General features: G+C 46.2%; 44 protein-coding genes and 1 CRISPR repeat array (2 of these 45 only partly in view). Of the genes, 17 read left to right on the forward strand and 27 right to left on the reverse strand.

Features of this window, described 5'->3' with window-relative positions:
- The 7 genes from U0008_RS13055 to U0008_RS13085 form a co-directional block, all read right to left on the reverse strand.
- On the reverse strand, positions 1-358 hold the beginning of the coding sequence (locus tag U0008_RS13055) for a glycosyltransferase (protein WP_043493822.1). The gene continues 662 nt to the left of window position 1, outside the view; only the first 358 of its 1,020 coding nucleotides appear in the window; it begins with the start codon at positions 356-358; its stop codon lies off the left edge, out of view.
- Between the two features lie 66 nt (positions 359-424).
- Complete coding sequence (locus U0008_RS13060) at positions 425-1,522, reverse strand: glycosyltransferase (RefSeq protein WP_043493824.1); 1,098 nt, start codon at positions 1,520-1,522, stop codon at positions 425-427.
- A gap of 59 nt (positions 1,523-1,581) precedes the next feature.
- Positions 1,582-2,742 (reverse strand): hypothetical protein, encoded by a 1,161-nt coding sequence (locus U0008_RS13065; RefSeq protein ID WP_121626055.1) that lies wholly within the window; start codon positions 2,740-2,742, stop codon positions 1,582-1,584.
- The gene (locus U0008_RS13070) at positions 2,743-3,900 is read right to left on the reverse strand and encodes a CDP-glycerol glycerophosphotransferase family protein (protein ID WP_121626056.1); all 1,158 of its coding nucleotides are present in this window, start codon (positions 3,898-3,900) and stop codon (positions 2,743-2,745) included.
- Positions 3,897-5,135 (reverse strand): oligosaccharide flippase family protein, encoded by a 1,239-nt coding sequence (locus tag U0008_RS13075; RefSeq protein WP_072008175.1) that lies wholly within the window; start codon positions 5,133-5,135, stop codon positions 3,897-3,899. Before U0008_RS13075 ends, U0008_RS13070 begins: the two co-directional genes overlap by 4 nt.
- Before the next feature lie 234 nt (positions 5,136-5,369).
- Positions 5,370-6,278 carry a glucosamine inositolphosphorylceramide transferase family protein gene (locus tag U0008_RS13080; RefSeq protein WP_043493910.1) on the reverse strand — a complete coding sequence of 303 codons (909 nt, stop codon included), beginning with the start codon at positions 6,276-6,278 and terminating at the stop codon, positions 5,370-5,372.
- Positions 6,278-7,171: a GNAT family protein gene (locus U0008_RS13085; protein ID WP_043493912.1), complete on the reverse strand. Its 894-nt coding sequence runs from the start codon at positions 7,169-7,171 to the stop codon at positions 6,278-6,280. Before U0008_RS13085 ends, U0008_RS13080 begins: the two co-directional genes overlap by 1 nt.
- 543 nt (positions 7,172-7,714) lie before the next feature.
- Here U0008_RS13085 and U0008_RS13090 point away from each other — a divergent pair.
- A complete protein-coding gene (locus tag U0008_RS13090; RefSeq protein WP_025798175.1) occupies positions 7,715-9,298 on the forward strand; it encodes a TerC family protein in 1,584 nt (527 codons plus the stop codon).
- A 78-nt stretch (positions 9,299-9,376) separates the two neighbouring features.
- Here U0008_RS13090 and dcuC read toward each other — a convergent pair whose 3' ends face one another.
- The 5 genes from dcuC to apbC form a co-directional block, all read right to left on the reverse strand.
- Entirely contained in the window at positions 9,377-10,735 is a 1,359-nt protein-coding gene (gene dcuC / locus U0008_RS13095) for an anaerobic C4-dicarboxylate transporter DcuC (protein WP_025798173.1), read from the reverse strand.
- A gap of 326 nt (positions 10,736-11,061) precedes the next feature.
- Entirely contained in the window at positions 11,062-12,924 is a 1,863-nt protein-coding gene (gene asmA, locus U0008_RS13100; RefSeq protein WP_043493917.1) for an outer membrane assembly protein AsmA, read from the reverse strand.
- A 95-nt stretch (positions 12,925-13,019) separates the two neighbouring features.
- Positions 13,020-13,601, reverse strand: coding sequence for a dCTP deaminase (gene dcd / locus U0008_RS13105; protein WP_025798169.1), 582 nt, complete (start codon positions 13,599-13,601; stop codon positions 13,020-13,022).
- 199 nt (positions 13,602-13,800) lie between these two features.
- Entirely contained in the window at positions 13,801-14,442 is a 642-nt protein-coding gene (gene udk / locus U0008_RS13110) for a uridine kinase (protein WP_025798168.1), read from the reverse strand.
- A 190-nt stretch (positions 14,443-14,632) separates the two neighbouring features.
- On the reverse strand, positions 14,633-15,745 hold the full coding sequence (gene apbC, locus U0008_RS13115) for an iron-sulfur cluster carrier protein ApbC (protein WP_040044606.1): 1,113 nt from the start codon (positions 15,743-15,745) through the stop codon (positions 14,633-14,635).
- 339 nt (positions 15,746-16,084) lie between these two features.
- Between apbC and metG the strand changes: the two genes are divergently transcribed.
- Positions 16,085-18,139, forward strand: a complete 2,055-nt coding sequence (gene metG, locus U0008_RS13120; RefSeq protein WP_043493920.1) for a methionine--tRNA ligase — start codon at positions 16,085-16,087, stop codon at positions 18,137-18,139.
- 71 nt (positions 18,140-18,210) lie between these two features.
- Here the strand turns inward: metG and cirA are convergent, their stop codons facing one another.
- From cirA to U0008_RS13155, 7 genes are all read right to left on the reverse strand, one after another.
- The gene (cirA, locus tag U0008_RS13125; protein ID WP_162178818.1) at positions 18,211-20,175 is read right to left on the reverse strand and encodes a catecholate siderophore receptor CirA; all 1,965 of its coding nucleotides are present in this window, start codon (positions 20,173-20,175) and stop codon (positions 18,211-18,213) included.
- 238 nt (positions 20,176-20,413) lie between these two features.
- Positions 20,414-21,202, reverse strand: coding sequence for an ABC transporter ATP-binding protein (locus U0008_RS13130; RefSeq protein ID WP_043493926.1), 789 nt, complete (start codon positions 21,200-21,202; stop codon positions 20,414-20,416).
- Positions 21,199-22,281, reverse strand: coding sequence for a FecCD family ABC transporter permease (locus tag U0008_RS13135; protein WP_040044609.1), 1,083 nt, complete (start codon positions 22,279-22,281; stop codon positions 21,199-21,201). Before U0008_RS13135 ends, U0008_RS13130 begins: the two co-directional genes overlap by 4 nt.
- A gap of 56 nt (positions 22,282-22,337) precedes the next feature.
- A complete protein-coding gene (locus U0008_RS13140; RefSeq protein ID WP_269472265.1) occupies positions 22,338-23,483 on the reverse strand; it encodes an ABC transporter substrate-binding protein in 1,146 nt (381 codons plus the stop codon).
- Positions 23,484-23,738: 255 nt separating this feature from the next.
- Positions 23,739-25,223, reverse strand: a complete 1,485-nt coding sequence (locus U0008_RS13145) for an amino acid permease (RefSeq protein WP_025798155.1) — start codon at positions 25,221-25,223, stop codon at positions 23,739-23,741.
- A 199-nt stretch (positions 25,224-25,422) separates the two neighbouring features.
- Positions 25,423-26,286, reverse strand: coding sequence for a DNA-binding transcriptional regulator YeiE (gene yieE / locus U0008_RS13150; RefSeq protein ID WP_043493928.1), 864 nt, complete (start codon positions 26,284-26,286; stop codon positions 25,423-25,425).
- A gap of 338 nt (positions 26,287-26,624) precedes the next feature.
- The gene (locus tag U0008_RS13155) at positions 26,625-27,065 is read right to left on the reverse strand and encodes a universal stress protein (RefSeq protein ID WP_043493930.1); all 441 of its coding nucleotides are present in this window, start codon (positions 27,063-27,065) and stop codon (positions 26,625-26,627) included.
- A 318-nt stretch (positions 27,066-27,383) separates the two neighbouring features.
- On the opposite strand from U0008_RS13155, the gene U0008_RS13160 reads away from it, so the two are divergent.
- The 3 genes from U0008_RS13160 to nfo all read left to right on the forward strand — a co-directional run bounded on the left by U0008_RS13160 (position 27,384) and on the right by nfo (position 30,510).
- Positions 27,384-27,581 carry a hypothetical protein gene (locus tag U0008_RS13160; protein WP_131000392.1) on the forward strand — a complete coding sequence of 66 codons (198 nt, stop codon included), beginning with the start codon at positions 27,384-27,386 and terminating at the stop codon, positions 27,579-27,581.
- A gap of 150 nt (positions 27,582-27,731) precedes the next feature.
- Positions 27,732-28,820 carry a YeiH family protein gene (locus U0008_RS13165; protein ID WP_043493932.1) on the forward strand — a complete coding sequence of 363 codons (1,089 nt, stop codon included), beginning with the start codon at positions 27,732-27,734 and terminating at the stop codon, positions 28,818-28,820.
- Between the two features lie 832 nt (positions 28,821-29,652).
- Complete coding sequence (gene nfo, locus U0008_RS13170) at positions 29,653-30,510, forward strand: deoxyribonuclease IV (RefSeq protein ID WP_043493935.1); 858 nt, start codon at positions 29,653-29,655, stop codon at positions 30,508-30,510.
- 76 nt (positions 30,511-30,586) lie between these two features.
- Here the strand turns inward: nfo and fruA are convergent, their stop codons facing one another.
- Genes fruA through fruB form a run of 3 tightly spaced genes read right to left on the reverse strand, consistent with a single transcriptional unit; the run spans position 30,587 to position 34,364 of the window.
- Positions 30,587-32,275 carry a PTS fructose transporter subunit IIBC gene (gene fruA, locus U0008_RS13175; RefSeq protein WP_043493937.1) on the reverse strand — a complete coding sequence of 563 codons (1,689 nt, stop codon included), beginning with the start codon at positions 32,273-32,275 and terminating at the stop codon, positions 30,587-30,589.
- A gap of 14 nt (positions 32,276-32,289) precedes the next feature.
- Positions 32,290-33,228 carry a 1-phosphofructokinase gene (gene fruK, locus U0008_RS13180; protein WP_025798139.1) on the reverse strand — a complete coding sequence of 313 codons (939 nt, stop codon included), beginning with the start codon at positions 33,226-33,228 and terminating at the stop codon, positions 32,290-32,292.
- A gap of 2 nt (positions 33,229-33,230) precedes the next feature.
- Complete coding sequence (gene fruB / locus U0008_RS13185; protein ID WP_043493941.1) at positions 33,231-34,364, reverse strand: fused PTS fructose transporter subunit IIA/HPr protein; 1,134 nt, start codon at positions 34,362-34,364, stop codon at positions 33,231-33,233.
- Positions 34,365-34,624: 260 nt separating this feature from the next.
- Here fruB and U0008_RS13190 point away from each other — a divergent pair, with 260 nt between their 5' ends.
- The 4 genes from U0008_RS13190 to glnQ all read left to right on the forward strand — a co-directional run bounded on the left by U0008_RS13190 (position 34,625) and on the right by glnQ (position 37,875).
- The gene (locus U0008_RS13190; RefSeq protein ID WP_043493944.1) at positions 34,625-35,053 is read left to right on the forward strand and encodes a nucleotide triphosphate diphosphatase NUDT15; all 429 of its coding nucleotides are present in this window, start codon (positions 34,625-34,627) and stop codon (positions 35,051-35,053) included.
- 436 nt (positions 35,054-35,489) lie between these two features.
- Positions 35,490-36,233 (forward strand): glutamine ABC transporter substrate-binding protein GlnH, encoded by a 744-nt coding sequence (gene glnH, locus U0008_RS13195; protein WP_025798133.1) that lies wholly within the window; start codon positions 35,490-35,492, stop codon positions 36,231-36,233.
- 254 nt (positions 36,234-36,487) lie between these two features.
- The gene (glnP, locus tag U0008_RS13200; protein ID WP_025798130.1) at positions 36,488-37,156 is read left to right on the forward strand and encodes a glutamine ABC transporter permease GlnP; all 669 of its coding nucleotides are present in this window, start codon (positions 36,488-36,490) and stop codon (positions 37,154-37,156) included.
- Complete coding sequence (gene glnQ / locus U0008_RS13205) at positions 37,153-37,875, forward strand: glutamine ABC transporter ATP-binding protein GlnQ (RefSeq protein ID WP_025798128.1); 723 nt, start codon at positions 37,153-37,155, stop codon at positions 37,873-37,875. Before glnP ends, glnQ begins: the two co-directional genes overlap by 4 nt.
- 100 nt (positions 37,876-37,975) lie before the next feature.
- On the opposite strand, the gene U0008_RS13210 is transcribed toward glnQ, so the two are convergent.
- Both U0008_RS13210 and U0008_RS13215 read right to left on the reverse strand, forming a co-directional pair.
- Positions 37,976-39,382 carry an MFS transporter gene (locus U0008_RS13210; RefSeq protein WP_025798126.1) on the reverse strand — a complete coding sequence of 469 codons (1,407 nt, stop codon included), beginning with the start codon at positions 39,380-39,382 and terminating at the stop codon, positions 37,976-37,978.
- A 117-nt stretch (positions 39,383-39,499) separates the two neighbouring features.
- On the reverse strand, positions 39,500-40,669 hold the full coding sequence (locus U0008_RS13215) for a M20 aminoacylase family protein (protein ID WP_025798124.1): 1,170 nt from the start codon (positions 40,667-40,669) through the stop codon (positions 39,500-39,502).
- Positions 40,670-40,814: 145 nt separating this feature from the next.
- Between U0008_RS13215 and U0008_RS13220 the strand changes: the two genes are divergently transcribed.
- Both U0008_RS13220 and ybiO read left to right on the forward strand, forming a co-directional pair.
- A complete protein-coding gene (locus U0008_RS13220; RefSeq protein WP_080723949.1) occupies positions 40,815-43,229 on the forward strand; it encodes a helix-turn-helix domain-containing protein in 2,415 nt (804 codons plus the stop codon).
- A 236-nt stretch (positions 43,230-43,465) separates the two neighbouring features.
- On the forward strand, positions 43,466-45,688 hold the full coding sequence (gene ybiO, locus U0008_RS13225; protein WP_043493950.1) for a mechanosensitive channel protein: 2,223 nt from the start codon (positions 43,466-43,468) through the stop codon (positions 45,686-45,688).
- A 50-nt stretch (positions 45,689-45,738) separates the two neighbouring features.
- On the opposite strand, the gene rlmF is transcribed toward ybiO, so the two are convergent.
- On the reverse strand, positions 45,739-46,686 hold the full coding sequence (gene rlmF / locus U0008_RS13230; protein ID WP_043493952.1) for a 23S rRNA (adenine(1618)-N(6))-methyltransferase RlmF: 948 nt from the start codon (positions 46,684-46,686) through the stop codon (positions 45,739-45,741).
- A gap of 238 nt (positions 46,687-46,924) precedes the next feature.
- Here rlmF and U0008_RS13235 point away from each other — a divergent pair, with 238 nt between their 5' ends.
- The 6 genes from U0008_RS13235 to yejF all read left to right on the forward strand — a co-directional run bounded on the left by U0008_RS13235 (position 46,925) and on the right by yejF (position 55,243).
- Positions 46,925-47,560 carry a flavin reductase family protein gene (locus tag U0008_RS13235; protein ID WP_043493954.1) on the forward strand — a complete coding sequence of 212 codons (636 nt, stop codon included), beginning with the start codon at positions 46,925-46,927 and terminating at the stop codon, positions 47,558-47,560.
- Between the two features lie 296 nt (positions 47,561-47,856).
- Complete coding sequence (locus U0008_RS13240; RefSeq protein ID WP_043493956.1) at positions 47,857-49,431, forward strand: cyclic di-3',5'-guanosine monophosphate phosphodiesterase PdeN; 1,575 nt, start codon at positions 47,857-47,859, stop codon at positions 49,429-49,431.
- Between the two features lie 233 nt (positions 49,432-49,664).
- The gene (locus U0008_RS13245) at positions 49,665-51,491 is read left to right on the forward strand and encodes an extracellular solute-binding protein (protein ID WP_043493959.1); all 1,827 of its coding nucleotides are present in this window, start codon (positions 49,665-49,667) and stop codon (positions 51,489-51,491) included.
- Between the two features lie 11 nt (positions 51,492-51,502).
- Complete coding sequence (locus U0008_RS13250) at positions 51,503-52,600, forward strand: microcin C ABC transporter permease YejB (protein ID WP_043493963.1); 1,098 nt, start codon at positions 51,503-51,505, stop codon at positions 52,598-52,600.
- The gene (locus U0008_RS13255; RefSeq protein WP_043493965.1) at positions 52,600-53,622 is read left to right on the forward strand and encodes an ABC transporter permease; all 1,023 of its coding nucleotides are present in this window, start codon (positions 52,600-52,602) and stop codon (positions 53,620-53,622) included. The genes U0008_RS13250 and U0008_RS13255 overlap by 1 nt, the downstream gene beginning before the upstream one ends.
- Before the next feature lies 1 nt (position 53,623).
- Positions 53,624-55,243 carry a microcin C ABC transporter ATP-binding protein YejF gene (yejF, locus tag U0008_RS13260; RefSeq protein ID WP_043493968.1) on the forward strand — a complete coding sequence of 540 codons (1,620 nt, stop codon included), beginning with the start codon at positions 53,624-53,626 and terminating at the stop codon, positions 55,241-55,243.
- Positions 55,244-55,311: 68 nt separating this feature from the next.
- On the opposite strand, the gene U0008_RS13265 is transcribed toward yejF, so the two are convergent.
- Together U0008_RS13265 and U0008_RS13270 are read right to left on the reverse strand one after the other, a co-directional pair.
- Positions 55,312-55,707: a YejG family protein gene (locus U0008_RS13265; RefSeq protein ID WP_043493971.1), complete on the reverse strand. Its 396-nt coding sequence runs from the start codon at positions 55,705-55,707 to the stop codon at positions 55,312-55,314.
- 620 nt (positions 55,708-56,327) lie between these two features.
- Positions 56,328-57,256: a CRISPR direct-repeat array (repeat unit 28 nt; unit sequence TTTCTAAGCTGCCTGTACGGCAGTGAAC).
- A 344-nt stretch (positions 57,257-57,600) separates the two neighbouring features.
- Positions 57,601-57,671, reverse strand: partial view of a Bcr/CflA family multidrug efflux MFS transporter gene (locus U0008_RS13270; protein ID WP_038502349.1) — the end only. Its footprint extends 1,141 nt past the window's final position; only the last 71 of its 1,212 coding nucleotides appear in the window; the start codon falls outside the window, past its right edge; it ends in the stop codon at positions 57,601-57,603.

Consider the following 57,671-nt stretch of genomic DNA (forward strand, 5'->3'; position numbering starts at 1 on the left):
ATTTACCTGAATTATAAATACAAGACCAACCATGTGAAACATAGATATGTTTGTGTTTGTAAAATAGCTTTGAAAGTCTTGAAAAAATCCCTGCATTAGCTGAACTAGATATAACTATATCTGCACGAAACCTACGTAGTTCCCTAGAAATATGATATATAGAAGTGAAACCACTCATCTTTGCCAATGAGGGGATTATACTAACATTATTGTTTGGATATTTATCCGTTAGCCATCCTTCTGAAGATGTGATTAGATAAATATTATACTGTTCTGATAGGAGTTTGGTAAGTTCATATACCCAAGTTTGGGCACCACCAATTTCTGATTTTGTAATAACAAACACCAAATTTTTCATATAAACCTATCATATATTAGATTATTGGGCAAATAGTCGTTTTAATTAATATCAGAAAACCAACACTTATCTTATGAAGGTCTTTTTATAAATTGATAACCATTTCGTAGAAACTTCAGTAATAGAAAAATTATCAATAATACGTTGTCTGTTTTTATAACAAATATTTTCTAATTCAATATTGGACAGGCCAATAACTTCAGTTATTTTAAGAGCAAGTTCTTCACTATTTTCCGTAGGAACAATAAAACTAGAGTTTTCTACGATATCTGCAACCCCTCCAGCATTAGTTACAACAACAGGTCGCTCACATGACATAGCCTCGGCAACTACCAAACCAAAACCTTCCCATTTAGACGATAAAATGAATAGATCACACGCCGAATACCACTCTGCAACATCAGTCCTCAATCCTAGCCAATGAACACGCTCATCAATACCAAGCTCTCTCGAAATCGTCTTAAGAGTAGTCTGTAATTCTCCAGACCCAATTACTACTAAATGTGGTGAAATAGGAAGACTTAGCATAGAAAAAGCTTTTAATAAATTTGGATAATCTTTTGCATCTGTCAGACGCCCTACAGATAACAGTAATGGCGTCGAGTTTTCCAAGCTCAGTTCTCTTCTTTTTTCATCTCTAAAAAACTGGTTATATGCAAACTTGTTAGTATTAATACCATTGCTGATTGAACATATTCTTCCTTTTTTAGATGCTCTTTTTTCAATAAAGGAATTGACAGCATTTGGACTAACATTAGTTGTTAAATCAGCAAGAAAGTCTGTTAGGCGGTAAGCTAACATTCTAAGCCTCCCGCCTTCATTGTTGCTATGTGCAGTGCATATAAGTTTAGGGATTTTAAGTGTTATACGCAGTAATCGAGCAAATAAATTTGCATGGACCATATGGCTATGGACGACTTCGGGCTTAAAATCCTTTATCAGCCTTCGAGCTTTTGAGTATGCTTTCAAAAAACCAAAAAAAGTTTTTTCCATTTGTAAGTTTATTAGCTTGATATTATCATCGACCGGTTTATTAATATTTTCCCCAGTAAGGCTGATAATAATAATCTCATGTTTGAGATGAGATAACTCATCAGATACATCGCACAACTGGCGTTCTGCTCCGCCCATCCCTAGTCCAGTGATGATATATAATATTTTCACAAAAAACTCGCTACATATAGAAATAGTTGAACTACTGATAATGTCAAATCACACAATGCTTATTTTACAAATTGAGATGGCTTCGAATTCAGGATTAAAAAATAAATTGCTAGATAAATAAAGAAAAAAGCATAACTAGGAGTACACAACTTCATTAAAGGTATCGTCAATATTATTTTACTCCTAAATGACAAGCTTGATTTGATAAAAACAACAACGAACAATAAAAATACAACAGCCCCCAAAACAACACCATAAACAGAAAAAATAGCACCAAATATTGTCACATCTTTAATAGCCTCGAAGTATGGTGGAAGTAATGGATGATCTCGACCAATTACACCGTAGCCATAAAGAAATATATCCTTATCACCAAAGAAATTTTTAATCGCATCTATCTTTAAATTATTGCTTGAATCAACACCATTTATAAACAGCTCATATCTATCTGCTAAGGAAGGAAATATGAAAATGGAGAAAAGGAGAATAAATAAAAAGAAGATAATATATGAGAATAAATTATTCTTTACTGACATAATAAATGAAATATAAAGGCATGCACACAAAATTATCCCAACTGTCGATAGTGTGCCTAAAACAGCAAGTGTACCGAAATAAAAATAAAAATTTAATTTCTTATTATAATATAATGACAATGCAAGTAAAGCACACATATGCCCGCTGAACACTGCAGGCTCTGGTAGGAAACCACTAGGCCTATATACCTCACCATAATAACTTCTAGATAACCCCCCCCCTGTCATTTGTGAAAAATCAATATTTAAGCCAAGAAAATAATGTGAGGCAATTTGAATGAAAATAAAAACTGACATTATAAATATGACAAAGTTCACAACTTTAGACATTGAGGAAGAACTTACATTTGATATGCAACCTAAAGAAAGCCCCACTAGCCCCCCCCAATACACAGCAAGAGCCAACCTGCTAATAATTATAGCAGTTAAGCCCTCATATGAAGCATAATTTTTAATTTGCAGTATAGTAATAAATATTAAAAATGAGATCAGTATCAAAGAGCACACTAACAGTTCTGTATTTATTTTTTTATTGATTAAAAGAAAACACAAGGATAAAAATCCAAATACAAATATGCATAAAAAATATAAAGAAAAAGGGCTCGTTGTTTGCATATTTGAGATCAGTAGCAAACAAGTCAGTAAAAAATAAGAAGAGGTTGACAATTTGTTATTCTCTCTCATTTATCTCGACTCTTTAATAATACTATCAGTAATACGCCTACAATTCTGACCATCAAAATGCTCGTGAAAAATACTCAAGGAAATATTATATTTATTGTTAACAGTAAAATCACCACTTAAGAGATTTTTCAGTTCCAATAATAATGTATTAAAATCAGACACTATAGGGCCAGGAAATACACTAGAAAAATCATAAAGAAATCCCCTATCATCTTTATAAAACTTGTAGTCGTAGTGAAATCCTACGATGGGTTTTTTTGTTAGCAAAAAATCTATCCATATACTGGAGTAATCTGTGATTAGAACATCTGCATATTTCAATAACGGCTGTATATCAGTAAACATAATATTAAAATCATATACACCATCAATGTTTGGTATTATTCTATTTTTAAGATAAGGATGACCTGCGTAAAAAAATACAGCCTGATTTTCTCTTAAAAAAATCGCAAGTAAATTTTCATCATCTAAAGTTAATGTATATGCGCCTCCAGAACTTCTCCACGTTGGGGCATATACAATTATTTTTTTTCTTAAAGCGATTTCTGATATTTTTTTAATGTCATCATTAATGTAATTGGGTAGTTCATTTTTATTTTCATTAAAAAAAATATCATTTCTAGGGATACCTGTAACATGTATATTACTATGTAACACATGATAATATGCGCAACAGGCTAATGCATCTACATGAGACGAAACTGCATGATGTTTACAAAACCATTTTGTTTTAACAAATGACTTATGATTTTTTAACTCTTCTGAGTGTGGATCTAAAGCTAGCTCTACTTTTTTAAAATGAATCCCGTGGTTAATATGATAATTCAAACGTCTAAAAGAAGTTAGAGGAATCAAACCAGCTAAAGGGCCATGGTGATAGATAACGATGCCAGAAGTAAGTAAATGCCAAATACCACGAAAACTATAAATATAAACTGCATTTTCCTTTGTATCGGAATCAATTAACAGCATACTTTTCTTTCCACATAGCACGTATACTGTATAATCCTTCTTTAAATTATAGTCTATATATTTATGTAAAAATGCACAATTCCCACGCCATTCATTATCATTAATACAAGGAAAGGCAATTTTTTTTTTGTTTTTAATAACAAAAAAATCAAGAATAGCGACAAAAATCCTAACTAAAATATTCATTTAACTAATCTCATAGCCATTGATGTTCTATAAAACATAAATACACGAAACATACACACGCATGATTCGGAAATAAGTAATGACTTAACTACATTTAGCCCATTTATATTTGTTGTGAGATACAATACACCCAACAATAATAATTGTATTACTCCACCTAAAATCACACTTTTATTCACTATATCTAATCGGTCTATTGTAGAATAAGCAGGGTAACCAAAGTTAATGCTGATAAAGCTTATGACAGATATGACAATAAAATATTTAAATATTTCTGAGCCAGACTGAAAATCCTGGCCATATATAAGAGTAATAATATATGTAGAATTTATTACACATATAATCACCCCAATGACCATAAGTGGTAATAATACAGCCATAAATTTAATCAGTGTCTTTATATCCTTTGTTTTCGCTAAATGTGGATATAAAGATTGGCTAATCGGTGATGTTAGGCTGATCGATGCCTGGTATAGTTTCTCTGAGCTTGAATAGAATGCGGCCTGTCTTACTCCAGCCTGACTGCCAACAATAAATGTACTTGCATTGGAATAAATCCCTACTGCGACTCTTGAATAGAAAAATGGCAAATTATCTTTAAATATTTTAAAAATCTGTAGCTTAGATACTTGTCTAAATTTAAAACCTTCATGTTTCATTAAATACAGATACAGTGCAGTTGAAATTAAATTGCTTATGCAGAAACAGATCAAAGCAACAACCTCATCACCATGAGATTTTACAAATACAACGACTAAAAACAAATAGCTCATTTTGGTAGTTACGGTACAGATGGTTATATTTTTCATTTTTTCCAAACCTTGGAAAAACCATGTACACTGAAATGCTTGAAAAAAAACAGTTGCTGAAACTATGACACCCATAACTTTATACTTATTTTCATCAGTTCCAAACTTTGTTGTATAAATAAAAATCGCAATTGATATTATAAATATAAAGATAATTTTTATACAAAATATGGCTGTAACGTATTTTTCTAAAAGTTTCCATTTATCCTTATTTTTAGCAATCCAAACTGTCGATGAAATTGCAAACCCAAAGTCTGTAAAGATCACAGCAATTGCACACACTGACAATGCCATTGCTAAAACTCCGACACCGTCAACACCAATAACCCTTGATAAATACGGTAACATCACAAGAGGAACTATATAATTGGCGCATTGAACTAGAGCCATATAAAAAATATTTTTCCCTACAACTGATCTAGTCAATTTGCTCAACCTCTAGCAGAGTCACTTTTATAAAACACAATATTATATCTAAGAGACATTGATCGCATCTAAAGAATAAAATACGTAATTATAAATTTGTTACGATGCGAAATTTGTCAGAAAATTTAATTTCATTTAAAAATTGAAGTATTTATAACTCATTTATCTCTTTTATAACGTGAGTTGAGTTAATTCAAAGGCTATATAATGAAAGTAACTCTAAACCTCATTAAATTAAAAATCAATTTCAATTCCATTTTTCTTTAAATTCTTGTACATAACCTTTCTAAAAAGGTTTTTCATGCTAAACCTTTCACATTTACCATCAATTACAACCATGTTATTAATATAAGACAACGTATGTATGCCTTTACTATATGGTGGTAATGGTTCTATTTCAGTGAAACTTACTTCTTGGTAAGCGTCAGGGGCTAATTTTTCAATCTTTCTGATACTAATTGAACCACCATATGTTTTACTGCAATTTTGAGCGACTCGATAGAGCGAGTCATTTTCCTTAATTATCCCCCCAGCATTTCTTCCATGACAAGCATCGTCTGTTATTGGTGAGCTAGTATGTTTCTTAAACTCTTCATATAAACTGCTTGCTGTATAAAGTTCTAAACGATATGGTGTGGTAACTCTAGATGTAAAAAGATAATAAACTTCGTTATGCTCATACACGAAAGAATCAATAAACTCTCCATTTAAGAGTAATTTTTTTTCTAAAATAAACTTAGCTTTTTCATTATTAAATTTATATAAAAGAATTGCATTTAAATCTGACGTTTCTGGTATGCAATATACATTACAACCATCATGAAATATATATGGGAATGATTTGTGACCCTTGACTTTATTTATTTCACTAAAAAAATTATACTCTTTTCCGTTAATGTCTACACAATGAATCTTCGCATTACCATGCGTATAACGAAATTTTTCAAATGCAATGTAGGCCATTCCATTCATTTCAAAAACAAATGGATCTGCCTCGTAGTCATTTTTTTTATTTATTTCTAGCCACTTAATCGATAGCTCCCCCTCAGAAATAAACTTCAAAAAAGATGTATTAGAAACTCCAATCCGCCATACATCTTGACCAAAAGCTTTATATAGATACTTATTAATAACATTAATCATCAATTATCACATGCAGCGTAAGTTATATTAGAGCCATTATCTAAATCATGACTATAATCGGTGAAAAAATAATTTACAGAAGAACCAATTCGAGTATTAAAAAACAACTTATCAATACTTGCTAGCTGACACGTATCAGCGAAAGAAAATATTTTTGGTATGATAGTAGAGCAAATAATCTCTCTTATATACTGATCGTCATACATAAAGTGTACAACCCTATCGATTAAGCCTTTGACCTTATAAGAAACAATAACCCCGATAAGGCTTGATTTATTATAAAAAAACTCAATTTTGTATTTTTTACTTGGACAATCAATATATTTCCAAGCAATAAATTCCACGCTGGAATTTATTGTCAGCTTGTTGTTTTTTTTAATCAATAATGAGATGTCTTCCCTATCCTTTTCACTAATCTGTGAGCGTGAGTAAACATTTTTTTTATGTCTATTAACTCCAGGCCTTGATATATATGAGTTAAAATTAGGCTGAAAAGACATTTTTGCTCTTTTCCAACCAGGTAACGCGTTTGAATTTGGATGACCGATCAAACACCTTTCATTATCTTTAGCCATTTTCACAGCACTACGTATCATTTTGATGAAAAGATTTTTATCTCGATGATTTGGATGGCTGAGAACATCTACAACATAGTAAGCTAGTTTAACATTTCCATATTTTATAAGCTCAACTGGTATTAAGAACATATTAGATATGATATCGCCCTCTAGTCTTACATTAACACTAATGCCTACACCATGAGGGTTATTTAAAAGCATCCATGAAAGATATCCATCACTAAAAAACCGGTTATCTGGTGAGTAATAACAGAGATAAAAGCGTTTTAACTCAGAGATTAAATCCTCATTGACATTTTCTAATGAAATAACCATCTGTCCTCCTGACTTAGTCTAGATATTTTATTTAATGTGTTAAGGCCTAAAGGCTATTCAAATTTATCTGAACGCGATACTCATTAACATAGGCATATTCAGCCTTTATAATTTTAAATCCTCTATAGTTACAAAAACCTCACCCACGCTACCGCCCTTGGCTCGTCAGCTACCAATGCACTGCTAAAACTCGCGGCGATGTAGGCCTTATGTGGCTGCAGGCAGGGTACACTCCTGTCGGATGCCCCCACCTCAGATAATTCTTAATCCAGTCCCTTTTTAGGAACTTTCACTATTCTCACTATTTCTTACACTTTTCAGTGCGGGCTAATTCTCATACTTCTAGCGGCCTGATACAAGGATAAATATGCACAAAAAGTTTAGCTGTTTTAGAAATGCACAAATTGACATACAAATTGAACTTTTTGTTGAATATCCATAGTTAGTGCAAGCCCTTTGCACGCTTGCACTTGAATTTATCGCTCTAACCACCGATCATTCTCTGAGAATAATTGTAACAACTCTGAAGGTATAACGAAGCGTATGGAATGGATCGCCGATCCGACTATTTGGGCAGGGCTGGCAACACTGGTCGTGCTTGAGATTGTGCTAGGTATTGATAACCTAGTTTTTATTGCGATTTTGGCAGAGAAACTACCTCGTCAACAGCGTGACAAAGCGCGTATCGTTGGCTTATTGCTGGCGCTCGTGATGCGCCTTGTGCTGCTGGCGTCCATTTCTTGGCTGGCAACGCTAACCAAGCCAATCCTGACCCTCAACGGGCACGGCTTTAGTGCTCGCGATCTGATTATGTTGACTGGTGGGATATTCTTACTCTTCAAAGCCACCGTTGAATTGAACGAGCGGCTGGAGGGCAAAGACCATGAGAGCCACAACCAGCGCAAAGGCGCCAAGTTCTGGCCAGTGGTGATCCAAATTGTGGTGCTTGATGCAGTATTCTCACTGGATTCAGTTATCACCGCCGTGGGCATGGTTGAACATCTTGCCGTTATGATGGCAGCCGTATGTATTGCCATCAGCCTGATGTTGCTTGCCAGTAAACCGCTAACCAATTTTGTGAATGCCCATCCCACTATCATCATTCTGTGTTTGAGCTTCCTGCTGATGATTGGCTTTAGCTTAGTCGCTGAAGGCTTCGGTTATCTGATTCCGAAAGGCTATCTGTATGCAGCGATTGGTTTCTCAGTAATTATCGAAGTCTTGAATCAGCTTTCTCAATATAACCGGCGACGATTCCTCTCGTCATCACGCCCACTGCGTGAGCGCACCGCTGAAGCCGTTTTACGCTTGTTGAGTGGCAAACATGAAGAAGCACAGCTCGATGCCAATACGTCCAGCCTAATTGCCGATAATCGCGGTGAGGCCGACCTGTTTATTCCGCAAGAACGCATGATGATCGAGCGCGTGTTAGGCATGGCACAACGCACCGTGAGTAGCATAATGACATCCCGCCACGATGTGGAGCAGTTGGACCTCAGCGATCCGCAAAGTAAGCTGGATGAACTATTACAAAAAAACCTGCATACGCGCATTGTAGTAACCGATGATAATGCCGCCGATGAACCATTGGGCGTTATTCATGTCATCGACCTGCTGAGGCAACAGCTGCAAGGCGAGAAACTCGATCTTAGGGCGTTGGTGAAGCAACCACTGATTTTCCCTGAAGGCGTGTCGTTGTTGATGGCTTTAGAGCAGTTCAGGCAGGCGCAGACTCACTTTGCCTTTGTGGTTGATGAGTTTGGTTCCGTTGAGGGCGTAGTCACGCTGACAGACGTCATGGAGACCATTGCCGGTAATCTTCCTGTTGCCGGTGAAGACATCGACCCGCGCCATGATATCCAGCAAAACGACGATGGCACGTGGATCGCCAACGGCTATATGCCGCTGGAGGACTTAGTGCTTTATATGCCATTGCCAATCGATGAGAAGCGCGAATACCACACGCTAGCGGGTTTGTTGATGGAGTATCTGCAGCGCATTCCGAACGTGGGTGAGCAAATTAGAATTGGTGATTATATGTTCGAGCCGTTAGAAATTAACAGCCACAGGATCCTGAAAATTAAAATCACGCCCCTTGCGGTGCCTGACGATGATTATGAAGTCTAAATTACGTCTCGGATAATATTTATCGATTAAAAAAGCGGGCTTTGCCCGCTTTTGTGTATCTGTAATATATAACTGTTATTACAAATGAATAGGAACCAGGATTTCAGTTGCAACTATAACCACAATCAGTCCAACCAGCACAGGTACAGAAGTACGCTTCACCACTTCAAACGGAGAGATCTTTGCCATCCCCGCCACGGCAACCACCACACCAGAAACAGGTGACAATGTACGGCCTAGGTTAGATGCCTGTAGCATGGGTATCGTCAAATAAGCAGGATTGACGCCCATCTGAGCTGAAAGTTTAGGGATCAGTTCCACAAACGCGTAGAAAGGCGCATTGCCAGATCCTGTGGTCATTGCAGCCAGCATGGTAATCACTACCAGAACCAGCATCATGATAATTCCACCGGTGCCAAACGACTGTGCTAAATCTATCAAGCTGCTGATAAAGCCCACGGTGCTTAGCCCTTGAGCAAAAACGCCTGCTGCAACTAAGAGCATTACGACGCTAGCAAAAGCGTCTGCCATACCGCGATATGCCACTTCCAGCCCCACAAAGACTTTCTGCGCATCAAAGCCGCGCAGGAATTCAATGATTGCTGCGCCAAGCATGCAAATCACAAGAACGGTAATGATATGTAGCTCTGGACCCCATTTGCCGTCAAAAATTAAAACGCCCAGAATAGGCGTAAATGGAAGCAAGGCGTAGAAGCTAGGTGCGTTGGTTTTAATTTCACTCACATCCAGCATTTCATGAGAGACATTTTCTTTTTTGTCTAAATAACGTTGCCAGAAAAAATGAGCAATCGCCATGCAAATAATGGCTGCAATAGAAATGGGAAGCGTGGTTTTAAACGCAAAATCAATCAGCGGCATTTCAGAGGCTTTGGCAGCCAGCACCACGTCGCCTGACGTTGGTGCAAGTATGATCGCTGCCGGTGATGCACAGATCGCGGCCGCAGCACCTCGGCTAATCCCAACGTTCACCATCACAGGGAACAGCGTCGCCATCAGCAATACACCTAACCCTGTCGCCGAAGAAACGGCCAGTGACATCAGACAAGCAACGAAATACGCCGCAATCATCAATAAATAGGGAGAATTGATGTACTGCAAAGGACGAGATGCCAGTTTCACCACCATATCATTCGCCCCGATATGGGTCATATAGGCGGCAAATCCACAGAGCATCATAATCATCATGCCTAAATCGCCACCACGGCTCATCAGCAAGACTTTAATATATTCGACAATGTCAGTTGCGCTCAGCCCTGTCGGTTTTGCGCTCGCCGGTAATATCTGGTGCCCCATCAAAGCACTAATAATCAGCAGTAGGATCCCACCAACCATTAATACTCCGGTAGCCGAATAGCCTTTGATGATGTATCGACCTACCCCCGTCGCCACGATGACACCAATTAACAACTCAATCATATAAAAGCCTCTATAGGTATTGCTTTAAATAAGTTCTCTGCGGAACTTGAATAGCCTCAATGGCGAAAAAACGAACAAACCACCACCACTGCGCCAGTTAACCAATTAAACTCTCGAACTCTGCCGAAAAAGGCTGATGATTTTACTGACTTTGGTCAACGATTTCCCGTGTTTGTTTTTGCCGTAACAAGTTTGTGATTGGTCGCTTGCTTCAAGGAATCTCAATTGCATTTCATCTTTTTTTGAAATAAGAAAAAATCAGAAATTAAAATAGAAAAGCCGCAGCAAAATTGCTGCGGCTTAATGTGAAATCACACCTTAAGTCTTTAAAGCTTCTTCAGTAAGCGCTCTAAATCTTTCTTCTCTTTCGAATCTTGGTGTTTCCCAAGCCAATTATTTAATGCATCTTTGGCTTTTTGCTCCAGCTCGCTGCGTAATACCTTATCAACATCCAGCGAGTAACTCAGCTCTTGCCAAGGGCCGTAAATTCGTAGTGGGATCACCGCTTTTTGCAAGGTTTTAACCACGTTGCTTTTGCCCTTCCACCCATCAAGAACGCGAACATTTAAGCTCATATCACAACGTTGTTTATCAAGGTTTATCAGTCCAGAGCCACCCGCGGTTAAAATTTCAGAGCGGCCAAAGAACTGAGTAATACGCAGATTACCCTGTCGCAGTACGGTATCCGCTTTGAGCTCCTGAATTTTGGTGTAATCCGTGTAGCTATCTGCAGCGGTAACCTCTGAGTGGCTACGAACAACCGCTTGCTGTATCAACTGCTGAATATTCATACCGTTAAGCCGTGCGTTAGCCATCGATATATGTGCATGACCGTCCCAACGTTGCATAACGTCTGCTAATGTGACGCCTGAACCATTAAACTTTCCGGTTAGCGTGAGATCGCCCACAAACGTTTCTGGCTGCCCAAACGCATGCAACACGGGCCCCATCGCGATATTTTCAATCTGCGGCGTAAGCGTCATTTGCGCAGGTTGGTTATCAACGACAGAAATCGTCCCTTGCGTTTTAAACGTTCCATGCCCAAGCTTGCCGCTAAGGTCCTGCAACGTCGCTGTACCCTGCTGGTTTTGCGCCTGCAGAGAAAAATCAGCGATCGTCAATCCATGATAGACAATTTGGTTGGCCTGAATTTTTACGTCGGCATTAAAGTCGCGTAAAAATGCCATTTCGCCAGGCTGAGAAATAGTTTGAGAATTAGAGGTAACGGGCGAGCGAGGGCCACTCTGCTGAGAGGTGTTGGCACTGCCTGCATCTGAATCACTTGGCGGCTGCCAGCCCAATAAATTATCTAGGTTGAGCGCCGCTGATGTTAAATCAACTTTGTATGTTGACTCACCATCGGCCTGCACTGAGCCTTGAACGCGCCCCTGAAGCTGGCTTTGGTTAGCCGTTATCTGCAAATTCGAGATATCTAGCAACTGTGGCTGTAATTGATAACTGACCGTTGCACTTCCCTGCCCTGCAATCCCATCCGTAGGTAATCCAACGCCTGCCAAATGATAGTCAAAACTGGAAACAATGGCGCTATAGCGCTGTGGGTAACTACTCAAATCTACGTTTGCCGCCAGCTTAAAGCTGAGATCGCGTTGGTTACGATTAATACGGCTTGAAAACTCAATATAGGCCTGACGTTCGCTGTCTTGATCGATCGACAAATTAATATCGCGCATATTAATTTGGTCATCTTTATCTTGTTGCCAAATTAACAAACTGTCTTTGATCTGAACTTTTTTAATGTTCAGCTTCCACGCAACGTCTTTAGACGGTTCTCGCGAACCCGAGGGAGCAATTGGTGAATTCTCCGGCTTCTGCGCGTCGCTGTCTGGCGTTAAGCGAATCACTGCACCCTTCAGCATCACCTGCTTAACGTCAAGCTGATGAGATAAGAGTGGCCACAAGGCAACGTCCAAGCGCATGTTTTCCGCACTGACCACAGGTTGCGCAGCGCCTGGAGCCGTCAGCGACATCCGCCCAGACAAAATACTAAGACGAGGCCAAACATGCCAACGCAGAGAGCCATCTAGCTGTAGGTCATAGCCTGTACGCTGCTGCACCTCCTTCGCCATATAGCTACGAAAGTCATTGGGATTCACCAGCAATACCAGCGCCGTCATACCAACCGCTAACACAACCAGTAAAATGACTATGGTCGTCAGAAATCGTCTCATGCCATCCTCTATCTCAAGGCAAGCGTTGTAAAACCGTAGTGTTTAGGTTCGGGATAAACTGCGTCGAAAACTCACACCCGCGGTAATTATACACATCAATCTTTATCGATACGGCTCGCGACAGCACCCTGCTGATCACGATATTTTGCATCTTGGCGGCTGTTGTAAGGACGTGCAGCAGGGCCAGATAACGGTTCGAAACTCAGTGCGCCAATCGGCATTCCGGGGCGCAATGCCAAAGGCAATTTTCCAGAATTATAAAACTCTAATACGATACATCCCTGCCAGCCTGGATCGATGCGATGTGCCGTAACGTGCACCATCAATCCTAGGCGTGCAAGCGAAGAGCGTCCATCCAACCAACCAACTAAATCAGCGGGTAATGTCACAGATTCTAACGTAACGGCTAACGCCAATTCGCCCGGATGCAAGAAAAAGGCCTCTTCTTCACCAAGGATAATTTCATCGCTCATGACACGTTCTAGCGCTTCGGCAACTTCCGCCTTCGGTCCGCTCAGATCGATATAAGGTGCTGTATGCCCGCGGAAAACACGAAACTTATTTCCCAAGCGCACGTCGACGGTGGCACCGTTGATACGATCTACCGGTGGGCGAGGTGAAATAGTGAGTTTTCCCGCGTCTAGCCAAGCTTCAATATCGCGGTCACAAAGTCTCATGGTTTTCTCTCCGTTACAGGCAAAGCAGCAATGGCTGCAAACTAAGAAGACATAGTACCTGAACCCCTAATATTCTGAAATGATTCAAACGGTTTGTTGCTTTTAAAATAGACATCGTTTCCCAAATATTACGACAATTAACAAAACTGGCCGACAAAAAAGCCCGCATTAAGCGGGCTTTAATAGAAAACGAAATCGGTTATTCAAAAAACTGGCTGATCTTAGCTTTCAGAATATCAATCGCAATACGGTTTTTCCCACCACGTGGCACGATAATGTCGGCATATTGCTTAGACGGCTCAATAAACTGCAGGAACATTGGGCGCACTGTTTTTTGATACTGAGCCATAACAGAATCCATTGAACGACCACGTTCGTTAACGTCCCGCTTCATTCGACGCATGAGGCAAATATCAAGCGGAGTATCAACAAAAATGGAGAAGTTCAGTTCATTACGCAGGCGTGCATCGGTCAGCAGTAAAATGCCTTCCAAAATAATCACTTTCTTAGGTTCTAAATGAATGGTGCCTTGCTTGCGGGTATGTTCAACGTAGCTATACTGCGGAAGTTCGATGGCTTTGCCTGCTTTTAACATCTGTAAATGCTGAAACAGCAAGCTATGGTCCATCGAGCTTGGGTGATCGTAGTTCGTTTTAACCCGCTCTTCCATCGTCAGATCGCTTTGGTCTTTATAGTAACAATCTTCCGGGATCACACCGATGTGCTCCTCACCCACTTGTTCACGTAATTCACGATAAAGTGTGCTGGCGATCAAACTTTTGCCTGAGGCAGATGCGCCCGTGATGCCAATAATGACGCACTGATGGGAGTTGTCAGTCATATAATTTTTAAGACCTGGTGTTAAATGTTCGACGGGAGGCTAAGCAGAGACAGCTCAGGGCTGCGTGCTTGGGACGCGGCAATTATAGGGAGTAAAGCTGGCTGATACCAGAATTTTGCAGGTTTTAATCAGTGAAAATACGGACATCTGCTGGGATGCCCGTTTTATATTCAAAATGTCATTGCAACGTTTACAGCGCGCGGAATGCAATCTCGGTCGGGATTGATTCACCCTGCCAGTACAGCTGGGCTGCAACGTTAGCTGCTAATTGGCGGTAAATAAGTGAGAATTCGCTGTCTGGACGACAGGCCATGGTTGGCTCACCACGATCTAAATCCTCGCGCAGCGAAATATGCAGCGGCAGTTGACCGAGCAGACGGATCTTATATTTCTCTGCCAGTTTCTCTGCACCACCGGTGCCAAAAATTGGCTCGTGGAATCCACAGTTGCTGCACACATGGATACTCATGTTCTCAACCACGCCCAATACGGGCACATGGACTTTCTCAAACATGACGATGCCTTTCATCGCATCCAATAGCGCAATATCCTGCGGTGTTGTCACAACTACTGCACCGGTAACCGGGATGTTCTGTGCCAGCGTAAGCTGGATATCGCCGGTGCCTGGCGGCATATCCAGCACCAAATAATCCAGATCAGGCCACAGCGTATCCTGTAGTAATTGCAGCAACGCTTTGCTCGCCATTGGGCCACGCCACACCATCGCATTATCATCGGTGACTAAATATCCGATGGAATTCGTTGCCAGACCATGCGCCATGATCGGCGCCATATGCTGACCGTCAGGTGACGTAGGACGCTCGTTTGGCGTACCTAGCATCATTGGAATCGATGGGCCGTAGATATCGGCGTCCAAAATCCCGACCTTCGCGCCTTCAGCGGCTAACGCTAGCGCCAGATTCACGGCGGTGCTGGATTTACCCACCCCGCCCTTGCCAGAACTCACGGCAATAATATTACGAACACCCTTCACTCCGGCCTGATCGTTGGCTCGTTTCAAGGTTGCAATATTATGTGAAAGACGCCATTCAACCGCTTTTGCACCGCTCACGCGCAACAACTCGGCACTGGTGGCCTCTTTCAATGCGGCAAAACCACTTTGCCACGCAAATGGCATCATCAGTTCAATATGCAGGGTGTTATCGAGCAGTGCACAATGATGCAGAGCTTTAAGCGCACTCAGCGGGTGATTCAGTGTTGGGTGGGTAAAGGCAGCGAGAATTTCACTGACCTGCGTCCGCAGTGCTTCGGGAGTGGACGTTTCATGGGATTTATTGCTCATCCCGGCTCCTTGTGTCATTCATTTTTATCTTCAGATGGCGCTGTAAAGCGTATTTGTACCCAAATAATTCGAGCGGCATGAAGGTGGCGGTGCACATGCAACTTGAAGTATGACGGGTATATTTTTGTTCGCTGACATAATTCACTTATACAGCCATTTTACTTATCGACAGAACGTTAATAAGCATACCAGAACTCCATTCACTGCGCGTTATGCAACTTACTTTCCCTGCATTAACAAAGAAAATGGCTTAACAAACACAGCAGCCTAGCGGCATCGGACTCAATCAGGTAACATCTTTAGCACCGTTCCATTCTTAAAAGAGACAGCAAATCCACTATGGCTTCAGTCACCTCCCAAGCAAGCGCAAGAAAAATTCTAGTGACGTGCGCGCTTCCGTACGCCAACGGCTCAATTCACCTCGGCCACATGCTCGAGCACATTCAGGCAGACGTATGGGTTCGTTTTCAGCGAATGCGCGGCAACGAAGTGCACTTTATCTGCGCGGACGATGCCCACGGGACACCTATCATGCTGAAAGCTCAGCAGTTAGGTATTGAGCCTGAGCAGATGATTGCTGCCGTGAGTCAGGAACATCAGAAAGATTTCTCCGACTTTAATATCAGCTACGACAACTACCACTCCACGCACAGCGAAGAGAACCGTGAACTGTCTAGCCTGATTTATGGTCGCCTGAAAGAAAACGGTTTTATTAAAAACCGCACTATCTCTCAGCTTTACGATCCGGAAAAAGGCATGTTCCTGCCAGACCGTTTCGTGAAAGGCACCTGTCCAAAATGTAAGTCTCCAGACCAATATGGCGATAACTGCGAAGTTTGCGGCGCGACCTATAGCCCAACCGAGCTTATCGAGCCTAAGTCTGTTGTCTCTGGTGCCACGCCGATTATGCGTGAATCCGAACACTTCTTCTTCGATCTGCCGTCGTTTAGCGAAATGCTGCAGGCATGGACTCGTTCTGGTGCACTGCAAGAACAGGTCGCGAACAAAATGCAGGAATGGTTTGAATCTGGCCTACAGCAGTGGGATATCACCCGCGATGCACCTTATTTCGGATTTGAAATTCCTGATGCGCCGGGTAAATATTTCTACGTATGGCTAGATGCGCCTATCGGCTACATGGGTTCATTTAAAAACCTGTGCGACAAGCGTGACGATCTGGACTTCGACGAATTCTGGAAAAAAGACTCTTCTACCGAGCTGTATCACTTTATCGGTAAAGACATCGTCTACTTCCATAGCCTGTTCTGGCCAGCCATGTTGGAAGGCAGTAACTTCCGCAAGCCAAGCAACGTATTCGTCCATGGTTATGTCACCGTTAACGGTGCCAAAATGTCCAAATCCCGTGGCACCTTTATTCAGGCGCGCACTTATCTGGACCATTTGGATGCCGATTGCCTGCGCTACTACTATGCGGCAAAACTCTCCTCGCGTATCGACGATATCGACCTAAATCTGGAAGACTTCGTACAGCGCGTAAATGCCGATATCGTTAACAAAGTCGTGAACTTAGCTTCTCGTAACGCCGGTTTCATCAATAAACGCTTTGGCGGCAAGTTGTCTGAACACTTAGCCGATCCTGCGCTTTATCAGACCTTTGTTGACGCTGCGGATGAAATTGCTCAAGCCTATGAAAGCCGTGAGTCAGGTAAAGCTATTCGTGAAATCATGGCGTTAGCCGATCTGGCCAACCGTTATGTTGATGAACAAGCTCCGTGGGTCGTCGCGAAGCAAGAAGGCCGCGATACCGATTTGCAAGCCATCTGCTCAATGGGGATTAACCTGTTCCGCGTTCTGATGACTTACCTGAAACCGGTTCTGCCTTCATTAAGCGAGCGTACTGAAGCGTTCCTGAATACCGAGCTGACTTGGGACAGCATCTCCCAACCGTTGCTCGACCATCAGGTTAACGCTTTCAAAGCGCTGTTTAACCGTATCGAAATGACGAAAGTTGAAGCCATGATTGAAGAAGGTAAAGCCGCTGCGGCAGCCGCCGTTGCAGCATCCAAACCAGCGACTGGCCCATTAGCCGACGAGCCGATTCAAGAGACCATCACCTTTGATGATTTCGCCAAAGTGGATATGCGCATTGCTGAAATCAAAAGCGCCGAGTTCGTTGAAGGTTCGGACAAATTGCTGAAGTTAATGCTAGATCTCGGCGGTGAAACCCGTCAGGTATTCTCTGGTATTCGCTCTGCCTATCCGGATCCAAGCGTGTTGGTTGGCCGTTTAACCGTAATGGTGGCTAACTTGGCTCCGCGTAAAATGCGCTTCGGCATGTCTGAAGGCATGGTGATGGCCGCAGGCCCTGGTGGAAAAGATATCTTCCTGCTCAGCCCTGACAGCGGTGCACAACCGGGTCATCAGGTTAAATAATTTCCTGAACCAACAAAAAACCCGCCAATCTGGCGGGTTTTTTTATACAGTACGTTCAATCAAACAATGAATTAGAACGTGTAATCTGCAGCCACAAAGTAGCGACGGCCTTCTTCGTTATAGCTGTAATCATCACGATTCAGATCTTTATCCAACAGGTTCAACACGCCCGCGCGCAGCTTCAGATCTTTGGTCATCTGATAAGCACCACCGGTGTTCCAAACGGTATAGCCGCCAGATGGTTTATCCGAGCTAGACACCACGCGGCGCTTGCCAGAATAGTTAGCCGATACATAGAATGACCAATCTTCGATTGGCTTCCAGTCTAACGTACTGTTCGCCGTATGGAACGGTTGAGTGCTCAGTGGACGATCATTGGTTAAGTCACGTGCATCGTTGTAGGTATAGTTCATGCTCATGCTTATCGCATCGGTAAACGGCACTTTCAACTCGGTTTCAACGCCCTTGATGCGCGCTTTATCAACGTTGTAGTAACGGAAAATGGGCTTACCCTCTTTATCAAAACCAACAAAGTTTGGATAGGAAGGTGCAGCCGATTTATCAGAAGTACGATTAACGTTAATCATGTCCTTCACATTGTTTTGGAACACCGTCACGCTGGCATTCACACCGTCCAACATCCCTTCATCACCAGCATAGTACAAGCCCAGTTCGAAGCTTTCGGACGTTTCAGGATCCAGATCCTTGCTACCGACGATACTACAAGCCCCGCGGCAAGAAGCTGACTGCCAATCAGGGCTCAGTTCTAATAACGATGGCGCTTTAAACGCAGTTGCCCAGCCACCTTTTACCGTCACGGTGTCCGTCGCGTTATAAACTAAATAGGCACGCGGGCTCCAGTGAACACCATAATCTTCGTGGTTATCCATGCGCACGCCGCCGGTGAAGGCCAACGGCTCGAAGATCCGCCATTCATCTTCCACAAACAGCGCGTATTGATTGGCCGACGTTGAACCGCTGCCCTTCAGATTACCCGGATCGCTCAGTTTATCGTTACGGTATTCGCCACCCAGTGTGAATAGCTGATTCAGCTCACCGAGGGGCACAACAACTTTACCGTCGATGGCGTTGTTTTTCGCCGTGATACGGTTTTCGTTGTAGTTATCGATCTTTTCACCATAGGCGCGAATTTCGGTATTCGCTAAATCCCAACGCCCGTTGTGACCAATCGAATAGTTTTGACGTTCCAGACGATTTTTATCCAAAGAATCAGAATCACGATCCTGACGGTCAAAACCATAGCCAAAGGTCATGTCCTGATTCACTTCTGGCGTCCATGCGAACTCAACGTTAGCATCACGCGTGGTGTATCCTTCTATGCGCCCCGATTCGCCCGTTTTGCTGGTCGTCGATTTCTGGGCATCATCTTTTTCGCGCTTGCCCAAATTACCAAAGACTTTTACCCCGAGCACATCATCAATCAACGGGCCGCTGGTATAGAAGCTACCGTTATAGCTATCGCCGCGATCGCGGTGTTCCTGAATAGTGCTATCGGCACTCAGGGAACCGTGCCACTCTTTACCCACTTTGCGGGTAATGATGTTCACTACGCCGCCTAAAGCATCAGAGCCGTAAAGCGAAGACATTGGGCCGCGCACCACTTCGATACGCTCAATCGCCTCAGCGGGTACCCAGCTTAGGTCATAATCGTTATGGCGGAACACCGCCGTACGTGAGCTGACCCGCTTGCCATCCACCAAGATCAGCGTATAGCTACTGTCTAAACCACGGATACTCACGCCTTTGCGGTTATCACCTTCGTTAGTCAGCTGCACGCCCGGCACTTCTTGCAAAATGTCTTTCAAGTTCTGAATCGGCTTTTTAGCCAAGTCTTCGCGTGTAATGACGCTAATACTGGCTGGTGCATCTTTCAGGTTTTGTTCAGTTGCTGAAGCGGTGACAACCATCACATCATCCCCTTCCGCGGCCATCACTGGTGCTGCTGCGATGAATAACGGTACGCAAAGCCCCCCGCGCAATAAAGTTGCTAACGGGTTAAGTTTTGCCTTAGCCATTTGGTAAATCTCCATGAGGTTAATTTTAAATAATTATTAGAATGATTATTATTTAATAGGTGTAGCGCTCTTATGGCGCCGTTCAGCCCACTTTTTCACTTCAATAAAAATGCCTACTTCTACAAAAACATCTGTTCTGGTGATAGACAAAAACTATCGCATCGGGCTATCCGCAACGGATAGCCCAATTAAATGATTAACAGGTAGCGCCGTTATTAATGCGCTGGCAGGGAAAGGGTTAGATGGAGGGTTCCGCAACCAATCCGTCGATCACAACCTGAGGCATTCCCTGCGAACAGTGTTCTATGCGTCCACGGACGCCATACACGCGAGCCAAACTTTCTGGCGTAATCACTTCAGCGGGTTTGCCATCCGCAATCAGCTTTCCGTTTTCTAACATCAATACATGATCGCCATGACGCAGCGCGATATTGATATCGTGTACGACCACCACGGTGACAATATTGCGGCGTGCAGTCTCACGGCGTACCAAGTCCATCACGTGGAATTGATAATTCAAATCCAAGGCACTCAGCGGTTCATCAAGCAGCAACAGCGAAGGCTGGCGAATCAATGATTGAGCCAATCCCACCAGTTGCTTTTGACCTCCAGACAGCTGATCCAAATAGCTCAGCGCTAAATGTGAAATCCCAAGCTGCTCCAGCAAACGCATCACTTCCGTTTCATTGCCTTGGCGACTCAGACCACCGGACGCTCGCTGCGCCACGATAATGGACTCCAACACATGAAGATGAACGCCCGCCGGTAAAGACTGCGGCAGATAAACCACCTGCTTGGCTCGTTCACTGAATGGCTGTGCCATCAGATCGTTGCCATCGAGTAAAAGCTGGCCAGAAGCGCGATTTAACCCCGCCAAAGAGCGCAGCAGCGTGGATTTTCCGCAGCCGTTAGGCCCTAACAGAACGGTGATTTTCCCGCGAGGCAGCGTAGATACACATAGATCCTCAATCACCGCACGACGCGGATACCCCGCATTAAAATGTGAAATCTCTAATCCAAGATTCATACATTCCCCCTATGGCGCAAAATGATGCTGAGGAAGAAAGGTACGCCCACCAGCGATGTCACAATGCCGACAGGAATAATTACGCCTGGGATCAGATTTTTTGACGCCACGGACGCCATCGACAGCACCAGCGCACCAATCAATGCGCTGGCCGGTAAATAAAACCGATGATCTTCACCGAAAATCAAACGGGCAATATGCGGAGCCACTAAGCCAATAAAACCAATCGGCCCCACAAACGCCACGGCTAATGCAGACAAGATACTGATACGCAGCAATGTGCCTAAACGCAGACGCTTAACGTCAATACCAAAACTCACGGCACGATCTTCACCTAAACGCAGCGCGGTTAATTTCCACGAGCTCATCATTGAAATCGGCATCAGAATGGCAAAGGCCAACAGTAAAATGCCCAGTTTTTCCCATGAGGCACGCGCAAGGCTTCCCATGGTCCAAAAAACCAAGCCTTGCAACGTATCTTCCGTGGCAATGAACTGCATCATCGAAACCAACGCGTTAAAGGTAAAGACCAGCGCAATACCAAACAACACCACGCCTGATGTCGCCACCCGCGTCCAGCGCGTAATACCGTCTAGCATCAATGCCGCAAACAGCGCGAAAATAAAGGCATTTGCGGAGATAAACCACTGATCGGGGATGCCCGGAAAACCAATACCTAAAACTATCGCCAGTGCGGCACCAAAGGCCGCCGCCGAAGATACGCCCAGCGTGAACGGGCTAGCCAGCGGATTATTCAAGATGGTTTGCATCTCAGCACCGGCTAACCCCAACGCTAAGCCGACAACAATAGCCATCAACGCATAAGGCAGACGAATATCCCAAACAATAACGCGGGTGCCTGCATCCGCGATTTCAGGCTGCCACAGCGTTTGCCAAAGCGTACTTAATGACAACCCGGAAGGCCCCATAGTGAAATCAAGGATTAGCGATCCTAAGATTGCTAACACGATAACGCCCATTATCATCAGACGATGGCGCACAATACGCTGGTAGTGACCTTTGACTTCGCTGGCATCGTAACGTTTTGCAGCGCTCATTGGCTCAGTGGTTGAACTCATGTTGTTACCTGTGACAGGTCAACCCTGCTGGCGGCGGCTGGCAGGGTTGATTCTTATTACTGATTCGACGCTTTAGCATCAACCCAATAGGTGCCGCTTGGGTCGACAGCAAGGAACTGCTGATACATGGAATCCATGGTCTTTTTAGGATCCAACGAAGCAAACTTCTCTGGATAAATCCATTTAGCAAAGGCTTGAACCGCCAAAACGTTATATGGCGAGTTGTAATAGCTGTGCCAGATAGCATGAGAATTGCCATCCTGTACCGCTTTCAGCGTGCTGATGCCGGTGCGCTGCATCGCCGAGTTCAAGCTGTCTCTTGCCTGTTGCTCGGTGACCTTCGCACCTAATTTAATGCCAGGATCTTTAGCGTCGGGAGCTTTTGCTCCGCTAGCGATGTAAACATCTGGGTTCGCTGACAACACTTTTTCGAGGTTAATTTGCCCGAGTGCGCCCGGCAGTAAGCCTTTCGCGATGTTGTTACCACCGGCCAAATCAATGAAATCACCCATATTGCCGTTACCCGCGGTACCGCAGCAGTCATCGCTGGTTGCTGCTTTTAGCTCAATGAAAACGCTAGGCTTTTGGTTATCAGGGATCTTGCTGGTGACATCGGTTACCAAGCGCACATTGTCTTGGTAGAAGTTGATGTAATTCTCAGCCTGCTGCTCACGGTGCAGCACTTTGCCCAGCAAACGCATGCTCGGTAGCGTATTTTTCAGCGGAGAAGTACGGAAATCGACAAACACCACCGGCACACCAGCTTTTTCCAGCTGTTTCACCAGTTGGCTATCGCGACCAGGGCCATGGCCAGAGAGGCCGAAGATCGCCACGTCAGGATTTAGCGTCAATACTTTTTCTGGGCTAACGCTATCTGCGGTGGTGTTACCAATCAGAGGGATTTTATCGATTTCAGGGAATTTAGCCTGATAGACAGAGTAAGTCTGTGGATCGAGTTTGCGGAAGTCACCTTGCCAACCCACAATGCGGTCGAACGGTTTTTTGCCTTCAAGCAGGGAGACTGCATAGAATAAACGCCCTTCTCCAAGGAGAATTCGGTCAACCTTAGCCGGGACTTCTACGCTACGCCCGGCGATATCCGTTACCGTGGCAGCCCAAGAACTGATACTTCCCATCAGAGTCGCCGCAGCGAGTAATTGAATACCCCAACGCGATTTTCTTCCTTTCACGGTGTCTTTCACCTTCACCACTCCTGCTCTAATTCCATAAGTGCACAAAATGGTAAAGCAAATGATAATACTTATCAATGTGATTTATTTATTTTATTGCCCCTATTTCTCATACTGTTAAGTCCGATAACTTATTAATTTCACTGGTCTTTTAATTAGAAAGGTTATTATTTCTTTTCTAGCCATTTTTGATTGGTGATGTTTAGCCTCTCCCAGTACGCAAAAAGGCGACCCACAGGCCGCCTTTTAAAGGATTAACGATCAGGTTCAGTCGTCAATCTTAGTCACTGGGAATTCCATCTCGCTATAGGGAACAAAATGCGTTCCTTTCACTAGCTTGTAGCCGAACCAAATAATCAGGAACAACGGTAAACCGATGTAGGTTGCCGTTACGCCATACCAATCGATACGGTCATCGAGGAATGCTTCATAGTTCTGACCGAGCGTAATAATCAGGCAAAGGATAAAGGCAAAGATTGGCCCTACTGGGAAGAAGCCTGACTGATAAGGCAGTGCGTTCAGATCCAGCCCTTTTCTGACATAGCCGCGACGGAAACGATAATGGCTGATGGCAATCCCCAGCCAGGCGATAAAACCCGTCATGCCTGAAGTATTCAGCAACCACAGATACACTTCTTGGTTACCAAACATCGAGGTCAGGAAGCACAGACCCGCAACAACCGTGGTCGCATACAGCGCATTACGTGGAACACCGCCTGCAGAAAGCTTGGCAAAAATACGCGGCGCTTTCCCTTCGGAGGCCAGCGTAAACAGCATACGCGTTGAGGCATACATCCCCGAGTTACCCGCAGACAGCACCGCTGTCAGAATAACGGCGTTCATTACCGCTGCCGCAGACAGCAGACCCGCATTCTGGAACACCAACGTGAACGGACTCACAGAGATATCTTTCACGTCGTTACGCAGCAGGTTTGGATCGGTATAAGGAATAATCAGGCTGATAATCAAGATCGCCAGCACATAGAACAGCAGGATACGCCAGAATACCTGACGGATCGCCATTGGGATATTCTTGCCCGGATCTTTAGATTCGCCCGCCGCAATACCGATAAGCTCTGTCCCTTGGAACGAAAAGCCCACGATCATCGCGACACCGATCATAGAGGCGAAGCCTCCTGCAAACGGCGCATCACCAATCGTCCAGTTATGGAAACCGGCCTGCTCTCCCCCTTTCAAGATACCCGCGATCATCGCAACACCGACAATGATGAAGATGATGACCGTTGTCACTTTAATCAGAGAGAACCAATATTCCGCTTCACCAAAACCTTTAACGGAGATGTAGTTCAGCAAGAACATCAAGCCAAGGAATAGCGCACTCCAAATCCAGCCTGGCGTATCGGGGAACCAATACCCCATCACAAGCTGCGCTGCCACCAAGTCAACCGCGATAGTTACCGCCCAGTTGTACCAATAGTTCCAACCTAGCGCAAAACCGAAACCTTCTTCTACGTAGCGTGAACCGTAGGTAGAGAATGAGCCTGATACTGGCATAAATGCCGCCAGCTCACCCAAACTGGTCATTAAGAAATACACCATCAAGCCGATGATGATATAGGAAAGCAAAGCGCCGCCTGGCCCTGCTTGTGAAACGGTAGCACCTGATGCAACAAATAGCCCAGTACCGATAGAACCGCCGATAGCAATCATCGACAGATGCCGCGCTTTTAATTCCCGGCGCAGCGCCGGTGCTCGCCCCGTGGAGGAGGTCTTAGTGTTTGTCTGAGCCATTAGAACCCTATATCTGCTCTATAATTAGTGAAGAGGCCGGATTGTAACAAATCCGGCCCCTGCATAAAGTAACAATCTGATCTTATTAGAGAGCTTCATGATTGCCGGTAGATTATTAGCGTCAGCTGTTAATCCACTGTTAAGTGTAGCGTCTATTTGTTCATCTGCTATTGCTAAAAGATGAATCGTCTCTGAGTACCTAGCTACAGTAGCTTAGGAAACGTTCGAGCGCCTTGGACATATGCTTCTGGCGGTGATGAATAAGATAAAGCGCGCGGTTTAGTTGCGGCAACGGCACGGGAACTTCTACCAATACACCCGTTTGCAACTGCTCTTCAATGACGCGGCGTGACAAACAGCTAATGCCGATGCCATAGCGCACCGCATGCTTAATGGCCTCTGAGTTTCCCAGCTCCATCACTAAATCAAAGTGCGACAGGTGCGACAGCAGAATATGCTCGACCACCTCACGCGTGCCCGATCCTGCCTCACGCAGGATCCACGGTGCCTGAGCTAGCGCATCTAACGTAACTGGCGCTTGCAAAAGCGGGTGGTCTGGCGCGGCAAACACCACCAATTCATCTTGTTGCCATGTCTGAGTTAATAAATCAGGCATATGACATGGGCCCTCAATCAGCCCTAAATCCACGCGAAAATCGGCAACTGCATTAATCACATCTCGGCTATTGCCCACATTCAGCTCAAGCGGTACCGCAGGAAAATCGCGGCGATAGCCTGCAATCATTTTTGGCAGAATATAGTTGCCAATCGTACTGCTCGCCGCTATCCGCAACGCACCCGCTTCACTTTGGAACAGATGCTCAATTTCACCTGCCTGCTCCAGTAACGCCATGGCTTTGGGATAAAGCAAACGACCGTGCTCATTGACAACTAAACGCTTTCCTACTCGGTCAAACAAACGCACCGAGAGCTGGGTTTCCAAATCAGATAACGCAGCGCTCACCGCCGATTGAGAAAGGGAAAGCGCGCTCGATGCTTGGGTCGTCGAGCCACACTTAAGAACTTCGGTAAAAACTTCCAGCTGGCGCAAGGTAATGTGCATAAAAAAGATCCAAGGCAGTCAAAATATATTTATAAAATGTATGCCCTATGCCTATCTGCGCAGCATATATCAGCCTCCAACATAGAGGGCTAGGGATATGTGAAGTATAACGCGAATGCCCCTATTTATAGGAGGCTTAACGATAATTTTAGATTTTAAGCTAGTCGTTGCCATTAGCGACTACCGAGTACTTACGGCAGCGATGAGAGTGGAATGAATGAATTAGCATGGTAATAATCTTATTCTCCGTGATTGCATATAAGTTACGCAACTATGCAAAGCAACCACGGAGCACTCTATATCTATAACGCTAGGCACAACTCCTAGCTAAGTTGCTCTTAGCGAACGACAAGCACCGAGGTCTTAGCATGTCGCACAACACGCGCGGCATTAGAACCTATTAAATAAGTCGACATGCTTGGGCGGCGCGAGCCTACGACAATTAAATCCGCGTTGCACGCTTCGGCCTCTTTTAAAATTTCATCATAAATCGAACCCCACGTCACCATGACGGAGACTTGATCTGATGACAAATCAAGGGAAGCACCGAGTGCCTCTAACTCTTTATGCACTTTAGTTGTGGCGTCATCCTGAATTTTCATTAATTGCTGAGGATGCTCACCCATATAATATGTTGGGATAGAAGGACGTACGTTCATCAAGCGAATTTTGGCATGCGACATTTTAGCCAAATGGGCCGCATGGTTAAGCGCCCCTTCGGTAAGCTTGGGTTCTTCAATATCAACAGGAACCAGAATGACTTTATAGGCGTAATCCATTTCACTTCTCCTTCTGTTCAACATGTGTCGTTCACTTCCCTTGTAATAGCACATTTGAACGGTCAATAGATATTTCAGCCACGAAAGTGTGAGGTGTGGCTTAATTAGCATTGCACGCGATTAACCCAGCCACGCTTTGAGCGAAAAACTCCACAATAAATACTTAATTTCTCCATATTCTCTCCACATTCAATATAATAAATTAACCATATAAATCATTACATTACTAATTTACCCATTTAAGATTAAACCTATATTTTGGCTGAAATTCAAATACTATTCTGCGGTCGAAATAACGATTCCAATAGGCCTTATAAAATGAAAATTATGATTAAAATAGCAGCGTTATTATTAATATCGGCATCATTAAGCGGATGTATTGTCAGAGGCCATCATGGCCATTCGTCGCCTCCACCGCATTACGATTGGCACCAAGGCAACGGTTCCCATAACAACGGTGGAAACCATGGTAATCATCATGGCAACGGCGGCCATAACGGCGGTCATCATCGCTAATTTGGCGTAACCGACAAAGACTCTCTCTGTCGGTTATCCATCCTCATTACCACTTATATCGTTAGGTTATAAATATATAATCAATTTCTTTTTTAAGCTGTCTGCCGCTACTCTATTCGCATCAGTAATACAGCTATAGGTACGATAGCCATGCACGCAAACAGTGCTTTCGAACAAAAAAATTCTCCCCATTATTTCCATGCACTTGGAAATTTGCTTCCTGGGCTCGTTCTTGCTGGCGCTATCACCGCCGTTGCCATGTGGGCCGGCAATATCGCTTGGGTTGAAAATCTCGGTTTCGGTGCTCTGACGCTGGCCATCATCTTCGGGATTATTTTAGGTAATACAATTTACCCCAGCATTGAAACACCCTGCGCCGTCGGGGTTCATATTTCCAAACAGAAGCTCCTGCGTTTAGGGATCATTCTGTATGGTTTCCGTCTGACGTTTCAGCAAATAGCCGACGTTGGTATGACTGGGATCGTCACTGATGCCATAACGCTAACATCCACATTTTTGCTGGCCATGTGGGTCGGGCGTAAAGTTTTTGGTATGGATAGCCAAACCGTGATGCTGATCGGTGCCGGTAGCAGTATTTGCGGCGCAGCAGCCGTCATGGCAACAGAACCCGTGGTGAAAGCCGATGCCAGCAAAGTGGCCGTTGCGGTATCTACCGTGGTGATTTTCGGTACTATCGCGATCTTTTTCTATCCGTGGCTGTACCAGCTCAATGAACATTACCAATGGTTGCAAACTACGCAAGAAGGCTTCGGTATTTACATCGGCTCCACCATCCATGAGGTTGCGCAGGTGGTTGCAGCAGGACGTGCTATCAGCGATGAGGCGGGTAATGCGGCAGTTATCACGAAGATGATCCGCGTGATGATGCTGGCGCCGTTCCTCGTCATTTTATCCAGCTTTATTGCACGCAGTGTGCCAAGCAGCAAACAAAGTGCAACTAAACAAAAATCAGCCATCACCATTCCATGGTTCGCGGTGCTCTTTATCGTCGTCGCTGGTTTTAACTCATTCGATCTGCTGCCTGCGGCGCTCGTGCACCAGCTCATTACCTTGGACACCATTTTGCTAGCCATGGCGATGGCTGCGTTAGGCCTAACTACCCATATCAGCGCAATCCGTCAGGCAGGGATCAAACCTATTTTGCTGGCGAGTATTTTATTTGTTTGGTTGGTAGTTGGTGGGGCGTTGATTAATCATTTTGTGGGAATGTGGATATAGTTAACGCTTGTATAAAGCGGTGGTGTAAGGTTTCGACCGCCTTTGCCTATGATACTTTAGCGTAAGGTTTCGACCGCCAAGTGCCTATGCTGAATTGGTGTAAGGTTTCGTTCGCCTATCCGCCGCTGCATTCAAATACAAACTAAGTTGAAGGCGACCGAGTCGGGTGCGCCAGCGCGCGCACCCAACACCCGCGCGCTTTTATCCGAGACGCCATCTCCGCGCCGGGTCGGCATGCGCCATCCTTGGCGCCTCCTCCCCTCGTGAAAACATCCTGTTTTCACTGCTCTAAATACCATGACTTAAACTTAAAACAGATAAGATTTTGTCTTTTGTCTTTTGTCTTTTGTCTTTTGTCTTTTGTCTTTTGTCTTTTGTCTTTTGTCTTTTGTCTTTTGTCTTTTGGGTTTGACCTTTTCCGGCACGTTACCGGACAGCCGAGTGAATCATGCAGGTTAGGATTCGCCTACAGGGATGTAGGCGAAAGAACGGAGGAGCCAGGATGGCGATTGCCGTTCGTTCCGTTAAGACCGGAATGATGAATGAGGGCACCCGCGTAGCGGGCTGGAAGGGGGTGCCAAGCCGAGGCGTCGGAGGGCGGCGATTGAGCCCTCCGACACGGACGCCTGCACGATGCATAGGTAGAATTCAGGACTTTAGGCGGACGTAACCTTTCCCCATACTTAAGCTATAAAGGCAATTGAGCCGCCTTGCTCGAACACCTACACGATGTATATGTAGGACTCAGGATTTTAGACGGACGTAACCTCCACCACCTATTCATTCGCCTCCCCATCAATGCCATAATGCCTCCCAAAATGAGGAGAAAAAAATGAAATTTGTTGGAGCCCATGTCAGTGCCTCCGGCGGCGTTGATCAGGCCGTCATTCGCGCACACGAATTAAATGCAACGGCGTTTGCGCTGTTCACTAAAAATCAGCGCCAGTGGAAAGCCGCCCCGCTTAGCAGCGACGTTATCGATAAATTTAAGTCTGCGTGTGCTCAATATCACTATCAACCCGCGCAAATTCTGCCGCACGACAGCTATCTTATTAATCTTGGGCATCCCGTTGAGGAAGCGCTAGAGAAATCGCGTGACGCTTTTATTGACGAACTAGAGCGTTGCTCAGAGCTGGGGCTGACGCTGCTGAACTTCCATCCGGGCAGTCATTTGATGCAGATTGACGAAGACAAATGCCTCGCACGCATTGCTGAATCCATCAACATTGCTTTGGATAAAACGCAGGGCGTGACTGCGGTGATTGAAAACACCGCGGGGCAAGGCAGCAACCTCGGTTTTCGCTTCGAACATTTAGCTGCCATTATTGATGGGGTTGAAGACAAGTCGCGCGTCGGTGTTTGTATCGACACCTGCCATGCCTTTGCCGCAGGATACGATTTACGTACCGAGGAAGAATGCAGCAAAACTTTTGCTCACTTTGAGCGTATCGTTGGTTTTAACTACCTGCGCGGTATGCATCTTAACGATGCGAAGAGCACCTTCGATAGCCGTGTCGATCGCCATCACAGCTTAGGTGAAGGTAATATTGGCAAAACGGCCTTTAGTTGGATCATGCGCGATCCGCGCTTTGACGGAATTCCATTGATTTTAGAAACCGTTAATCCTGATATCTGGGCCGAAGAAATTGCTTGGTTGAAAGAGCAAGAATCCGCCGAGCAGGCCGCATAACCGACCCGAACACAGAAATAGCTAAAAAAATGGGTGCCGCGTGGGCACCCATTTTCATATCAGCGATAACCGTGAGTTACGCTAATTTCTCTTCCGCAATTTCCACGTCTGGACGTTTCAGCAGGGCGTACAAACCACCGGCTAGCAGCGTGCCCGCCACAATCGCAATCAGATATTGAATCACTGGAGTGATTGCGCCAGGGATGAGCAATACGAACAGGCCGCCATGTGGAGCCATCAGTTTAGCCCCGAAGAACATCGACAACGCACCAGTCAACGCACCGCCCGCGATACAGCAAGGTAGAACGCGCATTGGGTCACGCGCAGCAAACGGAATGGCCCCTTCGGAGATAAAGCACAGCCCCAGAACCAGCGCTGCTTTGCCACCTTCGCGTTCGCTTTGGGCAAACTTATTACGTGCAACCAATGTGGCAAAGCCCATCGCCAACGGAGGCACCATACCTGCGGCCATAATCGCCGCCATCGGTGCGTAGGTCTGGGTACTCAGCAGCGCCACACCAAAGGCGTAAGCCGCTTTGTTCACAGGACCACCCATATCGGTACACATCATCGCGCCTAAAATAGCACCCAAGATCACCGCGTTAGCCGTGCCCATCGCCTGCAGCCAATGTGTCAGACCTTCCATAATGGCGGCAACAGGTTTACCAACGATGTAAATCATCGCCAAACCGGTGATCAAGCTCGCCACCAATGGAATAATCAGGATCGGCTTCAGCGCTTCCATACTTTGCGGCAAATGCAATTTGGAGCTGATTGCTTTCGCCACATAGCCTGCCAAGAAACCAGCGATAATGCCGCCTAAGAATCCTGCACCGGTGCTGACCGCCAACATCCCGCCAATCAGACCTGGGGTTAAACCCGGACGGTCAGCAATGGAGAAGGCAATGTAACCCGCCAATACCGGCACCATCAGTGCGAAGGCTGAACCACCACCGATCTGCATCAACGCAGCAGCCAGCGTGCCCTGCTGTTTAAATGCCTCAATACCAAACACGAACGACAGCGCGATACACAAACCACCGGCCACCACCATTGGCAGCATATAGGAAACACCGGTCAGCAAATGACGATATGCCCCTGCGCTTTCTTTCTTCTTGCTAGACGTTGATGAGGTCGATTTCATCGCCGTAAAGGTTTCAGACTCCACCAGCGCTTTGTCCAGCTCCTGCGCGGTTTTCTTCAATGCTAAGCCGGTAGACGTGCGGTACATCGGTTTGCCAGAAAACTTGTTCAGGTCAACTTCAATATCCGCAGCCACGATCACGAGATCCGCAGCAGCAACTTCTTCTGGTGTGATTTCGTTACCCGCGCCCACAGAACCACGCGTTTCAACCTTCACCCACCAGCCACGTTTTTTGGCTTCAGCTTCAATAGCTTCTGCGGCCATAAAGGTATGCGCTACGCCGGTTGGACACGCCGTTACGGCTACCACGCGCATTTGGCCTTTGGCCGGAGCAGCCACCGCCGCGTTAGCAAACTGATAGGGCTGAGCTTCTGCTTTTGCCTGAGCCAAGAATGCTTCGGGTTCACGAATCGCTTTTTCTGCGCTGCCGACAAACAGACGTTTACCATTTAACGTAGCGTCTTGAGGCTGTTCATCACCGATAACGACGATAAGCTCCGCGTCCTGAGCCGCCTCTACCAAAGCGATATCCTGTTTTGCAACAACGCTTTCTAGCATGCGCTTAGCGAGATAGCTACGAGCCTGTCCCTGAGCGCCTTCGGTTAACAATAAGGTTTTCATGTGGCCATCCTCAATTAATTAAAAGGCTTCAGGTCAACACGCGCCATCATGGCGGCCAACTGGGTACGATCGGAAATGCCGACGTTGCTTTGGCTTACGGCCAGTGCAGCCACCGCCGTTGCCAAGCGCAGCGTATGATCGCTGGATTCGCGCATCATCAGACCATAGATCAACCCGCCAACCATGGAGTCACCGGCACCGACCGTGCTAACAACTTCACAGGCCGGTGGCTTAGCCAACCATGCACCCGACGCGTTAACCCACAGCGCGCCTTCAGCACCGAGAGAAATCACCACGTGGGCAATGCCCTGATCGCGCAGCGCATGGGCCGCCCCCACCACATCATCCAGCGTTGGCAATTCACGGCCAGCCCAGATTTCTAATTCACGACGGTTTGGTTTCACTAACCAAGGCGCAGCTTTTAATCCTGCAACCAGCGCTTCACGGCTGCTATCAAAAATGATGCACGGGCATTGGCTACGCAGGCGACGCATCCAATCGGTGAAGTCATCAGGATCCACGCCAGCCGGAAGGCTGCCGCTCACACATACCATATCGAACTGTCCCAGCCAGCTTAGAGAATCGTTAACAAAACGCTCCCAGTCCTGCTTGGTCACTTCAAAGCCAGAGAAGTTAAAGTCAGAAACTTCGCCGTCTTTTTCGGTCAGCTTCACGTTGATGCGTGTACGGCCCGCAACGACCTGAAAACGGTTGGCGATACCCAGCTCACTGAACAACTGCTGAAATCCGTCTTGGTTCTCTTTGCCAAGGAACCCACCCACGGTCACGTCAATACCAAGATCTTTCAGCACCTTGGCCACGTTAATGCCTTTACCCGCGGCATGCAGGCCGGCGGTCTGAACGCGGTTTACTTCGCCACGCTCAATTTCCGCGCAATAGCCAACCAAGTCATAGGCCGGATTCAGTGTAATTGTTGCTACTCTTCTGCTCATTCTTATGCCCCTTCGCCTAGACCATCATTGATAGCCTGACCAATTGCTTCTAATGCTTGCGCCGCGTCGCTACCGTTGGCAGTGAAACGCAGTCGATGACCTTTTTTAACGCCCAGCGCGACAACTTTCATCAGGCTGCGCCCATTTGCTGGAACCCCAGAACCGTCAAGATTGGTGACGGTGATCTGGCTTTCAAATTTCTTAATGGTGTTAACCAGCAGCGTGCCAGGACGAGCGTGTAAACCATGCTCGTTACGCAGCACGAATTCAGCGCTGACGATGGAATCTTCTTCCGCCACATCACTGGTCAGCAAAGCCACCAGCGATGCGGCATCAGCTGCTTTCAGCAAACGATCGGCTTGGTTGTTTTGCAGCAGCGAATTTAGATAACCCAGCATGCCTTCAGGCTGTGCATCGGCCATCGCCACGGTCAGCAACAATCCAACCTGCTCGCCATCCACTTCAAACGGAGTTTGTGGACGCGCAGCCGCTGCGGCGCTTGCCTGATTGCCAAGCGCGCTATCGCTGAGCCAAATACCCTGCCCCAGATTTAACGGCGCACGGGTAATCACATCGCTGACAAACTCTGCGTTAACGGCGCCTGCCTGCTGTAAACGACCGGCGTTGATAGCTTGCAACGTCATCAGGCTGTCAGCGGCAATATCTAAGGCCACCATGGTTGCATCAAAACGGAAAGCCGCAACGCTTCTTTCGCCCATCAGCAAGCTGCGCAACTCTTCTGCTGAAGTGGTTTGCGCCATCTGCTGCGCCACGCTGTCATCGCTTAGCACATGCGTCAGCTGACGCAGCAAGGCCAGATGCTCATCAGAGCGCGCCGCGATACCAATCACAACGTAGGCTCTTTGCCCTTCGCTCCACTCAACGCCTTGCGGGAACTGGAAAACTTTCACGCCCGTTTTCAGCACCATTTCGCGGGTATCGGTGGTTCCGTGCGGAATCGCAATCCCACTCCCCAAATAGGTCGAGGTTTGTTTTTCACGATTGAGCATGCCCTGTACGTAGCCTTCGCTTACATACCCAGCCTGAGTCAGTGCTGCTGCAATTTGTTGAATTGCTTCTTCTTTATTACTTGCCGTAGCGGCAAGATGAATATCTTGTGGGGACAGGTGAAACATAAACGCTCCTCTCACACTGGGCAAAATTCAAGATTGAATCGTTTCAGCTCTTTTTGGAAAAAAGTGCGCTGTATTTTCAATAACAGATCGAATACAACGCTGAATCGTTTCGATGAGTTTGGCCTTTGGCCTTTTTATAAGCAAGATATTCGCAGAAGGAGTTTTCTATTTTTTGAAGAACAGCACACTTTTGCTGAAGTGCTGTTATTAAATCGATGAAGCTGAGATAATTTGCTGAAGCTTGCTGATGGAGAGTATCAATGACAGTTAAAGTCGGCGTTGGTGTGATTATCGCCAACCCACAAGGGCAAATATTACTTGGGAAACGCTGCGGTAGCCACGCGCCCTTCTGGTCTATTCCGGGTGGACACTTAGAAGAAGGTGAAACTTTCGAGCAGGCCGCCATTCGCGAAGTAGAAGAAGAGACTGGGCTGATTGTGGCTGAACCTCGTCTGATCGGCGTCACCAATAATTTAGGCACCTGGATTGACGAAGGTGTGCATAATGTCTCCATGATTATGGTTGCCACCTATTTGCGCGGCGAACCGCAATTGCGCGAACCTGAAAAGTGCGAGCAGTGGCGTTGGTGTAACCCTCAGCGTATGCCTGAGCCATGCTTTGAAGCGTGCCGTCACGGTGTTCAGCTTTGGCTAAACGGCGAGTTTTATCATCCACCCATCACCAAATAATTTTCATCACTACACGTTTAACGCAAAAACACGAAAAATGATTACGGCATTTTCAACGCTGAATTTGCCGTATAGTTTGCCAACCCCAAACGCTTCTCACCCAATAAATGCACTTTTTCAGTGCAAAAATCTCTTCCCTCTCGGCAAAAGTTAGATTTAGTTATCACAACTGAAACAAAATTGTTAAATTTAGATTGTGAAATCGACACTTTTCCCTTAAATCTACTGCGGTGCACCACAAGCGTCACTGACGCACCATAATGGGGCACCATAAAAATGCAGATATCAGATTAACCTTATGCGAATCGGTTAATTTGCACCCACAACATCCAATAACCATTTGATATACATATAAAATAAATAGTTGGCATGATTTTTTTATTACCAATCAAGTAAACACAAATGGGCCATCCCGAAATTTAAGGAATTTTTGCTTATGAAATCTGTAATTAAAGCATCTGTAGCCGCTCTCGCCTTAGCTTTTGCCATGAGCTCTCATGCCGCTGAGAAACAGCTTATCGTGGCTACCGATACCGCATTTGTTCCTTTCGAATTCAAACAGGGTGATAAGTACGTTGGTTTCGACATCGATTTATGGGATGCGATTGCCAAACAGCTGAATCTTTCTTATACCCTCAAGCCAATGGATTTCAGCGGGATTATTCCTGGTCTGCAGACCCGTAACGTTGATTTAGCGTTAGCAGGGATCAGCATCACCGACGAACGTAAAAAGGCGATCGACTTCTCCGATGGCTATTACAACAGCGGTCTGCTGGTTATGGTGAAAAAAGATAACAACGACGTAAAAAGCGTGAAAGATCTGAACGGAAAAGTCGTCGCGGTTAAAAGCGGAACTGCTGGTGTTGATTACGCGAAAGCCAACATCAAAACCAAAGACCTACGTCAGTTCCCAAATATCGACAACGCCTATCTTGAGTTAGGCACCGGTAACGCAGACGCCGTACTACACGACACCCCAAACATTCTGTATTTCATCAAAACCGCAGGTCATGGACAGTTCAAAGCCGTGGGTGACTCTTTAGAAGCCCAACAATACGGCATCGCTTTCCCTAAAGGCAGCGATTTACGTGAAAAGGTCAACGGCGCGTTAAAAACGCTGCGTGACAACGGTACGTACAACGAAATCTACAAAAAATGGTTTGGCGTAGAACCTAAATAAGCACGTTATTACACAAATATAGCCTGACTCTCTGGAGGCGCTGGCTAAGTAGCGCCTCCAGACTTTGACCCATTTATACCCGTCATACTTCAAGCTGCTTATGCGTTGGCTGCTCCCGCTCACCCCAGTCACTTACTTGAGTAAGCTCCTGAGGATTCACGGGTTTGCCGCCTTCAAGCAACTTGAATTATTTTGGGTAATAGAAACATATTGCTGTTATTAGTAGGTTTTTTTAGTTTCCAGGAGAATACAACATGCAGTTTGAGTGGAGCGCCATTTGGGACGCTATTCCTATCCTGCTCGAAGGGGCCAAGCTGACGCTGTGGATTTCAGTGGTCGGTTTGCTTGGTGGCTTAGTTATCGGCCTCGTGGCAGGTTTCGCCCGTGCCTATGGCGGCTGGTTAAGCAACCACATCGCGCTGGTTTTCATTGAGCTGATTCGCGGCACCCCTATCGTGGTGCAGGTGATGTTCATCTACTTCGCACTGCCGATGATGCTACAGGCTTTCATGCCGGTACGTATTGATCCGCTCACCGCCGCGGTTGTCACCATCATGATCAACTCTGGCGCGTACATTGCGGAAATCACGCGCGGTGCAGTGCTCTCTATTCACAATGGTTTTCGTGAAGCGGGTTTGGCTCTTGGCCTCTCCAAACGCGACACCCTGCGTTATGTCATCATGCCGCTGGCATTACGCCGCATGCTGCCACCGCTGGGCAACCAATGGATCGTCAGCATCAAGGATACGTCTCTGTTTATCGTCATCGGCGTTGCCGAACTGACCCGTCAGGGACAAGAAATTATTGCCGGTAACTTCCGCGCAATGGAGATTTGGAGCGCAGTCGCGGTGATTTATCTGATCATCACATTGGCACTGAGCTATGTATTACGTCGTCTGGAAAGAAGATTGAAAATAATATGATTGAATTTAAACATGTTGATAAAAGCTTCGGTCAGACTGCGGTATTGCATGACATTAACCTGAATATTAATCAGGGCGAAGTGGTGGTTATCATCGGGCCGTCGGGTTCTGGAAAATCAACGTTGCTGCGCTGCATCAACAAGCTGGAAGAGATCAGCGCGGGTCAGCTGATTATCGACGGCATGGACGTGAGCGACCCTAAAGTCGACGAGCGCTTGATTCGCCAAGAAGCTGGCATGGTTTTCCAACAGTTTTATCTGTTCCCACACCTCACCGCGCTGGAAAACGTGATGTTTGGGCCAATCCGTGTTCGCCACATGAAGAAAGAAGATGCGGAAAAACGCGCACGTGAGCTGCTGGCGAAAGTCGGCTTGTCTGAACGTGCCGATCACTATCCGTCTGAACTTTCTGGCGGTCAGCAACAGCGTGTGGCTATTGCCCGTGCGTTGGCCGTTAAGCCGAAAATGATGCTGTTTGATGAACCCACCTCCGCCCTCGATCCAGAACTGCGTCATGAAGTGCTGACGGTGATGAAAGATCTGGCTGAAGAAGGCATGACGATGGTTATCGTTACCCATGAAATCGGCTTTGCGCAGAAAGTAGCATCGCGTTTGATTTTCGTCGATAAGGGCCGCATCACCGAAGACGGTGAACCTGACGCGTTGATCACCAACCCGCCAAGCGATCGCCTGCGTGAATTCCTGCAACACGTTTCCTGATATTTCCTCTAAAATAAAAGGGCTCGGTATAGACTGAGCCCTCGCTTCCCTGATTTGACGTAAGCAATAAATCAGCTATCTGTGAACGGCCGTCATTACCTTAACCATGCTTTCCCGCATTTTCTGGCACCATTAACATAATTGAAAGAATTGCCAATACACAAAATGCCACGTTAACCAGCAGCCCCGCAGACGCCGCCACAGCGCCTCCCAATGGCAATAGGGCCGTATAGACTGAAGCAGAGATCGCCATCCCAAAGGCACCACCTAGTGAACTCGCCATTTTATAAATACCTGACGCAACGCCAATTTTGTCGGCTGAAGCGCTGGATATTGCCGTATCGGTTGACGGAGTTGCATAAAATCCCAACCCTAAGCCAAATAGGATATAGCCGACAAAAACAACCACGACATAAGTTGTGTTGGGTAAAAACGTCAATGCCATAATCGCGACCCCAATACCAGTCGTCAGCGTTCCCCACACCATCGGTTTTTTAGCGCCAACCTTTTGTAGGATCTTCTCACCAACCCTAATCATTCCCAGTACGGCAATCAGGTAACCAATTGTCAATGCGCCAGATTGAAAAGCCGTGAAACCACGCTCTTGCTGTACATAGATACTAGCTACCAGCAACGTTCCAGCCACTGCATTAAGCATAAAATTAGAAAAACTCGCACCAGTGTAAGGACGGTTATCAAACAGAGCAAAGTCAATGAAACTACGCTCTTTCTTTAACTGCTCCACACGAAAGAAAATAAACAGCGATACCACGAAGATCACCAACAAACAGCCAACCTCAGCGCTGGTCCAACCAAATTTAGCACCTTTGGTAATAACCAGATTCAATGATATCAACGCTATCACAAAGCTTATCAAGCCCGAGTAATCAAATGGCTGTTTTTGCGACTCTTCAATTTTACTCTCCGGCGTTCCTCGGATCAGTAACATCCCTACAACAGAGAAGATGATTGAAAAAATAAAGATCCATTTCCAACCAAGGTAGGTTGCAATAGCGCCGCCCGCTAAGGAGCAAAGGCCAGATCCGCCCCACGAACCTATTGACCAAAAACTCAATGCCCGTTGCCGCTCACTGCCAGCATAGTAAGTTTTAATCAGCGCCAGAGTGGCTGGCATAATACAGGCGGCTGAGAGTCCTTGAATAATACGGCCAAAGGTAAACAACAGCGTTCCTTGCGCCAGAATCAAGCATAAACAGCCAAGGATACTGAGTATAAAACCGATATAAGTCATTTTTACTCGACCAAAAGTATCCGCTAGCCCACCAATTACGACAATAAAACAACCTGAAAATAAAGCAGATAAACTCACTGCTAAATTTAGAGACTCAAGAGGAATATCAATATCTGCCCGAACTGCGGGGATGATATTGACCATAGACTGTGCAAATAACCAAAAGGTCAGAACGCCAAAAACCATACCCAACGTTAGGCGATCGTTGCCTTTAAAAGAACTCTGTCCGACGTCTACATCGCTGACCAGTGACATAATGAACCTCCTCTGTTTATTACCTCCATGCGAGGTACAGCATGCATATTTCTGCGCCCCACACGTTGGATTTATAGGGTCATTTCCATATATGGAACTGAGCGGTACCTAGTTAAATCATTGCAAATAGGCCTGTGCTAACTCACACCAATATGCCGCACCGGGAAGTAATAACTCATCGTCAAAATCATAGGCGGGGCTATGCACTCGCGGAACATCAGCCCCCTCTCCTGCGCCAATCATTAAGTAGGAGCCATTAGGGTTTGCCTCCAACATAAAAGCAAAGTCTTCACTACCGGTCAGCGCTTTAGCATCGGTGCATACCCGAGCCTCGCCAAACAGATTCTGCGCAACTGAAATAGCAAACTGTGTGGCCTCAGCGCCATTAACCAATACGGGGCTACCATTGATATGCTCCAGCGTGGCTGTGGCTCCGAAACTTACAGCCTGCGCCGTTGCAATTTCTTGAATACGCTTTAGCACGAGTTGGCGCACGTCAGCATTTAGCGTGCGAATAGTTAATTTAAGCAGTGCATTGGCATTGATGATATTGGGAGCTTCCCCCGACTGTATGCTGCCGACGGTTACTACTGCTGGCTCAAAAGGCGTTACGTTACGAGAAACAATCGTTTGCAGCGCTACCGCAATTTGACAGGCAACAAGCCCCGCATCAACGGTCAATTCGGGAATACCGCCGTGCCCACCCACACCTTTCACATGGATATGCACCGTATCTGAAGAGGCCATCATCGCGCCGGTTTTGAAGTAAAAATGACCTTTTCTCAAACCAGGCATATTGTGCAAGGCAAAAATAGCGTCGCAGGGATAGCGCTTGAATAGGCCGTCCTCTAACATTAAGCGGCCGCCATACAGCAACTCTTCACCTGGCTGAAAAATCAGATGTAACGTCCCGTCAAAATTGCGGGTTTGGGCAAGATATTCAGCTGCATAGAGCAACGTTGTGGTATGTCCATCATGCCCGCAACCATGAAATTTACCGGTAAGCACGCTGCACCACGGTTTTCCACTATTCTCCTGCATTGGAAGTGCATCCATATCCGCTCGTAAACCTAACCTTTTACTTCCTCCTCCAACTTTTAGTGTCCCTACAACGCCAGTTTTACCCATGCCACGATCTACGTCATAACCCCATGCCTGCAGTTTGGCTGCTACGATATCACTGGTATTATGCTCTTCTAGGCCGATTTCCGGGTGACGGTGCAAGCTGCGCCGCAGCTCAATGTAGCGATCCTGATAACGTTCTAACACATCAATTATTTTTTTCATTGCCATTCCCTTTCTATCCGATATTGCTGTTTATTATTCGAGCATCAGCGTCTACATCCAAGGTCGGCGCTTGGGCAGAACATCCGTTTTTTTGCTCATTTATGTGAAGCTAAAAATAAAAACGCAAAAAAAAGCATGACAATATATGACCAACGTAGGGAACGCCGAGAGAATCAACATGGATGGAAAAATCAAGTCACTGTTAGATGACTATTTATTAGAGATCGGAAATGTTATTTATCACCCCACCGCAGCAATTAGCGGTATTAGCCTACTTTTCGTATTACAGGGAGAGATTGATATCGTTATTGATGAAAAACTTCAGCGGCTAGGTGCTAATCAAATTGCAATCGTTAACCATAATAGTCATTTCAGTATTAGCGGGGAAAGCGATAACATTTTGATCAAATTAGTCATCAATAGCCGATATTTTTTGCGTTACTTTCCAAACTATTATCAGTTTCGCTACCTCATACCTTTTCAATCACCAGATTATTATTATAAATACTTATGCAGTCTGCGAGCTCTGATTGCCAAACTCACTATAACACAGTTGCGAGGCAGCCAAGAAAGTTCCCAACTAGAAGCTAATAGCTACTTATCAGAAATACTATTATTACTGGTGGTTTATTTTAAAGAGAAAGAGAAAAAAAATACCGATAGTCTCAATCACTCCCCTTATAGCAGAAGAATAGATAATATTATTGAGTTTATTAGCAAAAATAGCCACCGGCCTCTTTCTCTGCGCCAAATCGCCGAGCAAGAACATGTCTCTTTTGCTTATTTATCGCGCTTATTTAAAAAAGAGGTCAGTATTAATTTCACTGAATACCTTAGCCAATTACGTCTTAAAAATGCAATGCATACATTATCAACGACGTCTAAACCTATCTACCAAATCGCCGAAGAATGTGGTTTTACTCGCACACGCCACCTCAGCGATCTCTTTCATCGCCGATACGGAAAATCAGCACTTCAGCTTCGGCAAGAAAATCGTAGCTCAACGTACTTAGATTCTCAACACACTGCAGTCTCTGCCTGTGTAGCTGGAAGCCAATACCTAGAGCGACCATTGAAACATCACCAATTACTACAGTTGCTCACTCAGACGGTCAATGAAAACAGCGATCGGCGCCTATATCATCGGATACCGATTAGAGAACAAAAACTGCATTTATCTGGAACAAAGAAAACAATAAAAGAGCCCCCAAACATTACTTTAATGGTTGGTGAAATATCCCAGATACTTAAATATTCTATTCAGCAACAAATCAGTCTGACTCACAAAGAAATTGGCGTTGCATACGTTGAGGTTTACCACCTCATATCCGATGATAGTATTCTTCCTGAGTTTATTTCAGATGAATACAAGCCTTCATTTTCACCCTATGATAATACCGATGAAGCCATAGCTTTTCTGCACCGCCATAAAATTGGTCTCATACTCAGACTCTACATGCATAAAATATCCTGTGAGCCCGAGCAATATCTCACTAAGCTAAGCCGATTTATTCAGCACAACATTAATATGTTTGGCATGCGTTATCTTCAATCATGGCGTTTTATCTGTTATCCCACTGACGAAAAACAGAGGCAGAATGCCAATATTTCGCTAATTTTTCAATCGGTTTATGAGGTCATCAAAAAATGGTTACCCAAGGCGGAAATTGGTATTTTCCATTCATTTCATGCCGATAAAAATGAGCTTAGCAATGACCCATTTTTCCATAGCCGCATGGCAAAATTAGTCGATTTTATTGGCTATGCGGCTAATCCAAATGAGCAAATTAATTTAGCTAAATTACAAGAAGAGATAAAGCATAATCACGATGAATTCATTCAGCGACGCACCCTACTTATTTTAGCTCAGCTCCATCGACATAATATTGACGCATCGCTTTATCTCGCCTCGTGGAATACCCTAACTGGCGATACGCGTCATACAAATGGCCGCTTCTTTCGTGGTGCATTGCTCATCCGTGCTCTGCTAAAGCTGCCACCGCAGGTTAGTACGGTTGGATTTTGGATTAATTCTGAAATTCAGCATGAAGCGCTGAGCGCAACCTACATAGATATTCGCAGTTTGGCACTGTTTTACATCAGCAATACTCGCAGGCCTATTTATCATGTGCTGCGCTTAAATACGCGTCTACGTGGAAACATCATGTCTCAGAGCGAACACTACTTGTTAACCCAGATTGAAAACGGGTATCAACTCCTGCTTACCAACCCAGTCATTTTTCACCCCTATCTATCGATGCAAGAACAAATCATTCAAGATTTAAAAATACGCCTAACCTTTGATTTTTCAGGCCTTAAAAATGGAAGCTACCAAGTCAAAAAGTGGATATTTGATCAGCAACACGGCGCGCTATACCGCGAATTTGAACGCCAACAAACCAGTTATGGCCGAGATGATGAAATCATGCAGGCCATTGAACGTCAGGCAATGCCTTATCTTTGCGTTAACGATATTGATATTATCAATTCATGGAGTATTTCCGATGAATTAGACATTAACGCTATCCACTTTTACGAGCTAAAAGAAATACTGCAATAGGCCACAATGGGCGCATATCCAGCGCCCTTTTTTTACTCAGATCTGATTACCACCTCAATTACGCACGAATCGCTCACGAATACTCAGCAAAATCTGCTCGTTATTCCTATACTTAAACGCATATCGCTCAATCATCCCCGCTATCGGCAACGGTAAACGAGGGTTTGATGCCTATATCGTTCACTCAAAACCCCATCGCCAAGTCCTGTTTTCCGCTTGTTTAATGGAGCTTTTTTATGCCACAGGGAGCCCGCCTTATCCCCTTTTTTACTCGGTACCTCGTTTTACTCGCCGTTCTCTTTTTTTCATGCTCAGCCAGCGTGAATGCCGTTGAACCCCAAAAGGAAACGGATTCTAAAGCAGCCTATTCCGCATTAGCTGACATTCTGTCTGACACCAACAGCCGCGATGCGCTGATTGCTGAACTGCGTGACAGCGCCAAAACCGGTAAACCACTGGCAGAAAAAAGCGCCAGTACTGTCCCTGCTGAAACCCGCGATGAAACCTTTGCTGACCAGCTTGATTCCAATATTCAAGGCTACCTCACCGTCGCGCAGAGCAAATTGGACAGGTTAATTACGGCGCTGAAATCGCCGCCGCATAAAGCGTTTAACCCCCAAACGTTTTGGCCTGCCCTCACTCATTTCCTGTTCACCGTTGCCGTGACCTTTGCGCTATTTTTAGCGATTCGTTTTTTTGCTACGCCGTTTTATAAGCGAATTGGCAGTTGGGGGCACAAAGCACGTGAGAAACGAGCAGACTGGGCGCGACGCCCAACCGCCATTATCAGCGCATTCGTCATTGATTTACTGATCCTGCTGTTTTGCGTCACCGCCGGAAACATTATCGCGACCACCTTCGGCACTAACAGTCCGGTTACGATGCGCCAGCAAGCCCTTTTCCTGAACGCTTTTGCCCTGATTGAGTTTTTCAAAGCCATATTGCGCCTGATATTCGCGCCTAAATTTGACTATCTACGCCCGTTCCCTTTTAGCGACGCAACCGCAAAATATTGGAATACACGCCTCGCATGGCTAAGCGGCCTTATTGGCTATGGGTTGATGGTGGTGGTGCCTATTATTCAGGTGCAGCTCGGGGCTTCATCTGCCGTGCTGGTGAACTTCTGCATTATGTTGGCTCTGACCGTTTATGCTATTGGCTTGATACTGGTCAACCGCCTGCGAATACAAAAAGAAATCACCGCGCTTGGCAACCGCTCGCTGGCCTTTTTCGGCGTATTTTTACATGCGCTTTCACACATTTGGCATATTCTGGCCATCGTTTATTTTCTGGTTCTGTTTTTACTGTCGCAGTTCGACCCCGGCAGCAGCCTCGCTTTCATGATGAGTGCCACGATTAAAAGCCTGATCGTCGTTGGCTCCGGTGCGCTTATTTCAGGCCTGCTCACCCGCTGGATCTCACGCCGCATCACGCTGCCTGCCGACATCAAGCTCAAATACCCGATGCTGGAACGGCGCGTAAACTCCTATATTCCTAGCGCGCTGCAAATCATGCGGTTTATCGTTGTGGTGGCGATCCTGCTGTTCCTGCTCGATGCATGGCACATATTCGGCCTTCGGGCATGGCTAGACTCGGCCACCGGTGAAAAAATTATCGGCGGATTGGTTCATATTCTGCTGATCATGTTTATTGCGGTTCTGGGATGGACACTGCTCGCCAGCGTGATTGAGCATCGGCTCAGCCTTGAAATGGACAATCCCAAGCATCCCGGCGCACGCGAGCGCACGTTGCTGACGCTATTCCGCAATGTGTTATCCATCGTGATTACCACGATCACCGTGATGATCATCCTGTCACAGATCGGCATCAACATTGCACCACTGCTGGCGGGCGCTGGAGCATTAACGCTCGCCGTCAGTTTTGGTGCTCAAACGTTGGTTAAAGACGTCATTAACGGCATATTCATCCAGTTTGAAAATGGCATGAATACCGGTGAATACGTCACCGTATTTGGCATTACCGGCACCGTCGAGCGCATGACTATTCGTTCTATCGGCCTGCGGGACGATTATGGCGTTTATCATCTGGTGCCCTACTCGTCGATCACCACCGTGGCTAACTATGCACGTGAATTCGGTGTATATCGCGCCAACTACGTGATTAGTCGGGATGAAGATATCGAGAAAGCCAACGAAGTCTTGAAACAGGCGGTCGCTGAATTACGCGATAATCCGCGCTTAAAAAGCTTACTTATTGGTGAACCCGCGTTTAACGGCGTGGTGAAATTGGATGATGTGTCATTTACGCTGCGCACGACAATTCGCACCGTTGCACTGCAACAGTGGACGATTCAATATGCGTTAGACAAACTGGTGAAAGAGCATTTCCAGCGGGCTGGAATTAAAACGCCGCATCAAAATGTTCAAATCAGCTATGCGGCACCGGAACAACAGGCTTTGTTACCACCGCAGAACGACACAAATAACGTTGAAAAATAATGGGTAAGAATGCCTCTCCATTTGGAGAGGCATTAAAGATTCCGTGGAGATTAGCGGATTTTACGCTTGTTCTCTGGCAAGAACGTCCATGCAATAAAGCGGCTAACTTTCTGCCCTTGAGACATTTCAATAGTGCGAACGTCCAGCGCTTCCACCTCTTCCAAGGCTTCATAAATCGCAGGCAAGTTCTCCTGACGAGAAACCAAACTGGTGAACCAACCTACCTGCTTGGCAAAAGATTCGCTCTCTTCGATCATTTTGGTGATGAACGCAACTTCACCGCCTTCACACCACAGCTCACCGGCTTTTCCACCGAAGTTCAGCACCGGTGCGCTGGCGTCACGACCCAAGTTAGTCAGTTTACGACGGGTGCCGCTCAGCGCATCTTCCGCAGAACGGTGGAACGGCGGATTACACATCGTGGCGGCATAATGCTCACCGCTCTTGATCGCCCCTTTCAGAATTTTGTTCGGGTCTTGCTGCTGGCGCAGACGAATATTTTTCGCTGCTTGCGGATTTGCCTTGATAACGGCACCCGCTGATTTTAGCGCCACCGCATCGACTTCAGTACCGGTAAAACGCCAGCCATACGCGTGCTGGCCAATCAGTGGATAAATACAGTTTGCGCCAACGCCGATATCAAGAATGCATACATTCTGCCCACGAGGAACCTGATAGCCGTGATCTGCCGCCAGCACATCAGCCAAATAATGCAGATAATCTGCACGGCCAGGGATCGGTGGACACAGATAGCCTTCTGGAATATCCCAGTGTTCAACCTGATAAAAATGCTTCAGCAAGGCGCTGTTTAATGCTTTCACCGCCAATGGATCGGCAAAATCAATGCTGTCATCGCCCCATTGGTTGCGGAAAACAAACGCTTTTAGCTCCGGCGAAGTTTCGCATAAAGTGGTGAAATCATAACGTTCACGATGAAGGTTACGAGGATGCAAGTTGGTTTTCTGTGCAGGAAAGTTCTTTTTCTTTGGATTTTTCATTCGGCGATTTCGATCAACGTTAAGACATCATGAGTGTATTCCCCTATGCGCTTTGCCGCCTAAAAGCCGCCAGCGCCGTCGGTCAGAGGAATAAAATAGGGAAATTAGCCGGAGTATACCCTAAATGACTGGCGTTGCGTTAAGGGGCAGAGCCAGCACAGCCACACCGATAGCACCAAGCTGCACCTATTTATACTGTAAGCTGTTGCTAACTCTGTTCAATGCGTAAGGATGTTATATGTCTTCACCCTTTGAGTATTACAGCTATCAGCCTCGCCAAGGGCATGGATTAAGCCACGATCCGCTTAATGCCATTATTGGCCCCCGCCCAATTGGCTGGATCAGTTCAATCAGCGCCGACGGCAAACACAATCTGGCTCCCTACAGCTTTTTCAACTGTTTCAGCTACCATCCACCGGTGATTGGCTTCGCTAGCAGCGGCTGGAAAGACAGCGTGGCGAACATCAATGAAACCGGCGAATTTGTTTGGAATCTTGCGACGATAGAAACGGCAGAAGCTATGAACCAAAGCTCCGCGGCGCTCCCTCGCGGGGAAGACGAATTTGTATTTTCCGGCGTGAATATGCAGACCAGCCAATGGGTGAAGGCCGCGCGCGTTGCGGAAAGTCCGGTCAATTTTGAGTGCAAGCTAACGCAGTGTATTCAGTTGCAAGACCAATATGGTCAGCCATTTGATTCGTGGCTGATATTAGGTGAAGTTATCGGCATTCATATCGCGAAAAATCTACTCAACAATCAAGGCGTATATCAAACCGCAGCGGCAAATCCTATTTTGCGAGCCGGAGGCCCTTCGGCCTATTACACGATCAGCGATGAAAATCGCTTTGATATGCTCCGGCCGATAATAAAATAAAACGTTTCAAGCGGTTAAAAAAAATACAATTAGATATATGAAGCCTTTTATATTAAATATATTGGGCTTCATATAGTTAGCCCAATAGCAGACATCTTCTCGTCATCATAATTCACATTAAATAAACATTTTTCATTTTTAATTAATCCCTTAGCAATAGAATTATTCATATCAAAAAGAAATATCCCTGTATTTATTAATGGAAATATCATATTTTCTTCCTAGAAAAATCCTAATCAATAACGACAGGTGTTCCTTAATTTACTCAGGACCCAATTTTATCTAGGAACAGCGGCATGGTGTTACCCTCAGCCTTGTACAGAAAACCCGTTTCAACATCATTACGCATCTTGATATCAACGTTAATTGCGGCGCTTGTGGCCATTGTTTTCGTTATTCTGGCTGGACATGCTATACAGCACCAACGCCAAAACCAGCAATATGAATTGGCAAAAACAGGGCTGATGTACGCCACACATTTGGCCGATGACTTAGACCAAAAAATGGTCTCGCTTCTTCCTCTTACCGCGCTCGACTGTGAGAGCGTGGTGAACACCTTGGCAAGCAAAGCCGTATTCAGCGGCGGCGTTCGGGCCTATATTCTGGTTCGTGACGGCATTGCCGTTTGCTCAAGCGTCACACATAGCATGTCATCACCGGCATCAAAAATTTATCCCAAGCTTGACCTAAATCGTGATTCCGACATGGTGCTACAGCAGGGAACTCCGCTGGTTCCCGATCGCCCCGTGATTGCATTTTGGCACTCTATCGGTGATGGAACCCGCACCGGCGTATTGCTGACGCTGGATATCAATCCGGCGCCCTACATGCTGTTTTTTAGCCGTGAGCGCACCATCTCAGGCCTAGCGCTAACCATAAAAGATCGTGCTATCAGCACTTTTGAGCCGAAAATCGTTGCCGAGAACGCGCTGCCCGCTCATCCCGATATCATTATGCAGGATGAAAAGAACCGCTTTACCTTCCGCCTTTATGGTAGCCCGTTATCAGCCGGCGATTTAGGCCTGCTTGGTCTTGTGACTTTGCTGGTTGCTATGGTGGCTTGGCTCATCACCTTCTATGTACTATCGCAGCAAAGACGGCTCGATCGCGATATTTTACAAGGGATCAAGCGCGGTCAGTTTTTCCTTGTTTACCAGCCAGTCATTCATTCAGAGACTCAGCTGCCTGGGGGATTTGAAGCGCTGATTCGTTGGAAACACCCTAAACTCGGGTTGGTTCCACCAGACGAATTTATTCCCTACTGCGAATCCGAAGGGCTTATCGATCGTTTGACCCAGCACATTATGGAGCTGGCGGCTCAAGACGCGCATCGACTGATCGATTTCGTGCCCAAAGGCACCAAGTTAGGACTGAATATTTCTCCTCTACACATGACGTTAGACAGTTTTAAAGCTGACGTGCGCCATTTCCTCGATTTGATGCCCACCGAGCATTTCATTCCGTTGTTCGAAATTACCGAACGCAGCATGGTGCAAGACGGCGGCGCTGAGAAAATTTTCGATTGGCTGCACGCGTGTGGCATTGAACTGGCCATCGACGATTTCGGCACCGGCCACAGCGCACTGATTTATCTCCAGCGCTACAAAATTGATTATTTAAAAATAGACCGCGGTTTTGTGAACTCTATCGGCTTAGAAACCGTCACCGCGCCGGTTTTAGATGCGGTTCTGGAATTAGCACAAAAGTTGAAGCTACAAATCGTTGCCGAAGGGATAGAAACGGAGGAGCAGGCCGAATATCTGCGCCAACGCCACGTAGATTATTTACAGGGTTATCTCTTCTGCCGCCCTCTTCCGTTGGAACAACTGTGCGATTACTATCAGCAGCACGTCAACGGTAAATTGGTCTGAATTGCGTCGCTTTGCAAAGAACTTAGAACAAAAAGTGCAATGAATTGAAACTTTTATCCCTTGCTTGGCATAACATTGCTATTCTTGGTACATCCGCAGGGTTGCGGAGCATTTAATGGCGTAAAACGCGATAGCCGCATAGTCATAGTTGCGCCGCGTAGCCATTGTTGACCTGATTGATATGTCATATATGCCTAGAGCATTCTAGGCGTTAAGCAGGAGCTAACACATTCATGTACTCGCGCCTTCTAAAGACCTTGTGCACGGTGGTCCCCATTGTGGCCGCCTTCAGTTTCAACCTTCGCGCAGACGTCATTAACGAAAGCTACGCTTTTGCTATTTTAGGCGAGCCCAAATACAGCAGTGACTTCACTCACTTCGACTATGTCAATCCCGCTGCTCCCAAGGGCGGCGATATTACGCTTTCTGCGCTGGGCACCTACGACAGCTTCAATAGTTATGCCTCACGTGGCCACCCGGCGGTGCGTGCTAACCAGCTGTACGACACGCTGTTTACCAATTCAGCGGATGAAATAGGCAGCTACTATCCGCTGATTGGCGAAACCGTACGCTATGACGACAAATTCAGTTGGGCAGAAGTTAACATTAACGCCGACGCACGTTTCCAAGACAACACCCCGATCACCGCACAGGACGTCCAATTCAGCTTTAATAAATTTATGACCGAAGGCGTACCGCAATATCGGAGTTATTACCAAGGCGTAAAAGTTAAGGCGATTTCTCGATTAACCGTACGCTTTGAGCTTCCCAAGCCCGACAAAGAGATGATGCTCAGCCTGATTGGCGGCTTAAAGGTGATGCCAGAAAGTTTCTGGAAAAATCACAAATTATCCGAGCCACTCAATACGCCACCGCTCGGCAGCGGCCCGTACCGTATTTCTGATTATCGCCTCGGTCAGTTTGTCACCTATTCGCGGGTCACCAACTATTGGGCGGCAAATTTGCCGGTCAACCGTGGGCAATATAATTTCGACACCATTCGCTACGACTATTATTTGGATGACAAAGTGGCCTTAGAGGCTTTCAAAGCGGGCGCTTTTGATTTCCGCATGGAGACGTCACCAAAGAACTGGGCAACACAGTATAGCGGCGGAAACTTTGCCAAAAACTACATTGTTAAATCCGACGAAACCAACCAGTCGGCACAGGATACACGCTGGCTAGCCTTCAATACCCAACGTCCTATTTTTGCCGACAGGCGAGTGCGTGAGGCGATTTCGTTGGCGTTTGATTTTGAGTGGATGAATAAGGCGCTGTATTACGACGCCTATCAGCGCACTAACAGCTACTTCCAAAATACCCAGTATGCCGCGCGAGGTTATCCTGATTCGGCGGAGCTGGCATGGCTCGCGCCGCTGAAAGGCAAAATTCCGGCGGAAGTGTTTAATCAGGTATATCAGCCTGCCGCTACCGACGGCAGCGGTAACGACCGCGAAAACCTGCTTAAGGCCACCAAACTGTTAGAAGACGCCGGTTGGACGATAAAAGACCAACAACTTGTCAACAAAGCTACCGGAAAACCCTTCGCCTTTGAGCTGCTACTGCCAAGCAGCAGCAATTTCCAATATGTGATGCCGTTTAAACACAATTTGGAAAAGCTCGGTATTACGCTGAACCTGCGTGAAGTTGATACCTCGCAATACAGCAACCGCGTTCGTTCTCGTGATTTTGATATGTTCCCTACCGTATACGGCGGCATGAACTATCCCGATCCTTCGCTGAAAATTCTCTGGCGCTCAGACTACATCAGCTCAACGTGGAACAGCGCGGGCGTGCAAGATCCCGCGGTTGATAGCCTGATTGATAGCATCATTAGCCATCAAGGCCAGCCAGACGCCCTACTCTCACTCGGGCGCGCATTAGACCGCGTACTGACATGGAATTACTACATGCTGCCCATGTGGTATTCCAACCATGACCGCATTGCCTACTGGGATAAATTCTCGATGCCGGCTCTGCGTCCGGCATACGATCTCGGCTTTGATACATGGTGGTATGACATCAACCGCGCGGCGAATCTACCGCAACAACGGCGTTAAGAGGTGTTCTGATGACCGCTTATCTTATTCGCCGTTTGCTTCTGATCATTCCCACTCTGTGGGCCATCATCACCATTAATTTTTTTATCGTGCAAATTGCCCCCGGTGGCCCGGTTGATCAGGCCATCGCCAATATCGAAATGGGGCAAAACGCCGGTTTTGGTGCCGGTGGTGGCGCGCATGTCGGCGCCGCACACACAGGCATTGCCGCCAGCAACGTGGGTGAAGGCCAATATCGTGGCGCTCGAGGCCTCGATCCCCAGATTATTGCTGAAATTGAAAAGCGCTTTGGCTTCGACAAACCGCTCCACCAGCGTTACTTCGATATGCTGTGGAACTACATTCGCTTTGATTTCGGCGATAGCCTGTTTCGTGGCGGCTCCGTAATGTCGCTGGTTAAGCAAAGCCTGCCGGTGTCCGTCTCCCTCGGGTTATGGAGCACTTTAATCATTTATCTGGTGTCGATACCGCTGGGTATTCGCAAAGCCGTTCACAACGGTTCTCGATTCGATACCTGGAGCAGTACGCTGATCATTATCGGCTACGCTATTCCTGCATTTTTATTTGCCATCATGCTGATTGTGCTGTTTGCTGGCGGTAGCTATTGGGATTGGTTCCCCCTGCGTGGCTTAGTTTCCAGCAATTTCAGCTCGCTATCGTGGTATGACAAAATCACCGATTATCTCTGGCATATCACGTTGCCGGTGCTTGCCACCGTCATCGGCGGTTTCGCCAGTTTAACCATGCTAACCAAAAACTCTTTTTTGGATGAAGTACGCAAACAATATGTGGTTACCGCGCGCGCCAAAGGGCTAGATGACAAAAAAATCCTTTATCGCCATGTGTTCCGCAACGCCATGCTGCTGGTCATCGCAGGCTTTCCAGCTACTTTCATCAGTATGTTTTTCACCGGTTCGCTGCTCATCGAAGTGATGTTTTCGCTTAACGGTTTAGGATTGCTGGGCTATGACGCTATTTTACAGCGTGATTATCCAGTGATGTTCGGCACGCTGTATATTTTCACCCTGCTGGGATTACTGCTGAATATCATCAGCGACATCACCTACACGTTGGTCGACCCACGTATTGACTTCGAGGCTCGCCACTGATGAAACTCAACCCAATCAATCAGGCGCGCTGGCAGCGTTTTAAAACCAATCGCCGTGGCTATTGGTCCATGTGGATCTTCCTGCTGGTTTTTATCATGAGCTTAGGCTCAGAGCTGATCGCCAACGACAAGCCGCTTCTGCTGCGTTATGACCAACACTGGTACGCGCCTTTCTTGGTCAACTATCCTGAAACCACGTTCGGTGGCGATTTCAAAACCGCTACCGATTATCAAGATCCGCTGATCCGCAGCAATATTGAGCAACATGGCTGGGCAATTTGGGCGCCGATTCGTTACAGCTACAACAGCATTAATTTTGCCACCGAGGTGCCATTTCCTTCTCCGCCGTCTGCTCAGCACTGGCTCGGCACCAATGAGAACGGCAACGATATTTTAGCCCAGGTGCTGTACGGACTCCGAGTTTCTATTTTATTTGGCCTGATGCTGACGGTGCTTTCTAGCGTGATTGGTATTACCGTGGGTGCCACGCAGGGCTTTTACGGCGGAAAAGTCGACCTTATCGGGCAGCGTTTTATTGAAGTCTGGTCAGGCATGCCAACCTTATTCCTGATTATTTTGCTCTCCAGCGTGGTTCAGCCTAACTTTTGGTGGCTGCTGGCAATCACGGTGATTTTTGGCTGGATGGGGTTAGTCGGCGTGGTGCGTGCAGAGTTTTTACGCACGCGAAATTTCGATTATATCCGTGCCGCCCGCGCCATGGGGGTGAGCGATCGTACCATCATGCTGCGCCATATGCTGCCTAATGCGATGGTCGCAACGCTGACGTTTTTACCGTTTATTCTGTGCGGCGCCATTACCACCCTCACCTCACTCGATTTTTTAGGCTTCGGCTTGCCTACAGGCTCTCCATCGCTCGGCAGTTTACTGCTGCAAGGTAAAAATAACCTGCAAGCGCCTTGGCTTGGCATTACCGCATTTGCCGTGCTGGCCATTTTGTTGTCGTTGCTGATCTTTATATTCGAAGCGGTACGTGACGCTTTCGACCCATCGAAGGTGAATTGATATGGCTAAACATTCACAACCCCCACTGCTCAGCATTCGCGATCTGAACATTTGTTTTCGCAGCGGTGAAGTGACACGTCCGGTGGTTAACGGCGTTTCGCTTGAGATCAACGCAGGAGAAACGCTCGCCTTGGTTGGGGAGTCAGGCTCAGGAAAAAGCGTGACCGCGCTGTCTATTTTGCGGTTGCTTTCATCGCCTCCCGCCGAATATCCACAAGGCGATATTCTGTTTAACGGCCAATCCTTGCTGCATGCCACAGAACCCTACTTACGCAGCGTACGTGGCAATGAAATTGCCATGATTTTTCAAGAGCCGATGGTTTCCCTCAATCCCTTACACAGCATCGAGAAACAGCTGGCTGAAGTGCTTTCTTTGCATAGAGGCATGCGTCGAACTCAGGCACGCGCGGAAATCCTTCGCTGCTTAGAGCGAGTTGGGATCCGTTCACCAGAAAAGCGCCTTAACGATTATCCACACCAGCTTTCGGGCGGCGAACGTCAGCGCATCATGATTGCGATGGCGATTTTAACCCGCCCTAAACTGTTGATTGCCGATGAACCCACCACCGCGCTGGATGTTTCCGTGCAGGCGCAAATTTTAGAACTGCTGGCAGAGCTCAAGCAGGAGCTTAATATGGGGATGCTGTTTATCACCCATAACCTCAACATTGTGAAGCGCTTAGCCGATCGCGTAGCCGTTATGCATGATGGCAACATTGTGGAAATCGGAGAATGCCAGTCGCTGTTTGCCGCCCCGCAGCATCCCTACACCAAACAATTGCTTGATGCTATTCCCTCGGGCGATCCTGTTGCGCTCCCGCAGCCAACGCAAACGCTGCTGGAAGTGAAAGATCTCAGCGTACGCTTTCCTATTCGGCAAGGCATTCTGCGCCGCACGGTCGGCTACAACGCTATTGTTAATCAGCTTAATTTCACGCTACGTCGCGGTGAAAGCTTAGGCTTAGTGGGCGAGTCTGGCTCAGGTAAAAGCACCACAGGGCTAGCGTTGTTACGCTTGCTTCCCTCGCAGGGTGAGATTTGGTTTGAGGGCACGCCGCTGCATCAGTTGAATTTAAAACAGCTTCAGCCTTATCGCAGCCAGATTCAAGTGGTGTTCCAAGATCCCTACTCGGCGCTGAACCCGCGTTTAAACGTGCAGCAAATCATTGCCGAAGGGTTGCAGGTCCATCAGAAGCTCAGCGCGCAGGAACGGGAACAGCGCGTGACTAGCGCCATGACCGAAGTGGGCCTCGATCCTGAAACGCGCCACCGCTACCCAACAGAGTTTTCTGGCGGACAGCGTCAGCGTATTGCGATTGCGCGCGCGCTTATTCTTGAGCCGCGTTTGCTGATACTGGATGAGCCCACCTCATCGTTAGACAGATCGGTACAGGCGCAGATTTTAGCCCTGCTGAAAAAGCTTCAGCAACGCCATCAGCTCACCTATCTGTTCATCAGCCACGATTTACAGGTCGTTCGCTCGCTGTGCCATCAGGTGATGGTGATGCGTAATGGAAAAGTGATTGAGCACGGAGATTGCGCTGAGGTCTTTGCTCGCCCCGCACAAGATTACACTCGGCAGCTGCTAGCATTTGCAGACACGCCGTGGCTGGAAAAATAGGCAAGTTGATTTAAACACCGGCAGCCTGATGGGCGTGCCGGTATTCTGCTCTAAGCGCCTTTCAACGATCAGAACGGATACTGGGCGACAATCGGTTCAGCGATAGCTACACCGACGTTTTTTAGGCGACACATCGCCGCACTTTCATCTTCAAGATGAACAAATAGACAAGGTTCACCGTCAAGCTCAACGACAGAGCAGTTTACCTGCATCTCTTGTAAAGACTGATTCAGACGTTTCATGATTTGCCAAGCTGCTTCTCCCTCTTCACTCAGGAGCTTCAGGCCAATCAAACTATTATTATCAATAGCGTTATTATCGATAACAGTATTATTAACGTCCGTATTCTCAGCGCCAGTCGTTTTCGCCAAATAAATGGGTTCAACCTGCACACCGGTGAGCCCTGATGACCAGCGGTAGCTCTGAGGCAACCGGTGGACTATCGAAAGCTGGAAACTATTCACATTTTTACCCTGATTAAAAACTAACTACAATTTTTTCACAAAAAACTCACATCGTAAACCACAGATCGCACTATTTAGGCTATTTGATGACTTAATCGTCATTTTATTGTGGTTTTGTTTATTACATTTCGGTAACACCGAAGTAAAAACGACCGAAACAACGATCAATCTGGCACTACCCCATTTTTTCTTCAGAAATACCACGATGGGAGGAACTTCTGCTGCTGCGGTTATATGTATACTTTTCTCTTTATTACCACAACCATTTTTGTTTCATTTTAATTACTTTGTCGTATTTTTCAATTTACATAAGAAATACAATAACTCCCTGAATCTCGATCAAAGAAATTAGCTAATCATTTGTTTTAAAACAATATTAATTAATAGGTTAATAATTAATAGTTTTAATGTTTTCTTTGTTTTTAAGGGTTTCTATCTGTTTTGGTAAAAAATACTGTTAACGAAATGAAAAACCCATCACAAAATCGCACGAAAAATATAGTTAGCATGATTATGTTTTCATAGGAATTTATAATTTAGGAAAGCGTTTGCTTTTATTTGATCGGAGGCGTTTACGATGATGGGTATTAATAGAAAAGTATGCAGAAATGCCGTTTTGTTTTTATGACTGCCTGTACGGCAGTGAACGGGGTAATAGCATGGAACCGGTGTTACCTGATTTTCTAAGCTGCCTGTACGGCAGTGAACATGGGACGCCAACACAAGCCCATGGAATATTGTTTCTAAGCTGCCTGTACGGCAGTGAACGCTTGCTACGGGCATTTTCAGAAGTGCATACATTTCTAAGCTGCCTGTACGGCAGTGAACAAAAATATCGCCATCAGCTGGCGTATAAATGATTTCTAAGCTGCCTGTACGGCAGTGAACGCTGCTGATTTAGCAAGTACACTTGCTCATAATTTCTAAGCTGCCTGTACGGCAGTGAACTTCTGCTAGCGTATCCGCTGCGCTAAACTCGTTTTCTAAGCTGCCTGTACGGCAGTGAACTTTGATCCTGCTGACGAGGGCAGTGATGAGAATTTCTAAGCTGCCTGTACGGCAGTGAACTGAATAAGCATGGCGTATAGAACGTTGTGATATTTCTAAGCTGCCTGTACGGCAGTGAACACCCCGACATGGACTGTGTCAGCAAACCAGTTTTTCTAAGCTGCCTGTACGGCAGTGAACCGTTTACTGGGAATAGCAAAGGACTTGCATACTTTCTAAGCTGCCTGTACGGCAGTGAACTTGACCTGCCAGCAACGGCTCTACCCCGAATGTTTCTAAGCTGCCTGTACGGCAGTGAACCAAACCACGCTGTTGCTGTTGCGTCATAAACTTTTCTAAGCTGCCTGTACGGCAGTGAACTTTAGCTTTTTAAGCTGATTGTCCATGGAGTTTTTCTAAGCTGCCTGTACGGCAGTGAACTGTGATATCGCTAGTTCGCGGCCTGTGAACCAATTTCTAAGCTGCCTGTACGGCAGTGAACGCGGCAACCCGTTTTATCGCCGCCGGCATTCATTTCTAAGCTGCCTGTACGGCAGTGAACTGTAGAATATTCGTATAAAGCTTCGAATAATCAGATCTGTAACTCATTTTTCACTGCATTACCCTTTTTTATCTTCGTGATAAACTCTCACATAAAATTAAAGGGTTATAAATAGGCGAAAAAAAAGGTTAGTGGAAGCTTATCGTATTTAGGGGAATCGCTAGAGAGTGGCGTTCGGATCTCACAGGAAAGTTGGGGGCAGATTAACGCTTCCAGCTCATCTAATCTCTGCATTGCTAGCGCTCTGCGAACAGGCAAACATATGTCTGTTGCATATGCCAAATAAAGAGCGGCGATTGCTAATGGCCTCCCCGCCTATTTTTATCAGCGGGGAGCCAAAGCGCTTAGGCGGGATCGATACGGTTGCTGGCCTTAGCAGGTCTAGAGGCATACAGGAACAGCATCATGGCAGCAA

The organism is Hafnia alvei, from assembly GCF_034424155.1.
Lineage (GTDB): Bacteria > Pseudomonadota > Gammaproteobacteria > Enterobacterales > Enterobacteriaceae > Hafnia > Hafnia alvei.

Excerpts from the sequence above, each read along its gene's own strand:
- U0008_RS13255 (WP_043493965.1), top strand. The coding sequence starts at position 52,600 with ATGAAACTCAACCCAATCAATCAGGCGCGCTGGCAGCGTTTTAAAACC.
- ybiO (WP_043493950.1), top strand. The coding sequence starts at position 43,466 with ATGCCACAGGGAGCCCGCCTTATCCCCTTTTTTACTCGGTACCTCGTT.
- udk (WP_025798168.1), bottom strand. The coding sequence starts at position 14,442 with ATGACTGACAACTCCCATCAGTGCGTCATTATTGGCATCACGGGCGCA.
- fruB (WP_043493941.1), bottom strand. The coding sequence starts at position 34,364 with ATGTTTCACCTGTCCCCACAAGATATTCATCTTGCCGCTACGGCAAGT.
- U0008_RS13145 (WP_025798155.1), bottom strand. The coding sequence starts at position 25,223 with ATGGCTCAGACAAACACTAAGACCTCCTCCACGGGGCGAGCACCGGCG.
- U0008_RS13080 (WP_043493910.1), bottom strand. The coding sequence starts at position 6,278 with ATGATTAATGTTATTAATAAGTATCTATATAAAGCTTTTGGTCAAGAT.
- glnQ (WP_025798128.1), top strand. The coding sequence starts at position 37,153 with ATGATTGAATTTAAACATGTTGATAAAAGCTTCGGTCAGACTGCGGTA.
- U0008_RS13090 (WP_025798175.1), top strand. The coding sequence starts at position 7,715 with ATGGAATGGATCGCCGATCCGACTATTTGGGCAGGGCTGGCAACACTG.
- U0008_RS13165 (WP_043493932.1), top strand. The coding sequence starts at position 27,732 with ATGCACGCAAACAGTGCTTTCGAACAAAAAAATTCTCCCCATTATTTC.
- apbC (WP_040044606.1), bottom strand. The coding sequence starts at position 15,745 with ATGAGCAATAAATCCCATGAAACGTCCACTCCCGAAGCACTGCGGACG.
- U0008_RS13070 (WP_121626056.1), bottom strand. The coding sequence starts at position 3,900 with ATGAATATTTTAGTTAGGATTTTTGTCGCTATTCTTGATTTTTTTGTT.
- U0008_RS13155 (WP_043493930.1), bottom strand. The coding sequence starts at position 27,065 with ATGGATTACGCCTATAAAGTCATTCTGGTTCCTGTTGATATTGAAGAA.
- U0008_RS13210 (WP_025798126.1), bottom strand. The coding sequence starts at position 39,382 with ATGTCACTGGTCAGCGATGTAGACGTCGGACAGAGTTCTTTTAAAGGC.
- U0008_RS13240 (WP_043493956.1), top strand. The coding sequence starts at position 47,857 with ATGGTGTTACCCTCAGCCTTGTACAGAAAACCCGTTTCAACATCATTA.
- U0008_RS13235 (WP_043493954.1), top strand. The coding sequence starts at position 46,925 with ATGTCTTCACCCTTTGAGTATTACAGCTATCAGCCTCGCCAAGGGCAT.
- asmA (WP_043493917.1), bottom strand. The coding sequence starts at position 12,924 with ATGAGACGATTTCTGACGACCATAGTCATTTTACTGGTTGTGTTAGCG.
- U0008_RS13245 (WP_043493959.1), top strand. The coding sequence starts at position 49,665 with ATGTACTCGCGCCTTCTAAAGACCTTGTGCACGGTGGTCCCCATTGTG.
- U0008_RS13215 (WP_025798124.1), bottom strand. The coding sequence starts at position 40,669 with ATGAAAAAAATAATTGATGTGTTAGAACGTTATCAGGATCGCTACATT.
- nfo (WP_043493935.1), top strand. The coding sequence starts at position 29,653 with ATGAAATTTGTTGGAGCCCATGTCAGTGCCTCCGGCGGCGTTGATCAG.
- U0008_RS13190 (WP_043493944.1), top strand. The coding sequence starts at position 34,625 with ATGACAGTTAAAGTCGGCGTTGGTGTGATTATCGCCAACCCACAAGGG.
- U0008_RS13065 (WP_121626055.1), bottom strand. The coding sequence starts at position 2,742 with ATGAGAGAGAATAACAAATTGTCAACCTCTTCTTATTTTTTACTGACT.
- fruK (WP_025798139.1), bottom strand. The coding sequence starts at position 33,228 with ATGAGCAGAAGAGTAGCAACAATTACACTGAATCCGGCCTATGACTTG.
- glnH (WP_025798133.1), top strand. The coding sequence starts at position 35,490 with ATGAAATCTGTAATTAAAGCATCTGTAGCCGCTCTCGCCTTAGCTTTT.
- rlmF (WP_043493952.1), bottom strand. The coding sequence starts at position 46,686 with ATGAAAAATCCAAAGAAAAAGAACTTTCCTGCACAGAAAACCAACTTG.
- fruA (WP_043493937.1), bottom strand. The coding sequence starts at position 32,275 with ATGAAAACCTTATTGTTAACCGAAGGCGCTCAGGGACAGGCTCGTAGC.
- U0008_RS13085 (WP_043493912.1), bottom strand. The coding sequence starts at position 7,171 with ATGGTTATTTCATTAGAAAATGTCAATGAGGATTTAATCTCTGAGTTA.
- yieE (WP_043493928.1), bottom strand. The coding sequence starts at position 26,286 with ATGCACATTACCTTGCGCCAGCTGGAAGTTTTTACCGAAGTTCTTAAG.
- U0008_RS13160 (WP_131000392.1), top strand. The coding sequence starts at position 27,384 with ATGAAAATTATGATTAAAATAGCAGCGTTATTATTAATATCGGCATCA.
- U0008_RS13220 (WP_080723949.1), top strand. The coding sequence starts at position 40,815 with ATGACCAACGTAGGGAACGCCGAGAGAATCAACATGGATGGAAAAATC.
- U0008_RS13250 (WP_043493963.1), top strand. The coding sequence starts at position 51,503 with ATGACCGCTTATCTTATTCGCCGTTTGCTTCTGATCATTCCCACTCTG.
- metG (WP_043493920.1), top strand. The coding sequence starts at position 16,085 with ATGGCTTCAGTCACCTCCCAAGCAAGCGCAAGAAAAATTCTAGTGACG.
- dcd (WP_025798169.1), bottom strand. The coding sequence starts at position 13,601 with ATGAGACTTTGTGACCGCGATATTGAAGCTTGGCTAGACGCGGGAAAA.
- glnP (WP_025798130.1), top strand. The coding sequence starts at position 36,488 with ATGCAGTTTGAGTGGAGCGCCATTTGGGACGCTATTCCTATCCTGCTC.
- cirA (WP_162178818.1), bottom strand. The coding sequence starts at position 20,175 with ATGGCTAAGGCAAAACTTAACCCGTTAGCAACTTTATTGCGCGGGGGG.
- U0008_RS13135 (WP_040044609.1), bottom strand. The coding sequence starts at position 22,281 with ATGAGTTCAACCACTGAGCCAATGAGCGCTGCAAAACGTTACGATGCC.
- U0008_RS13130 (WP_043493926.1), bottom strand. The coding sequence starts at position 21,202 with ATGAATCTTGGATTAGAGATTTCACATTTTAATGCGGGGTATCCGCGT.
- dcuC (WP_025798173.1), bottom strand. The coding sequence starts at position 10,735 with ATGATTGAGTTGTTAATTGGTGTCATCGTGGCGACGGGGGTAGGTCGA.
- yejF (WP_043493968.1), top strand. The coding sequence starts at position 53,624 with ATGGCTAAACATTCACAACCCCCACTGCTCAGCATTCGCGATCTGAAC.